Annotated in this window: 55 protein-coding genes and 1 pseudogene (1 of these 56 running past the window's edge); 29 read left to right on the forward strand and 27 right to left on the reverse strand. The window is 51.7% G+C overall.

Annotated features, from left to right (window positions below; all coding sequences use genetic code 11):
* Positions 1-532: pseudogene (locus tag LMED105_RS16910) on the forward strand (hypothetical protein); the annotation flags it as partial.
* Between the two features lie 81 nt (positions 533-613).
* Here LMED105_RS16910 and LMED105_RS07305 read toward each other — a convergent pair.
* Together LMED105_RS07305 and LMED105_RS07310 are read right to left on the reverse strand one after the other, a co-directional pair.
* On the reverse strand, positions 614-838 hold the full coding sequence (locus tag LMED105_RS07305; protein ID WP_008249814.1) for a hypothetical protein: 225 nt from the start codon (positions 836-838) through the stop codon (positions 614-616).
* A gap of 238 nt (positions 839-1,076) precedes the next feature.
* Positions 1,077-2,180: a cupin domain-containing protein gene (locus LMED105_RS07310; RefSeq protein WP_198006817.1), complete on the reverse strand. Its 1,104-nt coding sequence runs from the start codon at positions 2,178-2,180 to the stop codon at positions 1,077-1,079.
* A 148-nt stretch (positions 2,181-2,328) separates the two neighbouring features.
* Between LMED105_RS07310 and LMED105_RS07315 the strand changes: the two genes are divergently transcribed.
* Positions 2,329-2,877, forward strand: coding sequence for a peptidylprolyl isomerase (locus tag LMED105_RS07315; protein WP_008249819.1), 549 nt, complete (start codon positions 2,329-2,331; stop codon positions 2,875-2,877).
* 9 nt (positions 2,878-2,886) lie between these two features.
* Here the strand turns inward: LMED105_RS07315 and LMED105_RS07320 are convergent, their stop codons facing one another.
* The 3 genes from LMED105_RS07320 to LMED105_RS07330 form a co-directional block, all read right to left on the reverse strand.
* On the reverse strand, positions 2,887-3,894 hold the full coding sequence (locus tag LMED105_RS07320; protein ID WP_008249821.1) for a metallophosphoesterase: 1,008 nt from the start codon (positions 3,892-3,894) through the stop codon (positions 2,887-2,889).
* On the reverse strand, positions 3,891-6,467 hold the full coding sequence (mutS, locus tag LMED105_RS07325; RefSeq protein WP_008249823.1) for a DNA mismatch repair protein MutS: 2,577 nt from the start codon (positions 6,465-6,467) through the stop codon (positions 3,891-3,893). The genes LMED105_RS07320 and mutS overlap by 4 nt, the downstream gene beginning before the upstream one ends.
* A gap of 79 nt (positions 6,468-6,546) precedes the next feature.
* The gene (locus LMED105_RS07330) at positions 6,547-7,314 is read right to left on the reverse strand and encodes an inositol monophosphatase family protein (RefSeq protein ID WP_040512813.1); all 768 of its coding nucleotides are present in this window, start codon (positions 7,312-7,314) and stop codon (positions 6,547-6,549) included.
* A gap of 43 nt (positions 7,315-7,357) precedes the next feature.
* On the opposite strand from LMED105_RS07330, the gene LMED105_RS07335 reads away from it, so the two are divergent.
* Together LMED105_RS07335 and cysE are read left to right on the forward strand one after the other, a co-directional pair.
* Complete coding sequence (locus LMED105_RS07335; RefSeq protein ID WP_008249827.1) at positions 7,358-8,167, forward strand: RNA methyltransferase; 810 nt, start codon at positions 7,358-7,360, stop codon at positions 8,165-8,167.
* Positions 8,168-8,237: 70 nt separating this feature from the next.
* A complete protein-coding gene (gene cysE, locus LMED105_RS07340) occupies positions 8,238-9,005 on the forward strand; it encodes a serine O-acetyltransferase (protein ID WP_040512819.1) in 768 nt (255 codons plus the stop codon).
* Between the two features lie 4 nt (positions 9,006-9,009).
* Here cysE and LMED105_RS07345 read toward each other — a convergent pair whose 3' ends face one another.
* From LMED105_RS07345 to LMED105_RS07360, 4 genes are all read right to left on the reverse strand, one after another.
* Positions 9,010-9,837, reverse strand: a complete 828-nt coding sequence (locus tag LMED105_RS07345) for a UDP-2,3-diacylglucosamine diphosphatase (RefSeq protein WP_008249831.1) — start codon at positions 9,835-9,837, stop codon at positions 9,010-9,012.
* A 67-nt stretch (positions 9,838-9,904) separates the two neighbouring features.
* Positions 9,905-10,396 (reverse strand): peptidylprolyl isomerase, encoded by a 492-nt coding sequence (locus tag LMED105_RS07350; protein WP_008249832.1) that lies wholly within the window; start codon positions 10,394-10,396, stop codon positions 9,905-9,907.
* A gap of 122 nt (positions 10,397-10,518) precedes the next feature.
* Complete coding sequence (locus LMED105_RS07355) at positions 10,519-11,814, reverse strand: murein L,D-transpeptidase family protein (protein ID WP_083797130.1); 1,296 nt, start codon at positions 11,812-11,814, stop codon at positions 10,519-10,521.
* The gene (locus LMED105_RS07360) at positions 11,815-12,912 is read right to left on the reverse strand and encodes a tetratricopeptide repeat protein (RefSeq protein WP_008249834.1); all 1,098 of its coding nucleotides are present in this window, start codon (positions 12,910-12,912) and stop codon (positions 11,815-11,817) included. It abuts the gene before it with no gap.
* Between the two features lie 191 nt (positions 12,913-13,103).
* Here LMED105_RS07360 and cysS point away from each other — a divergent pair, with 191 nt between their 5' ends.
* The 6 genes from cysS to LMED105_RS07390 are packed head-to-tail and all read left to right on the forward strand — an operon-like array spanning position 13,104 to position 19,709.
* Positions 13,104-14,510, forward strand: coding sequence for a cysteine--tRNA ligase (gene cysS / locus LMED105_RS07365; protein WP_040512781.1), 1,407 nt, complete (start codon positions 13,104-13,106; stop codon positions 14,508-14,510).
* Positions 14,495-15,148 carry a DNA-3-methyladenine glycosylase gene (locus tag LMED105_RS07370; RefSeq protein WP_008249836.1) on the forward strand — a complete coding sequence of 218 codons (654 nt, stop codon included), beginning with the start codon at positions 14,495-14,497 and terminating at the stop codon, positions 15,146-15,148. The genes cysS and LMED105_RS07370 overlap by 16 nt, the downstream gene beginning before the upstream one ends.
* Before the next feature lie 9 nt (positions 15,149-15,157).
* A complete protein-coding gene (locus LMED105_RS07375) occupies positions 15,158-16,120 on the forward strand; it encodes an acetyl-CoA carboxylase carboxyltransferase subunit alpha (RefSeq protein WP_008249837.1) in 963 nt (320 codons plus the stop codon).
* A complete protein-coding gene (tilS, locus tag LMED105_RS07380) occupies positions 16,121-17,113 on the forward strand; it encodes a tRNA lysidine(34) synthetase TilS (RefSeq protein WP_008249838.1) in 993 nt (330 codons plus the stop codon).
* Positions 17,100-18,026 (forward strand): 3'-5' exonuclease, encoded by a 927-nt coding sequence (locus tag LMED105_RS07385; protein WP_008249839.1) that lies wholly within the window; start codon positions 17,100-17,102, stop codon positions 18,024-18,026. Before tilS ends, LMED105_RS07385 begins: the two co-directional genes overlap by 14 nt.
* A 3-nt stretch (positions 18,027-18,029) precedes the next feature.
* Positions 18,030-19,709 (forward strand): ATP-binding domain-containing protein, encoded by a 1,680-nt coding sequence (locus LMED105_RS07390; RefSeq protein WP_008249840.1) that lies wholly within the window; start codon positions 18,030-18,032, stop codon positions 19,707-19,709.
* A 2-nt stretch (positions 19,710-19,711) separates the two neighbouring features.
* Here the strand turns inward: LMED105_RS07390 and LMED105_RS07395 are convergent, their stop codons facing one another.
* A complete protein-coding gene (locus LMED105_RS07395) occupies positions 19,712-20,206 on the reverse strand; it encodes an acyl-CoA synthase (protein ID WP_008249841.1) in 495 nt (164 codons plus the stop codon).
* 128 nt (positions 20,207-20,334) lie between these two features.
* Here LMED105_RS07395 and LMED105_RS07400 point away from each other — a divergent pair, with 128 nt between their 5' ends.
* The gene (locus LMED105_RS07400; protein ID WP_008249842.1) at positions 20,335-22,104 is read left to right on the forward strand and encodes a long-chain-acyl-CoA synthetase; all 1,770 of its coding nucleotides are present in this window, start codon (positions 20,335-20,337) and stop codon (positions 22,102-22,104) included.
* On the opposite strand, the gene LMED105_RS07405 is transcribed toward LMED105_RS07400, so the two are convergent.
* Both LMED105_RS07405 and LMED105_RS07410 read right to left on the reverse strand, forming a co-directional pair.
* Positions 22,096-22,968, reverse strand: a complete 873-nt coding sequence (locus LMED105_RS07405) for a triacylglycerol lipase (protein WP_083797133.1) — start codon at positions 22,966-22,968, stop codon at positions 22,096-22,098. The two genes, LMED105_RS07400 and LMED105_RS07405, sit on opposite strands and share 9 nt — an antisense overlap.
* Positions 22,969-23,002: 34 nt before the next feature.
* Positions 23,003-23,467: a hypothetical protein gene (locus LMED105_RS07410; RefSeq protein ID WP_008249844.1), complete on the reverse strand. Its 465-nt coding sequence runs from the start codon at positions 23,465-23,467 to the stop codon at positions 23,003-23,005.
* 122 nt (positions 23,468-23,589) lie between these two features.
* Between LMED105_RS07410 and LMED105_RS17080 the strand changes: the two genes are divergently transcribed.
* Positions 23,590-23,715, forward strand: coding sequence for a hypothetical protein (locus LMED105_RS17080; protein ID WP_255348727.1), 126 nt, complete (start codon positions 23,590-23,592; stop codon positions 23,713-23,715).
* Positions 23,716-23,810: 95 nt separating this feature from the next.
* On the opposite strand, the gene LMED105_RS07415 is transcribed toward LMED105_RS17080, so the two are convergent.
* From LMED105_RS07415 to LMED105_RS07425, 3 genes are all read right to left on the reverse strand, one after another.
* On the reverse strand, positions 23,811-24,386 hold the full coding sequence (locus LMED105_RS07415) for a hypothetical protein (protein WP_008249845.1): 576 nt from the start codon (positions 24,384-24,386) through the stop codon (positions 23,811-23,813).
* 138 nt (positions 24,387-24,524) lie between these two features.
* The gene (locus LMED105_RS07420; RefSeq protein ID WP_008249846.1) at positions 24,525-26,714 is read right to left on the reverse strand and encodes a TRAP transporter permease; all 2,190 of its coding nucleotides are present in this window, start codon (positions 26,712-26,714) and stop codon (positions 24,525-24,527) included.
* 100 nt (positions 26,715-26,814) lie between these two features.
* Complete coding sequence (locus LMED105_RS07425) at positions 26,815-27,795, reverse strand: TAXI family TRAP transporter solute-binding subunit (protein ID WP_008249848.1); 981 nt, start codon at positions 27,793-27,795, stop codon at positions 26,815-26,817.
* A gap of 256 nt (positions 27,796-28,051) precedes the next feature.
* On the opposite strand from LMED105_RS07425, the gene LMED105_RS07430 reads away from it, so the two are divergent.
* Together LMED105_RS07430 and LMED105_RS07435 are read left to right on the forward strand one after the other, a co-directional pair.
* On the forward strand, positions 28,052-29,653 hold the full coding sequence (locus LMED105_RS07430) for a peptide chain release factor 3 (protein WP_040512842.1): 1,602 nt from the start codon (positions 28,052-28,054) through the stop codon (positions 29,651-29,653).
* 64 nt (positions 29,654-29,717) lie between these two features.
* On the forward strand, positions 29,718-30,062 hold the full coding sequence (locus LMED105_RS07435; protein WP_008249851.1) for a helix-turn-helix transcriptional regulator: 345 nt from the start codon (positions 29,718-29,720) through the stop codon (positions 30,060-30,062).
* A 48-nt stretch (positions 30,063-30,110) separates the two neighbouring features.
* On the opposite strand, the gene LMED105_RS07440 is transcribed toward LMED105_RS07435, so the two are convergent.
* The 4 genes from LMED105_RS07440 to LMED105_RS07455 form a co-directional block, all read right to left on the reverse strand.
* Positions 30,111-30,365, reverse strand: a complete 255-nt coding sequence (locus LMED105_RS07440) for an acyl-CoA-binding protein (protein ID WP_008249852.1) — start codon at positions 30,363-30,365, stop codon at positions 30,111-30,113.
* Between the two features lie 18 nt (positions 30,366-30,383).
* Positions 30,384-31,052, reverse strand: coding sequence for a TetR/AcrR family transcriptional regulator (locus LMED105_RS07445; protein ID WP_040512784.1), 669 nt, complete (start codon positions 31,050-31,052; stop codon positions 30,384-30,386).
* 153 nt (positions 31,053-31,205) lie between these two features.
* On the reverse strand, positions 31,206-32,459 hold the full coding sequence (locus tag LMED105_RS07450; RefSeq protein WP_008249860.1) for a patatin family protein: 1,254 nt from the start codon (positions 32,457-32,459) through the stop codon (positions 31,206-31,208).
* 71 nt (positions 32,460-32,530) lie between these two features.
* A complete protein-coding gene (locus tag LMED105_RS07455) occupies positions 32,531-32,977 on the reverse strand; it encodes a phasin family protein (protein ID WP_008249861.1) in 447 nt (148 codons plus the stop codon).
* 246 nt (positions 32,978-33,223) lie between these two features.
* Between LMED105_RS07455 and LMED105_RS07460 the strand changes: the two genes are divergently transcribed.
* Entirely contained in the window at positions 33,224-35,209 is a 1,986-nt protein-coding gene (locus LMED105_RS07460) for an SDR family oxidoreductase (RefSeq protein WP_008249862.1), read from the forward strand.
* 9 nt (positions 35,210-35,218) lie between these two features.
* Here the strand turns inward: LMED105_RS07460 and LMED105_RS16250 are convergent, their stop codons facing one another.
* From LMED105_RS16250 to LMED105_RS07480, 4 genes are read right to left on the reverse strand one after another with little or no spacing between them, the layout of a single operon-like run.
* The gene (locus LMED105_RS16250; RefSeq protein WP_008249863.1) at positions 35,219-36,229 is read right to left on the reverse strand and encodes an alpha/beta fold hydrolase; all 1,011 of its coding nucleotides are present in this window, start codon (positions 36,227-36,229) and stop codon (positions 35,219-35,221) included.
* 5 nt (positions 36,230-36,234) lie between these two features.
* On the reverse strand, positions 36,235-37,854 hold the full coding sequence (locus LMED105_RS07470) for a GMC family oxidoreductase (RefSeq protein WP_156799587.1): 1,620 nt from the start codon (positions 37,852-37,854) through the stop codon (positions 36,235-36,237).
* 39 nt (positions 37,855-37,893) lie between these two features.
* A complete protein-coding gene (locus LMED105_RS16255; protein ID WP_008249870.1) occupies positions 37,894-38,409 on the reverse strand; it encodes a hypothetical protein in 516 nt (171 codons plus the stop codon).
* A gap of 11 nt (positions 38,410-38,420) precedes the next feature.
* Positions 38,421-39,875, reverse strand: a complete 1,455-nt coding sequence (locus LMED105_RS07480) for a coniferyl aldehyde dehydrogenase (protein WP_008249871.1) — start codon at positions 39,873-39,875, stop codon at positions 38,421-38,423.
* A 128-nt stretch (positions 39,876-40,003) separates the two neighbouring features.
* Between LMED105_RS07480 and LMED105_RS07485 the strand changes: the two genes are divergently transcribed.
* From LMED105_RS07485 to LMED105_RS07515, 7 genes are all read left to right on the forward strand, one after another.
* Positions 40,004-40,711 carry a hypothetical protein gene (locus LMED105_RS07485; RefSeq protein ID WP_008249873.1) on the forward strand — a complete coding sequence of 236 codons (708 nt, stop codon included), beginning with the start codon at positions 40,004-40,006 and terminating at the stop codon, positions 40,709-40,711.
* Between the two features lie 132 nt (positions 40,712-40,843).
* A complete protein-coding gene (locus LMED105_RS07490) occupies positions 40,844-42,535 on the forward strand; it encodes an AMP-binding protein (protein WP_040512786.1) in 1,692 nt (563 codons plus the stop codon).
* Positions 42,536-42,673: 138 nt separating this feature from the next.
* On the forward strand, positions 42,674-43,078 hold the full coding sequence (gene rpsF, locus LMED105_RS07495) for a 30S ribosomal protein S6 (protein WP_008249875.1): 405 nt from the start codon (positions 42,674-42,676) through the stop codon (positions 43,076-43,078).
* 25 nt (positions 43,079-43,103) lie between these two features.
* Positions 43,104-43,454, forward strand: coding sequence for a primosomal replication protein N (priB, locus tag LMED105_RS07500; RefSeq protein ID WP_008249876.1), 351 nt, complete (start codon positions 43,104-43,106; stop codon positions 43,452-43,454).
* A 25-nt stretch (positions 43,455-43,479) separates the two neighbouring features.
* On the forward strand, positions 43,480-43,749 hold the full coding sequence (gene rpsR, locus LMED105_RS07505) for a 30S ribosomal protein S18 (protein WP_008249877.1): 270 nt from the start codon (positions 43,480-43,482) through the stop codon (positions 43,747-43,749).
* Positions 43,750-43,767: 18 nt separating this feature from the next.
* Entirely contained in the window at positions 43,768-44,220 is a 453-nt protein-coding gene (rplI, locus tag LMED105_RS07510; protein ID WP_008249879.1) for a 50S ribosomal protein L9, read from the forward strand.
* 135 nt (positions 44,221-44,355) lie between these two features.
* On the forward strand, positions 44,356-45,741 hold the full coding sequence (locus LMED105_RS07515; RefSeq protein ID WP_008249881.1) for a replicative DNA helicase: 1,386 nt from the start codon (positions 44,356-44,358) through the stop codon (positions 45,739-45,741).
* A gap of 123 nt (positions 45,742-45,864) precedes the next feature.
* Here the strand turns inward: LMED105_RS07515 and LMED105_RS07520 are convergent, their stop codons facing one another.
* The 4 genes from LMED105_RS07520 to LMED105_RS16260 form a co-directional block, all read right to left on the reverse strand.
* Positions 45,865-47,520, reverse strand: a complete 1,656-nt coding sequence (locus tag LMED105_RS07520) for a PhoH family protein (RefSeq protein ID WP_083797135.1) — start codon at positions 47,518-47,520, stop codon at positions 45,865-45,867.
* A 67-nt stretch (positions 47,521-47,587) separates the two neighbouring features.
* Positions 47,588-48,058 carry a peroxiredoxin gene (locus LMED105_RS07530; protein WP_008249887.1) on the reverse strand — a complete coding sequence of 157 codons (471 nt, stop codon included), beginning with the start codon at positions 48,056-48,058 and terminating at the stop codon, positions 47,588-47,590.
* 81 nt (positions 48,059-48,139) lie between these two features.
* Positions 48,140-48,511 carry an SMR family transporter gene (locus LMED105_RS07535; protein WP_008249889.1) on the reverse strand — a complete coding sequence of 124 codons (372 nt, stop codon included), beginning with the start codon at positions 48,509-48,511 and terminating at the stop codon, positions 48,140-48,142.
* Positions 48,508-48,885 carry an Mth938-like domain-containing protein gene (locus tag LMED105_RS16260; protein WP_008249891.1) on the reverse strand — a complete coding sequence of 126 codons (378 nt, stop codon included), beginning with the start codon at positions 48,883-48,885 and terminating at the stop codon, positions 48,508-48,510. Before LMED105_RS16260 ends, LMED105_RS07535 begins: the two co-directional genes overlap by 4 nt.
* Before the next feature lie 129 nt (positions 48,886-49,014).
* On the opposite strand from LMED105_RS16260, the gene LMED105_RS07545 reads away from it, so the two are divergent.
* The 7 genes from LMED105_RS07545 to glp form a co-directional block, all read left to right on the forward strand.
* Positions 49,015-50,241, forward strand: a complete 1,227-nt coding sequence (locus LMED105_RS07545; RefSeq protein ID WP_008249892.1) for a pyridoxal phosphate-dependent aminotransferase — start codon at positions 49,015-49,017, stop codon at positions 50,239-50,241.
* A 7-nt stretch (positions 50,242-50,248) separates the two neighbouring features.
* Entirely contained in the window at positions 50,249-51,562 is a 1,314-nt protein-coding gene (locus LMED105_RS07550; protein WP_040512788.1) for a homoserine dehydrogenase, read from the forward strand.
* Position 51,563: 1 nt separating this feature from the next.
* Positions 51,564-52,979 (forward strand): threonine synthase, encoded by a 1,416-nt coding sequence (thrC, locus tag LMED105_RS07555; protein ID WP_008249894.1) that lies wholly within the window; start codon positions 51,564-51,566, stop codon positions 52,977-52,979.
* Between the two features lie 123 nt (positions 52,980-53,102).
* On the forward strand, positions 53,103-54,515 hold the full coding sequence (locus LMED105_RS07560; RefSeq protein WP_008249895.1) for a sigma-54 dependent transcriptional regulator: 1,413 nt from the start codon (positions 53,103-53,105) through the stop codon (positions 54,513-54,515).
* The gene (locus LMED105_RS07565) at positions 54,500-56,662 is read left to right on the forward strand and encodes a cache domain-containing protein (RefSeq protein ID WP_156799590.1); all 2,163 of its coding nucleotides are present in this window, start codon (positions 54,500-54,502) and stop codon (positions 56,660-56,662) included. The genes LMED105_RS07560 and LMED105_RS07565 overlap by 16 nt, the downstream gene beginning before the upstream one ends.
* Position 56,663: 1 nt before the next feature.
* Entirely contained in the window at positions 56,664-57,164 is a 501-nt protein-coding gene (gene mobB / locus LMED105_RS07570; RefSeq protein ID WP_040512864.1) for a molybdopterin-guanine dinucleotide biosynthesis protein B, read from the forward strand.
* Positions 57,157-57,671, forward strand: partial view of a gephyrin-like molybdotransferase Glp gene (gene glp / locus LMED105_RS07575; RefSeq protein ID WP_008249898.1) — the 5' end (the start) only. 706 nt of this gene lie beyond the right edge of the window; 515 of the gene's 1,221 nt are visible here — the first part of the coding sequence; it begins with the start codon at positions 57,157-57,159; the stop codon falls past the right edge of the window. Before mobB ends, glp begins: the two co-directional genes overlap by 8 nt.

The following is a 57,671-nucleotide window of genomic DNA, read 5'->3' on the forward strand; positions in this document are numbered from 1 at the left end:
CGATGAAGATTACTTGCAGTCGGGAAGGGTGGTGCTGATTGACAGCCACTCGCCATTCAACGTGAAGAATCTGACACTCCACCCTTTTCCTGTGCCACACGACGCGGCTGAGCCCATTCAAATGTTGATTGAGTCACGGTCTGGTTTTGTGACGGGCATTCTGACTGATTGTGGAAGTTCTACACCGCATTTGGTGACTATGCTGAACCGTGCGCATGCTTTAATTCTCGAATCCAATCACTGCCCAGACATGTTGTCGAATTCCCCTTATCCACCAAGTCTTAAGAAGAGGGTGGGAGGCGATTATGGTCACCTTAGTAATCAGGTGGCTTGCGATATTCTTCGAAAACTGGATTCTGGAAATTTGCAGTTTGTGGTGGCCGCTCATCTGAGCCAAACTACAAATTGTCCCAATGTGGTTCAGCAAATGTGGGCAGAGGTGTTGACCCCTCGAGGAATCACGTTTGACATTGCCTGCCAGGCGGAAGGTTTTGCGTGGACAAACCTTGATACGCGACAATTGGCCGCTTGATTTTTATCTAGTTCAATAAAAAAGCCCCGGATTTTCATCTGGGGCTTTTTGTTTTCAATCGCTTTTACAAGCGAGTTGAATTTACTTCTTTTCTTCTTCAGCTGGAGCGGCTGCTGGCTCAGTAGCTGCTGGCTCAGTAGCTGCTGGCTCAGTAGCTGCTGGTTCAGCGGCCATTGGCTCAGCTGCAGCAGGAGCTTGTTCAGTAACTGCAGGAGCTGCTGGTTCAACAGGAGCTGCTTCTTCTTTTTTGCCACAAGCGGCCAAAGCAACTGCAAACAAAGATGCGATCAAAATTGAGTTTTTCATGTTTATTCCTTTTGGGGTCACGAACTAGACGCCGATTCAAGCGTCTTTTTTAGAGCAAATAGGCTCACAAGAGAACCCAGAATCACCCATTTTCCTGCCGGGTGTTCAAGCACTCAAGCGGAAAACTCTGCAAATTCTATCGAATAGCCTGTCAAATTCAAGTCATTGTTTCGACCTTATTTTCGAAGCAAAATTCTATTGACTTTGCCGAGTCGTTTCAAATTCTAAATGAAATTAATCATATTAGGGTTTCTACCCAACCGGCTTTTGCAAAACCAACTAAAAAATACTGAAACTCAGGATTATTTAAAGCTTCTGCAGCGTCGATTGGCTCCATTTCGCGCTGGTTTGCGAGCATTTGCAGCTGTTTAACGGTAAGCGCACTGGTCGGGTTGACAGCGTCGCCATTGATGTAGAAAACCGCATCTTTGAACAACATTTTAGTTTTCATGCTTAATGCGATGCCACGCTCTCCGAGAACACTAATAATTTCATGTATTTCTTGGTCTTCTGTGTTGTTTACAAAATACACATGAGATTTGGGTTCTGTGAGCAAAATCCCCATGCTGCGCTGGATTTGAGGCGATTGTGCTGAAAATTGCTGAATCAAATTAATTCCAAAATTCAGCAAATCGTCAGGAATCTCTGCGGGGTTTTTCTGTAACCCGCGAGCTGGGTCAGAAAACAGTGTTTGAGTCTTGGTGGGATCTTGATCGATTTGGTCAGCCATGTCCCGAAGTATGCCGCTGAGAACCTCTGCTTGCGTGGGTGCCCTAAAGCCGATGCTCAGGGTTGAGCAGCTGCCTTCCGCAATGCCATCGTGCCCATAGTTCGGGGGAAGGTACAGCATGTCGCCTGGCTCGAGAACAAACTCTTCGGTCGGCTCAAAGTTTTTCAGAATCTTCAGTGGGAGGCCTTCTTCAAGTTCTTTGTCGAGCAAGGGACCAATTTTCCAGCGCCGTTTGCCGTGCATTTGCAGCAAAAAGACATCGTAGGAGTCATAGTGTGGGCCTACGCCGCCACCGTCGCTTGCCAGGCTCAACATGACATCGTCAAGGCGTGCATCAGGAATAAACCGGAACAGTTGCAACAGGTCATAGGCCTCTGGCAGGTGATGATCGATGCCCTGAATCAGTACTGTCCAGGCTTTCTTTTTCATGGATGGCAGTTCATCAAAGGGGCCGTGCTCAAGAGTCCAACCTGTTTTGCTGTGTTGGATCAGGCGGCTTTCAATGTCCTCATCGGATGCCATTTCGGCAATGGTGTCAAAATCGCACAGTGGTTCAAAATTTGGAAAGGCCTGACGAAACAAATATGGCTTGATGTGCCAATGTTCGGTCATGAACTTTTCCACGGACAGGTTTGCAATGTGGGTGAGGGGCTTGATCATCTGAAGGGACTTTATTTGGGTGATTTATCGATTACGGGTATCATAGGCCACCTTAAAAGACTGCCCACTGTTCGGGCGCTGATTTCTGGAGTTATGTACGATGATTGTTGAGCACGGCACGGTGGTTACCCTTGATTTTGAGCTGCGTGATGCGCAGGGTGAACTGATTCAGGAACACGGTGGCGAGCCGATCATTTATCTGCAAGGCAGCGAGAATGAGGTGTTCCCGAAGCTGCAAGAGGCAGTCGAAGGCAAGGCCATTGGCGATGAGGTATTTGTTCAACTCGAGCCAGAGGATGCTTTCGGAGATTTTGATCCCGAATTGATGCGGGTAGAAGACGCTGACAGTTTTGCTGAAGATCTTGAAATCGGTATGCAACTGGAAGAAGTGCCTGTTGAAGATGAAAATGAACCCGACTTGCAGGCCGATGAGGAAAACACTGGATTTGGCCGGGTTTGGACAGTAACTGACATTGCCGAAGGCAAGGTGGTGCTGGATGGTAACCACCCATTCGCGGGTATGGCTTTGCGCTACCATTTGAAGGTACTGGATATTCGTGCTGCAAACGACGAAGAGAAAGCGCAGGGGGCTGCGGCGCAATCGCTGTTTAGCGTTGCCCCAAACCCTGGAGCAGGCAAGCTCAATTAATTGACTTGTTTAGTTGGCTGAAGTGGGGGCTGGCAGCGATACGCTGCTGGCCTCAAATGGCACCACGCTTCCCGGCATTACCTTTACCCGTACCCAAGTATTCATGAAAGGGTGCCCCCAGCCTTCCACCCGGTAAAACAGTGCATCTGTATCGTTTGTTCCCCCGAATTCTTTCATACTGGGTCTGTCCCATTTAAACCGGTGTGTGTCACCATGGGCCAGTAACACCGGCCGTTTGGTGGTGTTGATGTATTTCACCAGTCTTGTCATGAAGCCGGCATAGCCATTTTTCTCGGGGTTGGTACTGCGGCCACCCGAGCCATCAATTGGATTGCCCTGAATGGCGATCACGGTCTCCGTGGGACGGGTATTGTTATCCACAAACACGGCCTCAGCTTCGCTCAACCATGCGTCGACTGCTTGATCACGCGCTTGCAGCAGTTGCTTTGCTTTTCTTTGGCTCGTTTTTCTGGACTTTGGATTGAGCAAGTCGTTGTTACTGCCCGGTATGTTCAAGCTCACAAAGAGCGTGCTGCCTTGAATCCACATCAGGTTTTCAGGATAAGGATGACTGGTTTGTTGTCGAATCGGAAAATTTGCTTTGCCCAGTGAGCGGGGCTGCGAAAATACTAGCTGACGCAAGAAATTCAGGCGTTCCTGGCTGTCGAAATTTCCGTTGGATGGTCTGTGGCAATCCGTCCATTCATTGTCGCCGGGCACATAGACCAACGGTATTTCGCTTCGCTGCAATTGAGCGATGCGACGTTGTATCAATTCGTCGGCGCAAGGCTCATTCCCGCCCTTGATGTCGCCAACATGTAATATCCAGTGAACACCGGGCTCCTGTGCAATGTGTTGAATCAGGCTGCTGGTGGCGGGCTCGAAGAAGTCGTTGTAGGGTTGGTCGCCGATGAGCGCAAAGCTGAACGTGTTTTGATTCGGGTTTGCATGCGCGACCGCAATAAAACAGACCAAGGTCGCCGCACAGACTTGGGTGACTGCACGGCGCAGGTTCATGTTTGTAGACCCTTGAGCTGAAAAATCAACTGCAGCGCCTCGCGCGGGCTGAGTTCATCGGGATCTATCTCGTTGAGCTTTTCAAGAATCAGGTTCACATGCTGAGCATTGGGTGCTTGTTCAACCGTGTCCTGGGTTGGAATGTCGAACAAATCGACCTGGGAAGTCATGGCCCGCTTTTCAGCTTCAAGCTGGTCGAGTCTTTTTTGTGCATTTTTCACAACCAGGGCTGGCAAGCCCGCAAGCTTGGCCACTTGCAGGCCATAACTTTGGCTTGCCGGGCCCGCTTCAATGCGGTGCAAGAACACCAGTTTGCCTTGGTGCTCGGTGGCCGACAAATGGACATTGAATACACTGTCCAATTCATGGCCCAGTGCTGTGATCTCAAAATAATGTGTAGCGAACAGTGTTAAACATCTGTTGGTGTTGGCCAAGCGTTTTGCGATTTCCCAGGCGAGGGACAAACCATCGAAAGTCGAGGTTCCCCGTCCAATTTCATCCATGATGACCAAGCTGCTCGGTGTGGCTTGTCGAACAATCGTGGCGGCCTCGGTCATTTCCACCATGAAAGTAGAGCGCCCACCGGCGATATCATCGGAGGCGCCGATGCGGGTGAAAATTCGATCGAGTACGCCAATTTGAGCACTGGCCGCCGGCACGAAGCTACCCATGTGCGCCAGCAGCGCAATGAGCGCGGTTTGGCGCATGTAGGTGCTTTTGCCGCCCATGTTGGGGCCGGTGATCAATGCCATGTGCTTGCCTGGGTGCAAGGCGCAATCGTTCGGTGTGAATTGCTCCACTTGCACTTCCAGCACCGGGTGTCGGCCTTGCTGAATGTTCAGCAGAGCATGGGGTACCATGTGCGGGCGCACCCAATTGGCCTCAAAAGCTACAATGGCGAGCGCTGCCATGGCATCGAGCTCCGACAACTCGCGCGCGCAACGTTGAAGAAACGGGGTGAACTGCCCCAGCCACGCCATCAGGTTTTCGTAAATGACTTTTTCAAGGTTCAGGGCTTTGTCTTTCGCGGAAAGTGCTTTTTCCTCGAAAGCTTTCAGTTCTTCGGTGATGTAGCGCTCGGCGTTCTTCATGGTTTGCCGACGAATATAGTGCGCGGGTACCTTGTCAGCCTGCGCACTACTGACTTCGATGTAAAAACCATGCACGCGGTTGAACTCGACTTTCAGGTTGGCAATGCCGGTGGCCTCACGCTCCTGTTTTTCCAGTTCAATCAAGAACTGCCCGCTGCCGGTTTGGATATTTCGCAGTTCGTCCAGTTCAGCGTGGTAGCCATCGGCAATCACGCCGCCGTCCCGAATCAGCACTGGTGGGTTTTCAGCCAGGGCTTGCATCAATTCAGCAAGCAATTCGGGCGGTGCCTGAAATGCGTGCTGTGCAGTTTCAAATGCACTGTCGCCAAAGTGGCTGATGAGTTCTGCGACTTGCGGCAGCGCCTGTAGGCTTTCTCGCAGCGCCAGCAAATCCCGAGGCTTTGCGGTTTGCATGGCCACGCGGCTGCTAATGCGTTCAATGTCGGCCATTGCACGCAGTGTTTTAACCAGGTTGAAACAGACGGGTTCGGGTGCCTGGCCCAGGGTAGAAAGCAGGTGTTGTATTTTTTTTTGCCGGGCTTCAATGGTGGCGATGTCGCGCAGGGGCTCCAAAAGCCATTGGCGCAAGCGCCGCGCACCCATACCGCTGCCCGTGCGGTTTAGGCGTGAGAAGAGGGTGGGTGCTGATTCGCCCCGCAGGGTTTCAGTCAACTCCAGATTGCGACGCGCGGCCTCGTCAAGTACCAGAAAGTCTTGCTCGTGCTCAACCTGAATATCGGATACGTGCTTAAAGGTTTCAATACTAAGGTGCGTTTCCTTGGCATACTGCAGGGCCGCACCCATGGCTGGTATGGCCAATTTGGCGTTGTGCAGCTCGAGGCTTTCCAGGTTGGCGGCCTGCAGAACGGATTGCAAATGTGATTGGGCAAAGCCTGCATCGAAGTGCCAAGCAGGACGCTCGATGCATTGATTGCTACCGCCCGTGATTTGGCTTTGTTGCGCAAACGTACGATTATTCACCAGCACTTCAGCTGCATTGAAACGACTTAAATGCGCCGCCAGTGAACCTGAGTCACATTCCAGCAACCGAATTGAGCCTGCAGACAGCGCTAAACAGGCCACTCCCCAGTATTTGCCATCCTCGGAGTACAGGCTGAGCAGGGTCTTGTTTTCCTGATCAGGCAATAAGGTGGATTCCGTGAGTGTGCCTGGTGTAACCACTCGCGCAACTTTGCGTTCCATCGGGCCTTTGGTAAGGCCCGGGGTTCCTACTTGTTCACAAATGGCCACTGAATGGCCCAGTGCCACCAATTTGGCGAGGTATTGATCGGCCGCGTGGAATGGCACACCCGCCATGGGAATGGGTTGGCCTGCCGATTGTCCACGGTGGGTGAGGGTAATTCGTAACAGTTGAGCAGCCAGTTGTGCGTCGTCGAAAAACAGCTCGTAGAAATCGCCCATGCGATAAAAGAGCAGCTTGTCGGGGTACTCGGATTTCAGCGTGAGGTACTGCTGCATCATTGGCGTATGGCTTTCAAACGCCTGTGATGCAGCTTGGTGATTTGTACTCGCTTGTTTGCTCAACTGGGTCTCTGTTTGATTATTTGAAGCTCAGGAGGTATTGAAGGGCTTTGGGGTTACCCGCCACTGCATCACCAGTGGTCATGAATGTGTCGTTGCCTTGGGGATCGGTGATCAAGCCGCCAGCCTCGGAAACGAGCAAAACGCCCGTTGCCAAATCCCAGGGCTTTAGGCCAAAGCACATGTAGCCATCCAGGCGGCCACAAGCGACATAAGCCAAATCGAGGACGGCTGAACCAGATTTCCGGATGCCGGCTGTGCTTTCAGTCAGCGCCAGCATTTTGCGTTTGACGCCCAGGGAGCCTTCATTCTGGCCGCTTGGGAATGCAAAACCTACCAAAAATTCATTCGGTTTACTGCGTTTGGAAACTCGAATGCGACGGTTGTTTAAAAACGCACCTTCGCCCTTGGAGGCAGTGAACAGATCGTTGGTGGCGGGGTTGTATACCACTGCTTGTTGCACATGGCCGTTGACACGCAACGCAATTGAAATGGCGTAATGCGGGTAGCCGTGTATGAAGTTCGCGGTGCCATCGATCGGATCGATGACCCACTCGTAGTCGGATTTGCCGGATGCGCCGCTTTCCTCGGCTAGAATGGCGTGGTCAGGAAAGGCTTGCTTGAGTACTTCGATAATGGCGCTTTCAGCGGCTTGGTCGGTTTCGGTAACGAAATCGTTGGGCCCTTTGACACCGATTTTTACCTGATCGAGGTCTAGCTCCGCTCGGTTGATGATTTTTCCCGCAGCGCGAGCGGCTTTCACCGCCACGTTCAACATCGGATGCATGGCCTTTCCTTTCAATTTGAATACGTTTAACCCAACATTATAAATGACCGCAGCCATTTCCCTCGAATCCATTTCAATAGTTCTCGTAAAAACAAGCCATCCGGGCAATGTTGGTTCGGTGGCACGCGCCATGAAAACCATGGGTTTGAATGATTTGCGCCTGGTTGAACCAAAAACGAAAGATATTTGCAGCACCGAGGAAGCCATTTCCCTGGCCAGTGGTGCGAGCGATGTGCTTGAGCAGGCCCGTATTTACAACACCTTGCCAGAGGCGCTTGCGGATCGAAGCGTTGCGTTTGCTTTGTCTGCGCGTATGCGCGATTTGGGCCCAAGTTTGCAAAGCCCGCAGGAGGCCGCAAGAGAGGCTTTGAATTTGACACAAAGCGGTATAGGTGCGGCTTTTGTGTTTGGTGCAGAGCGCACGGGCTTGAGCAACGATGAGTTACTGGTGTGCAATCGGCAGGTGACGATTGCCGCCAACCCGGTTTATAGCTCGCTGAACTTGTCACAAGCCGTACAAATTGTTGCTTACGCCTTGCGTACCGAATGGGCTGCTGGTGAATTCGCCGTGACTGACCAAGGCTCCCTTGCTGACAGTGTAAGGCAAGGCGGCAAGTTGGCGACTGTGAAGGCAGTGGCCGATTTACAGGCCCATTGGCTTGAAGCGATGGAAGCCGTTGATTTTCTCAATCCTGATAAGCCAAAAAAAGTGGTGCAGCGTTTGGCGAGAATGTTGGCCAAAACTCCTTTGGAGCAAGAAGAGGTGGACATGCTGCGAGGCTTTTTTTCCGACGTGATACGGGTGGTCGACAATCGCCTTTATCCGCACGAATTTGAGCGCAAGAAGCCATGATTCAGCCGTGATACACTGCGGCGACTGGCGTTTCACGCATCAATAACAATTGATTCAGGGTTTTCCGCGCATGTGGATTCGATTACAAGAAGACATTGACACAATTTTGAGAAAGGACCCGGCCGCCCGAGGGCGTCTGGAGGTTTTTCTGTGCTATCCCGGTTTGCATGCCCTGATTTGGCACCGCTTGGCGCACCGGGCGTGGGTGGCGGGTTTAACCACCCTGGCGCGTTTTTTGTCGCATTTGGGTCGTTTTTTCACTGGTATTGAAATTCATCCTGGTGCAAGTATTGGCCGACGTGTTTTCATCGACCACGGTATGGGCGTGGTCATTGGCGAAACGGCAGAGATTCACGACGATGTCACCATCTATCAGGGCGTTACTTTGGGCGGCACCTCGCTGGCCAAGGGTAAGAGACACCCCACGCTGGAGAAGGGCGTGGTGGTGGGAGCAGGTGCACAGGTTTTGGGGCCTTTTACCGTGGGAGAGGGCGCCAAGATTGGTTCGAATGCCGTGGTGACCAAACCTGTGCCCGCGGGTGCAACGGCGGTGGGCAACCCCGCACGCATGATTTTGAAAGCTGAAGAACGCGTGGCCGCCGAAGAATTGACAGGAGCGGCCAAGACTAAAGAAGAGTTTTCCGCCTACGGAGTGTCAAAAAATGGCGATGATCCACTGATCAAAGCGATGCATGGTTTGATCGACCAGGCCATCGCCCAGCAGCAGCGGATTGAACAGCTTGAAAAACAACTGAGTCAAGGGAAATCGGAGCCCGATTGTGGTGACTCCGTGGATTGTGAAGAGTTGAAAGCCTTGAACAAGCTGGTGGACAACTAGCCACTTAGTTAAACAGGGTCAGGCTGAATTCCCCGCTGCTTTGTAGTTTCAAGAAACCGCCTTTTGGGCGGTTTTTTTCTGGTTCGTCAAAGTTCCAGTCGGGTAATACAATGCGCTGACCTAGCTGCAGTTGCCCCTGGGCCGATTCTGGTGCCACTGGTGCCGAGCTATTCAATGTGTGGTGTATGGCACAGCGGTGGGTATGTCCGTGCAAAATCACATCGCTTTTGCCAATGAAATAGCCATCGGGCCAGTTGCCCTTGAATGTTTCAGTCACAGCTTGCAGGTTGGCGTCCATGATGCTCATTGCACTGTTGGCTTTGTGCATTTTGCTTTCACTGCGAATGGCTTTGGCCATATCGATTCGTTGCGGCAAGGGCAGTGCAAGAAAGTTTTTTTGCCATTTTTCGTCTCTGCTTTGAAGTCGGAATTTTTGATAGGCTTTGTCGTCTGTGCAAAGTTGATCGCCATGTGTAATCAGCACCACATGGTGGTTGACGAGTAAAAATTCCGGATCTGGAAGAATCTCGAAGCCCGCTTCTTCGGCAAATTCATCGCCCAGCAGAAAGTCACGGTTACCATGCATGAAATACAATGTGGCACCGGCAGATTTTGCGCTTTGAACGGCTTGGGTCACTCGCTCGCTGGTGCTGTCCCTGTAGTCGTCTCCATACCAAACCTCGAACAGGTCGCCGAGCAGAAAGATGAGCGTATTGTCCTGAGCCACACTGGCCAGCCAATTTTCGAATGCATCCAGTGTTTTGGGAGTGTCTTCTGACAGGTGCAGGTCGGAGGCAAAGAATGCAGCACCTTGTTGCGGAATTTCAATCAACTTGTTACCTGATTAAAAAGTCATAAAAAAAAGCCCTTGAAAAAGGGCTTTTTTGATCGGGGCAAACTTAAAGTACTTCAACACCCTGAATCACCACATCTTCAAGTGGTACGTCTTGGTGAAAGCCTTTCGAGCCTGTCTTGACGCCTACAATTTTGTCCACGACTTCTTTGCCTTCGGTAACTTTGCCGAATACGCAGTAGCCCCAGCCTTGCGGTGTTGGGCTTTTGAAGTTCAGGAATTCATTGTTTTCCACATTGATGAAAAACTGCGCAGTGGCCGAGTGTGGGTCGTTGGTACGGGCCATGGCAACGGTGTACTTCTCGTTTTTCAAGCCATTGTCAGCCTCGTTCTTTACTGGATCTTTGGTGGGCTTTTGTTTCATGCCCGGCTCGAAACCGCCGCCTTGAACCATGAAGCCGCTGATGACGCGGTGAAAAATAGTGTTGGTATAGAAGCCGCTTTTCGCGTATTCCAGAAAGTTCGCCACAGTGGCCGGTGCTTTTTCAGCGTCCAGGGCGATTGTAATGTCGCCAAAATTTGTTTTAAGTTTAACCATGGTTCGTTTTTTCGCTTTTGCAAACGCAGAGGAGATTGAAGAATTACCGATGCTAACAGCAATCGCCGAGAACATCGACCACTTGAGAAAAACACGTTTGCCTTGAGTCACAGACTTGTTCCTTACAGTTTAGAAGTGTCTTCCTGGACAATTTGCCATCGGGTGCCAACCTTCATCCAGTATTGTTGCTTGCGTATTTCGCCCGACAATTTGTCCTCTTGCCTGAATGACACGAGCATCATGTCTTTGTCGCTGGGGTATCGCATCACAGTGAGGTCGTCGATGGAAATTTTTCCAAATGACTTGTTACCGATTTGTTGATTTTGTTGCCACTCAATCAGGCCTTGTCCGTCAATTTTTACATCGCTTGCGTAGTGGTAAATACCTTTAGAGAAACCTTTCTCGAGATCTTTCTTCCAGGTGTCCACCATTCGCAGGGCCGCTTTGCGGTGGCTTTGCCACACGTCGATTGGTACGAAGTCAAGCCTTTCACTGATCACGACCTGTGTGGTGCCAATATCGACAAACTTTTTCAAGGCGAGCAAGTCTTGATTGGCCAGCACTACACAGCCATCACTGGCTTTGGGTGGGCGGCTTACATAGTGCTTGGGCATGCCATGCAGCCAAATACCGTAGCCGGTTTTCCCAAGGCGCTTGTCCCAAGCGTTTGGATAATCGATCGGCAGGGCAATTGGACCATAAAAGTCGGTCAACTTTTCCTTGGGCAGCAGCTCGGTAATGGTGTACACACCGATTGGCGTGCGTTTGTCACCCTCGCGTACTTTCACTGCCCCCATTTTTCCCTGTGACACGTAAAAGTCGGTGACAAGGCGGGGTTGCGGAAATGAATTTTCGTACAGGAAAAGCCTGGAACGGGTGGTGTCCACCAAAATAACGTAGCGTTGATCGTCGTTCAACTCAACCAGTTCTGCGGGTAGCAAATCACGCTGAGGGCGATCTTTCACTGCCTTGAATCGAGCGATTGCTTCTTCGCGCAGTTCCGTCAGTTCTTCTTGTTTACCTTTGGGAACATCGGGCATGTCACCAATTTTGGTCAGGGGGCGCCCCGCTTTCAGCGACAGAATATCGCCCCTGAGCATGTGACCCAGGTAAAAATTGGGAAATTCACTCAACAAGCGATCCGTCAATTCAAGCGCTTTGTTCAACTCATGATTACTGAGCGCCAAGTAAATTTCTTCAACCGCAGTGTCAATCACCGGTTCGTAGTTTGCAGATTCAAACAACTTGCTGGCCAGTGAGCCCTTTTTCGGCTCCGGGCTGCTGTAGGCCGCCAGGTCAAAGGATTCTTCAGAGCCAGGATTCACAAAAGTGGGGGCCGCCGTGAATGCCCAAAACATCAGGGGTGCGGCCAGGCGCAACCCTTTGAACATGCCACGAGGCCCGGTTCTAAACCACATTTAGCCGCCCACCCTCTCGCTGGTGATTTTCCAGGTGCCGCCTTCTTGTTTCATGGTCAGCGTTTTGCTGGATACGTTGTTCAGGCGGTTGGAGAAGTAGCTCTGCTTGAATTTCACCACAGCCTCGTTGCCAGTAATGGTGATCAAGGGGTTTTCAACCACCACGCGAATGGTTTCCTTGCCAACAATGCGTTGCTCACGCATTTTTTCCCAATTGGAGCGGTTCATTTTGCCAGGTGTTTCAAAGTCTTGGCTGTAGGCGCCCAGGTAGCCAGCCATGTCTTGGTCGGTCCATGCCTTGGCCCAGGCTTCAACGGCCGCCAACACTTGGCTGTCCATGCCGATGGTATTGGGTTTTGATTCAGCAGGCTTGCTGGCTGTAATTGCAGGTTCTGCTGGAGCAGGTTTGCTGGGTGCCACGTCAACTGCGGGTGGCGTGGCAGCAACCACTGGCGGGGTAGGCACTACCGCTTGCGCAGTTTTGGCAGGAGCTGGCTTGCTGGCTTGCGCTGCTGCAGGTGCTGCGGCCACAGCCACTGGCTCGGGTTTGCCTGCAATCAGGTTGCGCACCAATGACAGTTTGGTTTGTGCTGTGGAGTTGCAGCCGTCTAGCTGGAGGGCTTTGTCGTAGGACTGGCTGGCAAGCTTGGCATACACGTCGCCCAGATTTTCATGCGCAGTGGCATAGCTTGGATGCGTGCGAATGGCCATTTCCAGAGATTCTCGGGCCTTTTCATATTCACCACGGCCCGCGTACAACACAGCCAGGTTGTTGTAGGGTTCGGGCAACTCGGGAAAATCCTCAGTCAGCTTGGTGAAAACTGTAATGGCCTCGGCAGTTTTATTGCGCTCAGTCAGGATCAAGCCCTTCAGGAAACGCATTTGAGCGTCGTTGGGCCGGTTGGCCAGGTAAGCGTCTGCGCGTGCCTGTGCCTGTTCAAACTGACCGCTCTGGATAAGTTTTGAAACTTCATCTGACTCGTCGGCATAGCCGGGAGCTCCGGCAAATGCCAAGCCCATGAGAGCGATGAGCAATGCGTATTTGCTTTTCTTGTATTTGCCACTGATTGACGACGTGATTGTTTTTTTAGCCTGCATTCGGTTGCGCCTTTGCGGGGTTACCCGTTTCATCTGATTGGTAGGGAAAAACTCGATCATGCGTAATGATATACTCGACCGCTATTGTAGCAAGCCCTAGAGCGGGTTGGCTTCTGAGCTGGGTTTCCTGAGGGTTCCAGTATCAGATTGTACCGTTTTGGCAAGCTGGGTCCGCTTTTTTTCTGAGTCCAATGAAATCGTCTCTCCAAATTTACAATTCAATTCTAAGGAAAAAGCAGGCATTTTCACCGCTTGATCCACAGAACGTTCGAATGTACGTGTGTGGCATGACAGTCTATGACTTCTGCCACTTGGGCCATGCCCGTGTCATGGTGGTGTTCGATTTGCTCAAACGCTGGTTGCGTGCATCCGGCTACCCGGTCACTTATGTACGCAATATCACTGACATTGACGACAAAATTATTCGTCGCGCAGTTGAAAACGGAGAAAGTATCCGTTCGTTGACTGACCGTTTCATTGCCGCTATGCATGAAGACGCTGATGCTCTGGGTATCGAAAGACCCGACCACGAGCCCCGCGCCACTGAATATGTCGCAGAAATGCAGGACATGATTCAAACTTTGATGAACAAAAGGCTCGCTTACCGTGATGATTCAGGTGATGTGAACTTTGCCGTGCGCGCGTTTCCCGAATACGGTCGCTTGTCGGGTAAAAGCCTGGATGAATTGCGGGCTGGTGAACGTGTGGGGGTTTCAGGCAGCAAGAACGACCCACTGGACTTTGTTCTGTGGAAAAGTGCAAAGGCCGATGAGCCCGCGGATGCAAAATGGGACTCTGATTTCGGTGTGGGCCGCCCGGGTTGGCATATTGAGTGTTCAGCCATGAGCTGCAAGTTATTGGGTAATACATTCGACATTCATGGTGGCGGCGCTGACCTGCAGTTTCCGCACCATGAAAACGAAATTGCTCAAAGCGTGGGTGCCACTGGCGAGGGTTTTGCCCAGTATTGGATGCACAACGGTTTTGTGCGCGTTGAAACCAACGGACAATCCGAGAAAATGTCGAAATCGCTGAATAACTTCTTCACGATTCGGGACATATTGAAAGTGTATGACGCGGAAGTGGTCCGCTTTTTCATATTGCGTGCTCAGTACCGCAGTCAACTGACTTACTCAGAGGCGCATGTACAGGATGCAAAAGCGGCCTTGGGTCGACTGTATACGGCTGTGGGCGATGTTCAGGTTGCGCAATCAATTGATTGGACCCAAGAATTTGAGGCTCGTTTTGCTGAGGCCATGAACGACGACATGAACACGCCAATTGCCGTGTCTGTGCTGTTTGAAATGGCCAACGAGGTGAACCGCACCGCTGACCAGACTTTGGCTGCTCGCCTGAAAGCTTTGGCGCAAGTACTCGGTTTGTTAGGACGGACAGCCGAGGCCTTCCAGAAGGCGGAGGTGGGTGACCAGGCTGGTGCTCTTGACGAAGCAGAGATTCAAGCTTTGATTGATGCCCGAGCTCAGGCCAAGGCGGATCGGGATTTCTCAAAAGCCGATGCTATACGCCAGCAGTTGCTCGATATGGGTGTAGTACTGGAAGACAAACGGGGCGGTGCCACCGAATGGCGGCGAGCCTGAGACTGAACCACGATCCTGATGCGCCTGCCTATTGGCAAGAGGCATGCGAAGCCTTGGCTTTGCAAAGCCCGGTGTGGGTTGAATTGCTGGCTCGACATTCGGACCGGGCCTTGCGTTCGCGTGGTGCGCCTTATGAAACCATGCTGCGCTCGCTGGTGGGCCAACAAATTTCGGTTAAAGCAGCTGATGCCGTGTGGGCCCGAGTGGTCGATGCCCTGAATGGAAAAATTACGAGTCGAGCCTTGCTCGCTCTAAGTGATGACACTTTGAAAGCCACAGGTCTGTCTCGCCAGAAAATTGCGTACTCACGAGCCTTGAGTGAATTTGAGCAGCAAGGTGGGCTTGAATTGGCAGTGCTGGAAGGTATGGACGACGAAGCCTGTACCCGCCACCTGTGTGCAATCAAGGGAGTGGGGCGTTGGACTGCCCAAATGTTTTTGATGTTTTGTTTGCGCAGGCCCGATGTTTGGCCTGTGGATGACATTGGTGTGCAGCGCGGTATCTCGCGCCAATTTTTCGAGGGTGAACCCATCGGACCGAAAGAAGCACTACAATTCGGGGAAAAATTAAAACCTTGGCGGACTGTGGCGGCGTGGTATTTGTGGCGCAGCCTGGACCCAGCTGTGGTGGACTATTAAGAGAACCTCATGAAGCAAACATTTCTAGATTTTGAAGCGCCCATTGCCGAATTGAAAGGCAAAATCGAGGAGCTACGCCTGGTACAAGATGGCTCGGCTGTTGATTTGTCTGAAGAAATTCGCCGCCTGGAAGGCAAAAGTGATGTGCTGACCAAAGAGCTGTACAGCAAGCTGACGCCCTGGCAGGTCTCGCAGGTGGCGCGTCACCCCCAGCGCCCTTACACCTTGGACTACATTGCCCACGCATTCACCGACTTTCAAGAGTTGCATGGCGACAGGCACTTTGCCGATGATCCCTCGATTGTGGGGGGTCTTGCTCGCCTGGAGGGTGAAAGTGTCATGGTGATTGGTCATCAAAAAGGCCGTGACGTGAAAGAACGCACCTTGCGTAACTTCGGTATGCCACGCCCGGAGGGCTATCGCAAAGCGCTTCGCTTGATGAAAACTGCTGAAAAGTTTGGTATTCCGATTGTTACCCTTGTCGACACCCCAGGGGCATATCCCGGTATTGATGCTGAGGAACGTGGGCAATCCGAGGCAATCGGCAGAAACTTGATTGAAATGGCACAAATCCAGGTGCCGATTGTGAGTGCAATTATTGGTGAGGGCGGTTCTGGCGGTGCTTTGGCTTTGGCTGTGGCCGACCACGTCATCATGTTGGAAAATGCCACTTATTCCGTGATCTCGCCGGAAGGATGTGCCTCCATTTTGTGGCGCAGCGCCGAAAGGGCATCGGATGCCGCAGAGGCTTTGGGCATTACCGCCAAACGCCTGCGCGATTTGGGTCTGATTCAGGAAATCGTGAAAGAAAGTTTTGGTGGAGCGCACCGTGATCACGCGCAAACAGCCAACAATTTGAAAACAGCCATCAAGGCAGCCTTAAACATGCTTGTCACCTACAAGCCAAAAACCCTATTGGATGCTCGCCATGACCGGCTGATGAGTTATGGCCACTTCAAGGTGAGCAAGTAATTGAAGCGGTCGCTTGAAACCTTTTTAAGCGACTTCAACCGCCACGCTCCAACCCCGGCCTGTTTTGTGGTGGCCTACTCTGGCGGCGTCGACTCAACAGTGTTGCTTCACGCATTGCATGTGATGGGCTTGCCCCTGCATGCGGTGCATGTAAACCATCAAATTCAGACGCAAGCCGACGCGTGGGAAGCGCACTGTAAAAGCCAGTGCGAACAATGGGGTGTGCCTTTCACTGCATTGAGGGTGAAAGTTGAACCCAGCGATTCAGGCCTTGAAGGCCAGGCCCGTGTAGAGCGTTACCGTGCCATTTTCAACTGGATGAAGGCCAATCAACACCACGTTTTACTGTGTGCCCACCACCGGGACGATCAATTGGAAACAGTGCTATTGCAACTTCTGCGTGGTTCAGGCTTGAGGGGGGTTGGCGGAATGCGTGCGGTGGGCCCAGTGGGCGTAGACCGTCACCTGCACCCTGAGTTGCTGTTGTGCCGCCCCTTGTTGAATTGCAGCAAACCGAGTCTGCTGGATTATGCGCGTGAGAATCGCCTGCAACACATTGAAGACCCCAGCAACCATGACACTGCGTTGCGCCGCAACTGGGTGCGCCATGAATTATTGCCTAGCCTCGAAGAACACTTTCCACAAAGCCCGAAGGCCTTGTTGCAACTGGCTGAATTTTTTCAGGCACACTATTCTGCAGAAGATTCTGACACGCAAGCCATGGCACCACAGGTGATCTCTGACACTGGCGGTTTACAACTGATTCAATGGCGGGTAATGGATGACTCAGCCCAGCTTAATTCACTGAGACATTGGTTGCTAAGCCAGGGCGTGCGTTGTGGCAAACTGAAATTGATTGAGTTGGCTCGTCAATTGCGAATTAATAAAGGTGGAATTCGCGAAGTCAAAAAAGGCTGGCAGGTGAAAGTAAGCCGACAGCAGGCCCACTTGGTGCACTCTGACCCAAAGGACAAATCGATTGAAACACGATGAACTAAGCAACATTGACCCGGAAACAGTGGCCCGGTGGCTGGAAAGCAGTGGCAACTACAAGGTGCTACGTCGCATTCAGATGCGCAGCAGTTTTGGTGGGCAAATTAACAGCCCGGTGAAGGTGTTGGTGGTAGACACTGAGACCACAGGTCTTGATTATGCGACCTGTGAAGTCATCGAAGTGGGCGCTGTGTTGATTGAAGTGGACCAGGACACCGGAGCCATCGGCGCAGTGTTGGGTACTTTCGGCGGACTTGAAGAACCCAAAGTGGCAATTACACCCGAGAACTCAGCCATTCACGGGATCACCAATGAGATGGTCAAAGGCCAGCGGTTTGATGAAGCAGCCCTGAAGGCCCTGTGCAGTGAGGCCGCTTTGTTTGTGGCTCACAACGCCGCCTTCGACAAGCCTTTCATGCTGCGCCGTTTCCCGTGGCTTGAAAAGTCAATTTGGGCCTGTACGTTTCGGGAGTTGCCCTGGACCCAGGAAAACTATTCAGGACGCAAACTGGAATATCTTTTGTCAGATTGCGGTTACTTTCACGGCGCTCACCGGGCGGTTGAAGATTGCAATGCACTGGTACATGTGTTGGCTCAACCCATGAAAACATCTCAGCGAATGCCGTTTCAGGTGCTGTTTGACAGTGCTAACGAATCGATTTATCAAATCGCTGCACTGAAAGCACCCTTCGAGAAAAAAGATTTTCTGAAATCCAAAGGCTTTCGCTGGAATGCGGAGGACCGAGTTTGGGAATTCGAGGCAGTGGGTTTTTCGGAAGGAAAAGAAGTCATCGAATGGCTGCGGGAGCAGGTGTATTGCACCACCGGGAAAATCATGTTGGGCTTTCGCATTCAGACCGGGGTTGATCGTTACTCTGGCACTGCGCTGAAGCAACAATTCAAAGAGGTGTAAGGCGTGCCCGCCAAGGTTTATCCTTCAGACACCAGTGCACTCGCACTAGACGGTGCACAAGCCCGTGAAAGGGATGTGTTGCTTCAATTGCAGGCGCAGTTGCCCGACAACTACACCATTTATCACGGTATACATTGGTCACGAATCGAGCATGGGTTGACAGTCACTGGACGGATCCAGTTCCTGGTGCTGGGCCCCAGCGGTATTGTTTACAGCATCTTGATGAAAACCGGTTTGATGAAAGTGGACCAAGGCCGGGTGATCAAACAGTTGGGTGAACAGCGTCAAGACGTATTCAATGCGCTGGCCGAACAGGGCGTCTTGCTGAACCAGAAGTTCAGGTTGCAACACCAGGGTACCCTTCGGGTTGAACCTATTTTTTACTGTCCTGACTTCACTGTGCCCGATCCAGGCGGACTGACTGTGAATGCTGAGCGTGTACTGGATGCCCGCCATAAAGATGAATTGGCTGCCCTGATACAAACGATCGACATCACAGCAGACCTGTTCAGCAGCCACTCGAATCCCAAAGCCATCCACGCATTTTTGTGCAATGAATTAAATCTGGTTCCTGAAGTCGGGGCTTTGTCACAAGCTGCCGAAACTTTGGTAACGCGCTTGTCGCACGGTCTCGAACAATGGGTTTCAAGACTGAGCTTCGAGCCTTTTCGCTTACGCGTTACGGGCACTGCAGGTAGCGGAAAATCACAATTGGCTTTTAGTGAACTGCAGCGCAACCATGGTTTAAAAGCCCGAACTTTATACGTGTGTTACAACCGACCGCTGTCCTCGCACATGGCGCAGCAGGTTCGGGAAGCAGGCTTGATTGGCGCAGTTGTTTTTAACTTTCATGCATTGTGTGACCGAATGTTGCGTGATGCAGGTCTTGATGTCGATTATGCGTCGCCCGGGGTCTTCGGTCGCTTGGCCGAGCAAGTACTTGCTACACCTGTGGACAAGCGCTGGATATTTGATTCAATTGTGGTGGATGAAGGCCAGGACTTTGATCAAAGCTGGTTGCCAGTGCTTCAGCGTTGTGCGCATTCTGGCACTCGGTGGCTGTGGCTGGAGGATCCGATACAGAATCTGTATGCCAAACCAACAGTCAGCTTGCCCGGTTGGGTCAGCCTGCATACGCCCATGAATTATCGAAATCCAAAACGCGTAGTGCAGGCAGTGCAGCTGGTTCAACATGAATTCAAGTTTGAATCGCCTTTGCCGCTGGACGTTGAAGCCGCTTGCCCGCTGGAAGGTTTGCCACTTGAGTTTTTTGAGTATGACAATGATGAGTCGTTATTTAGTCAAACTGCCAAGGCGATTACGGCGTGTTTGCGGCACGGTTTTACCCGAGACAAAATTGCGGTGCTCAGCATGCGTGGGCACGAAAAATCAAAAGTATTGGCGCAAGCCAGTCTGGGGCCGCATACCTTGAGACACTTTACCGGTCGATATGATGACAATGGCAGCCAGGTTTTCACCGAGGGCAATGTACATGCGGAGTCGGTTTACCGTTTTAAAGGGCAGGCAGCACAAGCTGTGGTGGTGACCGAGTTGGCTTTTGTGGAGTTTAATGAAGCTGATTTTCGCAAGTTGTTCGTGGCTATGACCCGGGCCAAATTGCTGTTGGTTCTGGTTGGTCATTCGGATACCCTTCAGCGTTTGCGAAGGGCAGTGTTTTGCTGAGATTACTGCTGAATTTGCCAGGCACCTTTGCTGGGCGAGCATACTTCGCCCCTGAACTTTGTTTTTTCACCGTTGACAATCGTGACGCCCAAGTAGGTTCGGCAAGTGTCTGATTTGGCACCTGGCGACAGGTAAACTCCAACCCCGTTCACTGGGTTTAGCCAGCGTACCGCTTGCCCCGAGGGCACTAGCTCCATGGTGTGTCCGAAGCAATGGGAGTCGACTGCGAATGCATCAACCAGCTGGGTTTCCGTGAAAATTGCTTTGAAAGCGTCGGTCGATTCCACATAGGCCATTTGATCTGTCAGGGTGCCTTTAAGTGCCTCGCTTTGAACCAATTTGGCATCGCATTGCCCGCGAAGTACGCCAAAGTCGTTGTTCCAGCCTTTGCCCGTGTAACCAATGAAGTTTTTGGCGTTGGCCACATGAAACGGAAGCGCCGTCACAAGCACAAGCAGGCAAAGAACAGTTTTAGAGCGTACTTTGGCTATGGGCATGGAAGAATACTTAACTGGGCAGCCTGATGACATTGATAAAAACGGTGTGTACGCGAATTTCGTTGACCCAAAGAGTGTATCTTTTTCTGTATAAAAAAACACGAGACAGCAGCCGGAGACCGCACAAAATGACAGTTCAGGGCAAAACAGTATCCGCAATTGACATTGCCAAAGGAGCCTTGGGTTTTCTGCCTGACGTACCGCATATTCTTCCTTCGCTGGCCAGTCTGGCACTTCTCCGGCCACATTCCCGCCGTTCGCTGGGTTTGTTGTTTCAAGAAACTGCGCGCAAGTATGCAAAATCGGCATTCCTGAAAAGCGAGCAGCAGTCTTGGACCTATGGGCAGGCCAATTCCATTTGCAACCAAATGGCGCGAGGTTTGCTGTCCATGGGAGTGAAGCCTGGTGACACCGTGGGTTTGTTGTCGGCCAACCGCCCGGAAACCCTGCTTGCTGTTATTGCTTGCGCCAAGTTGGGCGCGGTTGCTGCGTTGCTGAACATCAATCAGCAAGGTGCCGTGCAGGCGCACAGCTTGAAGCTGGTGAAGCCGCGAATTATTTTGGCTTGTGATCGTGGTCTGGATATTCTCAAGCAAATGGAAGCGGAAGACAGCGCCTTACTCAAAGGTATTGAATTGCTCTCTTTGCAAACCAGCAGTGCTCATTTAAGGGTGAGCGATTTTCGCAGCGCCTGGTGCACGCAGCCCGTGCACAACTTGGCGCAAACAGCACAAATTACTGCCAGCTCTCCCTGTTTCTATATTTTTACCTCTGGTACTACCGGCTTGCCCAAAGCCTCCGTGATGAGCCATTACCGCTGGTTGCAAGCGGCCTCGGGTATGAGTACAGCAGTGCGTTTGACGGCTACCGATGTGTTTTACTGCTGCCTGCCGCTGTATCACAACAATGCACTTACCGTGTCATTGGGGGTAGTGTTGGCTTCTGGCGCTTGTTTTGCCCTGGATGAGAAATTCAGTGCCAGTCAGTTCTGGCGCCGTATTTCACATTACCGGGCAACGGCCTTTTGTTACATTGGGGAATTGTTGAGATACCTCTTGAATCAAGCGCCCCACATGGACGACCAAAACCATGAAATCCGTTTGATTTTGGGCAATGGCCTGCGCCCTGAAATATGGGATGACTTTGAAAACCGGTTCGGCATTCATCAAATCTTTGAGTTTTATGGTGCGAGCGAATCCAACCTTGGATTCATGAATGCTTTTGGCCTCAAAGAGACTGTGGGCTTTTGCCCCATGCCGTTTGAAGTGATTGCCTGCGATACAGACACGGAACAGGTGGTGCGAAACTCGCATGGTTTTTGTGAAACAGTGGGGCGCGGTGAAGTGGGTTTGTTGATCAGCGAAGTGACTGAGCTACGCCCCTTCGATGGTTACACCGATCCGAAAGCCAATGAAGGCAAGTTGCTGCGCAATGTATTCAAGCGCGGCGATTGTTGGTTCAACTCAGGCGACTTGGTGCGCCGGCAAGGGTGGCAACACATTCAGTTTGTCGACCGTCTGGGCGACACATTTCGATGGAAAGGTGAGAACGTTGCAACTTCAGAAGTTGAAGGCGTTTTGGCCAAGCTGCCATTTCTTGAGCATGCCGTGGTTTACGGTGTGAAACTGGAGGGGTTCGACGGCCGCGCTGGCATGGCGGCAGTGGCTGTAAAACCCGGAGCCAAGCTGGACTTGAAAGCGCTGGCCGCGCATGTAACAAGTCATTTACCCAGCTACGCAGTGCCGATGTATGTGCGGGTACTGCAAGCTGTAGAAACCACGGGTACTTTCAAATACCAAAAGACGCAGCTGAAAAAAGAGGGCATTGACCGAAATGTTGTCGACGATCCTCTCTACTGTTTCAATGCCACAACCCGAAGTTATGTTGCCTTAGTTTGAGGCTGTTCGTATTGATTGACCCTGAACCAGCTTGACAATCAAATCAAGCGTTTCGGTGTCGTAAAGCATGCCACTGTGCGACACCCGTTTGCCTGGAAGCAGATCTTGAATGTAGATGTTTTGCACGCCAGGCTCTTTGACAAATTGGTTTTCAACAGGCACTACCACTTTGTCATTTTTGGTCACTAAAACACTGTATTGCACACCTGGCATTGTGATGGCCCCAGTTTTCAATTCGCGCAGCAAGGCGGAACGGGGGTGCTGGTCGGCACAAGCCAGGCAATATTCCACCAGGTCCCGATTGGGGGTTTTTGCAATTGAAGTGCCGTTCACACTGGGGGCCAAAGCCACGAAGCGGTCCACATGGGCAGCCCCTTGCAACATTTTCAGGTAATAAAAGCCAATAAGACCACCTTGGGAATGACCCACGAGGGTCACTTTGTCCCGACCTGTTGTTGTCTTCACAAACTTCACAAATTCAGCAATACGTTGCGCCGATTCATCCACCGGGCCCACACCCTTGAACCAGTCGCTCGGTTCGGCTGCACCGTAGTCGATGGAGTAAACGCACAGGTTCTGGTTGGCAAGTGCCGGGCCCAAGGCCCCGAATGAATACATGCTGGAAGAAAAGGTGCCGTGAATCAGTACGACCGGGTTTTGGTTCTCTGCTGGGCGGCATGCCCAGTTGTTCACACCGTCGGGCATGGTTTGACCACCCAACACCTGACTTAAAAATGAACTGGTCCAGTTCGCCTTGGCTTGGTACTGACCGGACAAACTGGCTGGGTTTGTGGTGCTACATGCTGCAAGGGTTAATAGAGCGGATGCGGCAAGTATCCAACGACGGGTGAACTGTATAGCCATTGTGCGGTTTTCCTGGGGTAGGTCTGTTTGGAATTTAAGACCAGAATTGCAGCAAAGGGTTCTGTAAAGCGCCAAGAAACAAATAGAGCGTGCCTCCAATTTCTGCAAACACCAAGGCCACCATAAATGTTGCCAGACCAGCGCGGGGCATCGGATGTTGTCCCAGTTTGTGGGGTTGTCGCAACTGATTGTCGGGTCCGTTCAGCGCGGCCTGCATTAAATAGCCGGCCACAGCCAAACCAAAAAATGCAATTACCACGGCTACTGCAAACAAATTGTAGTTGGGGTTGTAGGTGCTGAAATAAGCCAATACTGCCAAGGTAATACAAGCGAAACCGTAGAGCAGACTGGCTCTGTGTGCGATGTCCACGTAAGGGTGGGCCAAACCTTGTTCACTGCGCCACATTTGTAAAAACTTCCACAATCCGCTGAGAAGACCAACGAGCAAAAATACGCCTGCGGAAACAATCGCAAATGCACTGGCAGAACTGAATGTCATGGTGGTTACCTCTTGGGGGTAGTCGAATAAGGTGGCCCCCTTTGTGGGAAAGACTCACCTGTGTTTTTGCACTTAAATAGAGGCATCAACACACATGTGCATTATGCACCGGGAGTATTGCCATGGACGACTTTGCAAACAAGAGCTTTGATGTAACCATGCTGGGCGAATTGGAAACAAAAAGAGAATGGTACATAGGTGTTCTAGGTGCCACGGTGTGCTACGGCCTGATTTTATGGCTATTGTGACATCCACCTGAAAGGTGATAACACCCATAAAAAAGCCCTCGAAAATTCGAGGGCTTTTTTTATTCAAAGCTCAGCTCAAGCTGGGCCATGTCTTTTCAGACTGAGGCCTTTGGTGCAGCTGCAGCGCGCTTAGCGCGTGGGGCAGCAGCTTTCTTGGCAGCAGGCTTCTTGGCAGCTTTCTTCGCGCCAGCTTCACCTTTTACGCCAATTTTTTCAAACAACTGGGCCGCGATTTGCTCAGCTTGTTCAATGGCGGGCTTCAGGGTTTCATTTTTTTTGGCTTGTTCCAGAGCGCTTACACCCATGGTGATTGCGTTTTCGGTCAAAGACTCGGCTTGTGATAAAGCCAAAGCAGCATAAGAGAAACCTTTGTCGATTACCACGGGCAGTTGCTGTTCAAACAGCTCAACGCCTTTCTGTGTATAAACCTGGCTTACGCCAACTACTTTTTCCAAGCCTTGCTTGATCTCGGTGCGAGCGTTAACAACCACTGGCTTGTCGGCCAAAGGCAGCTTTTCAGCAGCGGTGAATGCGTTGCCCAAACCTTGTGACAACAAGCCGAATTGCGCTTGTACCAGGCTGTTCAGAGCCTTGGCAGCAACTTGGTGTTGGTTCTTCAGTTCGGTGTTGGTTTTGGTCAGCAGTTCAGCTGTTTTTTCGAAAGCGTACATCGTGAGATCTCCTTGGGGTAGCGGGTAGTCAAATTTCGTGACACTTCGCACTATAGGGAAATCGATTAAGCAATGAAAGGGTTTGAACCTGAGGCTCTACACTAAAAAAGGGTGTAGAAGCCTCAAGGCATTGCGTTTTTAATCCATTCCCTTGGTCTGAACCATGGGTTCCGGCGCCGGTTTTCCTTTAAAGAATTTATTAAGAACAATCGCTACAACAGCCAGTACTGCACCGCCGATATCGGTGTACAACCCGCCTTCAATCATGCACAGCGCCGCGATCAGCAAGATACCGCGTACTACCCAATTTGAATGTGCTCCCCAGAACCAACCCTGAATTGCAGCCGCCAGGAAAAACACGCCAATACACGCTGTAACAAATGCACGCAAGATCACAAACCATTCACCTTCCATGAGCAGGGCTGCGTTGTAAAAAAACATGAACGGCACGATGAATGCAGTGAGGCCTATTTTGAAGGATGTGAACGAAGTTGCCATTGGGTTGGCCCCGGAAATACCGGCTGCTGCGTAAGACGCCAGTGCAACCGGCGGTGTGATGGCCGATATCACTGCAAAGTAGAACACAAAGAAGTGAGCCACCAGTGGCTGAATACCCAACTCGATCAGGCCTGGTGCGACAACCGATGCTGCCACTGCATAGGCAGCTGTAGTCGGCATGCCCATGCCCAACAGAATTGCAATGCACATCGCAAAGAACAAGGCGATTAGCTGTGAGTTTTCTGCAATGTCCAACAAAATGGAGGAGAACCTAGCACCTACACCAGTCAGTGCAATGACGCCGACGATGATGCCCGCACAGGCGCACACCGTGATGATTTGAATGGACATTACACCGGCCAAATCAAAGGCTTTGAAAATACTTTTAGGCCCCATTTTGAATGGCGACAGCCAGCTCACCACGGCAGCCGCTGCGGTAGCCAAAGTGCCTGCACGAATGACGGAATAGCCCATGAACAGCGCCACAATCAGAATGATGATGGGAATGAACAAGTAAACCTGTTTCACCATCTTAGAGAACTGAGGCAACTCATCAGAACGCATGCCTCGCATGCCTAGTTTGGCGGCCTCGAAGTCGACCATCAAGTAGGTGGACAGGAAGTACAACACTGCCGGAATAATGGCCGCAATTGCGATTTCTGAATACGGAATACCCGTGATTTCAGCCATGATGAACGCTCCTGCACCCATGATGGGCGGCATGATTTGCCCACCTGTGGATGCTGCAGCTTCAATTGCTCCAGCGGTTTTTCCGTTGTATCCAACCTTTTTCATCAGCGGGATGGTCAGTGAGCCTGTTGCGACCACATTGCCCGCACTTGTCCCGTTGATCATGCCCATCAGGCCCGATGCAAACACGGCCACTTTGGCGGGGCCACCGCGTGAGCGGCCCGCAGCTGCAAATGCAAAATTTACGAAATAGTCGCCAACTTTCGATGCCTGCAAGAACGCTGCAAAAACAATGAACAGAATGATGTATGTGGACGACACCGCGGTGGTTGCGCCAAGTACGCCTGCGTCGGTGTACATGTAAGAAAAGAAGCGGCTGAAGGTGAAACCATCGTGAGTCAAAAAGCCTGGAAGGTAAGGGCCCACGAAAGAGTAAATAACAAAAATAACTGAAATAATGACCAGCGCGGTGCCAGCAACGCGGCGAGTCAGTTCAAGAATCAGTGCAATGCCAACCAAAGCAGCCCAAGCGTTGCCAGGAGAAGCAAACGGAGTGCCCGCGCGCATGCGCATGGCTGTGCCATCCAGATGCACCATCAGGTAGGCGGTACTGGCAATAACTGCAAGTACCAAAGTCGCATCCAACCAATTGAATTTGTTCCCGGCTGGTCGCAAAAACATAGAGGCAACAATGGCTATGAATGTGCCCACTGCCAGTGGAATGCCAAAGTGATTAACTTCCAATTCTGGCGAAATCATTTCACCGTTGGCGATGATCTGGCTCATCTCGAAGACCATGTAAAGGGAATACAAGATGGGTAAGGCCAAAATTCCAGCCAGTATTTTGATCAGATTCTGATTGCCTCGGGCAGGGTGCTCAGTGGTGCTGGAACTGTAGGCGATGAAGCCAATCACCAAAGCGCCCGCGACGTGGAGGATTCGAAAGGCCCATGTTTCAACTGGCGCAACGTTCAGCGAGAATACGTGCCAAAAGGCGTAGGCTGCCGAAATTATCGATACAAATAATGCGGCTTTTTGCGTGAATGTGCGCTGATTGTTCGCAAGTGGTTCGTCATCAACGCCTTGGGCGATAAGACGGTCCTCTTCTGCGGTTCGAGCTGCGCTAGATGGTGTGGTCATGATGAAACCGATTAAAAGTGATAATTGAATTGATTCTTAGAAAACGCCGAGCCCTTCAGCAGGACCCGGCGTTAATTCGATCATGTTGATCGAAGCTTGATTACTTCAGCTTCAGATTCGCTGGAATCTTGATGCCTTTTTCTTCGTAGTACTTCACTGCACCAGGGTGGAATGGAATGAAAGTGTTCTTGTCCCAATTCTCGGCCAATGTGGTGCGGGCGCCTTTGTGGATATTCAACATTTTCGCATTGTTGTCCAAAACAGCCTTGGTCGCCTCATACACAAAGCTTTCGGGCAAGTCGCAGTTGGCAATGGCATAGTTCCACATGGACACGGCGCGTGCGTCTTTCTTCAAGGTTTTGTAGGTGCTGGCTTTGATCGGAAACGCAGACACGGGGTAGGTGTCCATGATCTTTTTCTGTTCGGCTTCCGTAAACTCGAGAATGTTGATTTCGGTTTGAACCTCAAGCTGGGTTACGGCCGGAATGGGTACGCCAGCGGCAAAGGCAACCACATCGATCAGGCCGTCTTGTAACTGGCCACCTAAATCGCTCCAACCGCCGTTACGGCGCTCAAATTTAACGCCCAATGTTTCCAGCATTTTCGGGAAATAGGTGTCGGAAGTAGAGCCGGCTGGGCCAAAGCCGATTTTTGAGCCGGGTGGAATGTCTTTGATCGACTTGATGCCACTAGAGGAGAGCACTGTCACTGAGAACGGGGTTTGATACATGGGGAACATGGCACAGACCTTGTTCATTTTAAGACCGGGAGCCAGGGGGCTTTTGCCATCCAGTGCTTCACGGGCCGGACCCATGGTAGTCATGCCAAAGGCCAGTTTGCCGGTGTGAACCAGTGCGAGGTTCTGTGTGGGACCGCCTGTTACTTCCGCGCCACCTGTGATGCCCACAGTTTCTGCTACCAGGTTTGCCCAGCCGGCACCGTATGCATAATAAGTTCCGCCTTGTGAGGCTGTGCCTACTGTAAAGCTTTTGGGCCACTTGGATTTGTCTGCGTGAGCTGCACCCATGGCCAATGCGGCCAGGCTGATTGCAACGGCGGATTTTGCCAGAATTGCTTTCATTGGTATCCCCTATGATTTGATGAAACTGCGCCCATTGGGTATTGGGCTTTGTGATTATTATCGTTCTTTAGTTGAACGAATCGATTGTGCAAAAACACCATCATAATGTCTTATTTATAATCAAAATGGGCAATACGGGATGTCCGCAACAGGGTTTCCATTAGGTTATTGATTCATATATCGATATGAAAATGAAAGGGGGTGAATTTAACCCCTTGGGCGTGTAAAATCACGGCTTTTGCGCCAAAGGGCTGCTGTGTCGATTGAATCTGAAGTCAAGCGTCGCCGAACGTTTGCAATTATTTCCCACCCCGATGCGGGCAAAACAACGCTGACCGAGAAGCTATTGCTGTTTGCGGGTGCCATTCAAATTGCGGGTAGCGTGAAGGCACGTAAGGCAAGTCGCCACGCCACCTCTGACTGGATGGAAATTGAAAAGCAGCGCGGCATTTCTGTGGCCAGTTCAGTGATGCAGATGGAGTATCGCGATCAGGTAATCAACCTGCTCGACACACCAGGTCACCAAGATTTTTCTGAAGACACTTATCGAGTGCTGACGGCGGTGGACGCCGCATTGATGGTGATCGATGCTGCCAACGGTGTTGAACCTCAAACGCTGCGCTTGATCGAGGTGTGCCGCGCCCGCAATACGCCTATTATCACCTTTGTAAATAAAATGGACCGCGAGGTTCGCGATCCGCTTGAGTTGATGGACGAGATTGAAAGCACGTTGGGTATTCCCTGTGTGCCATTTGCCTGGCCAGTGGGGCAGGGCAAGTTATTCCACGGTATTTTCGACATTCGCAAGAACCACATGCGTGTGTTTACTCCGGGCGCTGACCGTCGCCGCGAGGACGACGAGGTGGTGGACGGTGACAACCGCGATTTGCTGAGAAGCCGGTTTGGTGCCGAATTCAAACAGGCCGAGCAAGAAATTGAGTTGGTCACTGGTGCTGCGCCCAGTTTTGATGAGAAAGAGTTTCTGGCCGGCAAGCAAACCCCGATGTTCTTTGGGTCAGCGGTGAACAACTTCGGCGTTCAGGAGGTGCTGGACGCCTTGGTCGATGTGGCACCACACCCGGGCCCGCGCAAAGCGATTGAGCGTGAGGTGGCCCCCACCGAAAGCAAGTTCAGTGGGGTGGTGTTCAAGATTCAGGCCAATATGGATCCTTCCCACCGCGATCGAATTGCCTTTGTGCGGGTGCTGTCCGGGCGGTTCGAACATGGCATGAAGTTCAAGGTGCTTCGCACCGGTAAAGACTTCCGCCCCACCAGCGTGGTGACATTTCTTTCCCAGCGCCGTGACCGGGTGGACGAAGCGTACGCCGGTGACATCATAGGCTTGACCACCCATGGCGGCTTGCAGTTGGGTGACTCCCTGAGCGAAGGGGAAGGTTTGCAGTTCACTGGCCTGCCATTCTTTGCGCCAGAGCTGTTTGCATCCGTTGAATTGAAAGACCCCATGCGCAGCAAACAATTGCAGAAGGGCTTGATGGAATTGGGTCAAGAAGGGGCGATTCAGGTATTTAAACCACTGTTGGGCTCGGAAATGTTGCTGGGTGCCATTGGTCAGCTTCAATTTGAAGTGGTGCAGGCTCGATTGAAAGGCGAGTATGGAGTCGAGGTTCGTTTGGCGCCTAGCCGTTACAGTTGCGCTCGTTGGGTTACCAGTAAAAATGCCAATGATTTGCGCCGCTTTATGGATGCCAATGTGGGTCGAATGGTGACTGACGCAGCAGACACGCATGCATTTCTGGCCACCTCAAGGTTCGATCTGGATGTCATGCAGAAGCGCTGGGAAACCATCGAGTTCCACCCCATGCGAGAGCACGCCGGGCTGTTGTTGGCCAATCATTGAGCAATCACCCCCGTGTGAAAACGGGGGTACAATCATTTCAATATAATAATTACGCGGTCATGCTATGAGTGAACTGGATACCCTGCTGGAACAAGTGTCTGGCTACTTCGCAGTGCTGTCTGAACCCACGCGATTGAAAATTATCCATGCCTTGTGCAATGGAGAAAAATCTGTCAACGACATCGTGGAAGAAGTGGATTCCACCCAATCGAATATTTCTCGCCACCTGAATTTGATGTACCGTGCGGGTGTTTTACAGCGCCGCAAAGAAGGAACTTTGGTGTTGTATCAGGTGAAAGAGCCCACTGTGGTAGAGCTTTGCCGCACTGTGTGCGTTCATGTTGCAGCGAAACTCGACACTGTGCCCGTTGATTCCAGGCAACTGCCTGATTTTTTCAAGCAGCCATAAAAAAACCGGCCTTCAAAGCCGGTTTTCTATTTCCAGACAGTTTCTGGTTTACTTCAACGACTCGATCAAGTCGATGTAATTCTGCATGGCTTGGTCGTTGCTTGTGCCTTCGAGTCCCTTCCATGCGTCGTATTTTGCGCGCCCGACAATATCAGTGAATCCTGGGCGTTTGCCGGTATTGTCACCTTCCGTAGATTGTTTGAACAGGGCGTAAATTTTCAACAGAGTTTGGTTGTCAGGGCGGGCGGGCAGTGATTTTGATTCCGCAACAGCCTTTTCAAAACGGGCTTTCAAGTCGCTCATAAGTTCTCCTAAGTCTTGTTATGTGTTTTCTTCAGTAATAAAAGATTGGGCCAGGCTTTCGAACAGCTCTTTGGCATTGCCCTGCAAATAGGGGGCAAGCAGGCACATCACTTGGTACACGCCATTGGCCAAGGCTGCGCTCATGGTGGCTTCGTCATTAAAATGCCGGGGGTCACGCACATACTCAAACGACAGCCAGTAGGTGGCAACTACTACCATGTTGGTGGCCAGTGCATTGATTTGTGCTTGCGAGGCCATCATGTCGCCAGACTCAACCAGACCCTGGCACAGGCGTCGTGCAACATCTACTTTGTGTTTCAGAATGCGTTTGAAGTGAATTTCAAGGGTACGGTTGCGAGACAGCAAATCATTCAGGTCGCGGTACAAAAAACGATAGCGCCAAATCAGTTCGAATGACACTTGAAGATACAGCCATGCATCTTCAATGTTGGCCTGGCGGTTACCAGGCACGTCGAGCAGGCCATCAATTTCTTTCTCGAAACTGGCAAAAATACTGTTGACGATGTCGTCTTTGTTGCGGAAGTGATAATACAGATTACCGGGGCTGATGTTCATCTCATCGGCGATCACGGTGGTCGTAATATTCGGCTCCCCGAATTCATTGAATAGCCTTAGCGACAAATCAAGAATTCGTTCTCTTGTTCTTCTTGGAGGCTTGCGTTCCATGTTCTGGTCGTCTCCTGTCTGGCCAAAGTCCTGATCAAGCTAAAGACTTCATGCAGCAAGTCTGTTATTGGTATTTTTAATACCATTAGTCTACGTTGTTTTGACAAGTATTTGGGGCTTCACTGCCCTTGTTACCAGTGAGTAATGGCGTCATTAAGCGGCATTTCTGGTTTTTGCAATCCGTATGTAACGATCAAGTTCATTCAGCGAGTCCTCAAGCTGATCAAATTTGGACACCATTGATCCCGCACGGGCCGGTTTTTTACTGACCTTGTTACTCAAATGCAGGGTAGGATCTTTTAAAACATCGAGATTCAATTCCAGTCCGTGCCTTGAAAGCCGCTCGGCCAGATCGTACCGACGTGCCCACAATTCCTCACGGGTGCGTTGGTAAGCATGCTCGCACAAACGGCGTCGGCTGGCGTAACTGAACGGGTTGGTGAAAAAAAACTCACCATCACCATGTTGGGGTTCAAACAATACAATATCGGCGTTGGGGTAGAGGTGCCCGTAGCGTTCCATGCCGATGTCCATGCGTGAATGGATAATAGATCTGAATGTTTGTGACAGCACCAAGGGCAAACCACCTTCATACAGGCGCGAACCGGGCTGGAAAGCCTTGCCCTTGGCGCGGCGGCGATGGTTTTTGGGGTTCAGCCTGTCATCGTAAGGTACTAGCGGATTCAGACAAATCAGCAGTTCTACGCCTTCCTTCAAAGCGGTGGACGCATGCAGGGTTTTTTTCAGCGCACCGTCCACATAATGCCGGTTGGCAATACGTGTCGGTGGGAACAGGCCTGGCAGCGATGCGGAGGCCTGAACCGCTTTGGAGATTGGAACATCATCAAACCCGGGCATGCCAAAAGGAATCGAATCGCCCGAATCCAGATCAGTGGCCACCAGAATAAGACGGTTGCGCAGGCTTCTGAAATCGTTCGTGCCGCCACCTTTGGCAATCAGGTCGGCCATCCATTCATGTAATTCGTCACCATTGAACAAACCTGTGGGAATTGCAGCCCCCAAGCGTTCAATGCAACTGACCCATGTGGCGTCATCGCGCAAAAAATAATCAGAAACAGCGGTGCCCAGTAAACTAGGTACCTTGCGAAGGCGCATCCAGTACTCTTTCCAGGCTGGGCGCAACAAAATGGAAGGGTCGAAGGCGAGTTCTTCGGGCTCACCTTCAATAAACAACTTGTAGATTTGATGCGGGGTTAGATCGTGGGCCAGACCGGTTGCAACAATGCCTCCAGCAGACACGCCCACGTAGACACTCATGTCATTCAGGTCAAGTCCGTCGATGGCCTCGGAGAGTGCTACCAGTGCGCCAATTTCATAAATTGCGCCCAAGGGGCCGCCACCAGCCAAGGCCAACCCGATCTTCGGGCCAGAGTTGTGATTGTTCATGCGGGTTGTGAGCTCCAGCCCCAAAGAGTGTTCGACAAGACCGCCGTTGGCCTTGTCGATTCAGGATTCAATTACTCAGCAGATTTTTTGGTTCGCGCGGTAGTGCGCTTTGCGGTGGTCGCTTTGGTGTCCACTTTTTTGCCAGTCAGTTCGGCAATCGCTGCCGACAATTGGTCAATACGTTCAGAAAGCTGCTGAACGTCCTTGTTGGTAGGAACGCCCAGGCGACCCAAGGCACGAGCAACGCGTTCTTCGAAAACCTGTTCCAGTTTGTCCCAGTGCTGTGTTGCCTTGCTGGATACAGAGCCAGCAAGCTTGCTGACCTTGCCTGTCACTTCAACTACTTTTTGATCTGCAAATTTCACGGTTCGCTCCTGAATTTCATGGCCTTCCTTGACCAGGTTTTCCAAAACACGGTTGCTTTCTTCTTGCGCTTTGGTGATAGCACCCACGCCTGCTGTCCACAATTGTTGTGCGCTGTCTACGGCGCCTTTGATGGGCTTTTTCTTACCGGCCATGTTGTCTCTCCTTGTGATGGCGAAATGGCCCGTTGGGGACCGATGCCTTTTTTGTTTATTGTAGTAGTTTATCGAGGCCACACTAGAGAAGGCACACTAAACCCTACCTCGTGTTTTCCCGTAAGCACGGTGCTGACAAAACATCGTTACAGCCCGCATGGAGTTTGAGAATTTCGGGCGGGCAGTTATAGTAAGCCTTCCAAAGACGTATCTTCCATAAAAAAACCCCGCGCGGAGAAGACATACATGAATTATTTTGTGACCGGAGCCACTGGCTTCATCGGTAAACGCTTGGTGAAGCGCTTGGTTGAGCAAAAGCGCAAAGGCACCATTTACTTTCTGATTCGTGAATCAAGCCTGGACAAAGTACCCGAGCTGCAAAAGTATTGGGGTGCCAAAAAAGGACAGTGTGTACCCGTGGTTGGTGACCTGACCAAACCCAAGCTTGGTTTGAAGGCCGCCGAGATCAAAGAACTGAGCAAAAACATCGCCCATTTCTTTCACCTGGCTGCGATCTATGATCTGGCTGCTGATGCGGAAAGCCAGCAGGAAACCAATATCAAGGGCACGGAGAATGCTGTGGATCTCGCCAATGCGATTGGCGCAGGCTGCTTTCAGCTAACGTCCTCGATCGCGGCTGCCGGTCTGTATGAAGGCATCTTCCGTGAAGACATGTTTGAAGAAGCCGAAAACCTGGATCATCCTTACTTTCGTACCAAGCACGATTCTGAAGCGATCGTGCGCAAGAAGATCAAAGGTGCATGGCGTGTGTATCGCCCCGGCTTTGTGGTGGGTGACTCCAAGACTGGTGAGATGGACAAAATTGACGGGCCTTACTACCTGTTCAAGTTGATCCAGAAAATGCGCAAGTTGTTACCATCTTGGGTGCCCACAATTGGCATCGAAGGTGGCCGAATCAACATTGTGCCTGTCGATTTTGTGGTCAATGCCATGGATTACATTGCGCATCAGCCCGATCTGGACGGCAAGGCTTTTCACCTTGTTGACCCGAGCCCGGGCCGAATTGGCGATGTGCTGAACACCTTTGCACGTGCGGCCCATGCGCCAAAAATGGAAATGCGGATTAATGCAGCCATGTTTGGTTTTGTACCTGGTGCGGTGAAAAAAGGCTTGATGAGCCTGACTCCTGTTCGTCGCATTCGCAACGCCCTGCTGAAAGACCTGGCCTTGCCGGAAGAGGTATTTGGTTACATCAATTGGCCGACCCGTTACGATTGCCGCCAAACTTTGGCTGTGCTCGATGGCAGTGGCATTGAGTGTCCGCGACTTGAAGATTACGCTTGGGCAATTTGGGATTACTGGGAGCGTCACCTGGATCCCGATTTGTTCATTGACCGCAGCTTGAACGGCCAGGTGAAAGACAAGGTGGTGCTGATCACGGGTGGTTCATCCGGTATTGGTTTGGCTGCAGCACAGAAATTTGCAGCCGCTGGCGCAATCACTGTAATTTGTGGTCGTGATGAAGAGAAGCTGGCAGAGGCCAAGGCTTTGGTGAAGGCCGACGGTTTTGATCTGCACACCTACTCGGTCGATATTGCTGATATGCAGGATTGCGACCGCTTTGTTGCTCAACTGCTGGCTGACTTCGGTCATGTGGATATTTTGGTGAACAACGCAGGTCGTTCAATTCGGCGTGGTATTGAAAACAGCTTTGATCGTTTCCATGATCTGGAGCGCACCATGCAGTTGAACTACTTCGGTGCCTTGCGTGTTACTTACGGTTTACTGCCAAAAATGATGGAGCGCCGAAAAGGCCACGTGGTGAACATTTCATCGATCGGTGTGTTGACCAATGCGCCCCGTTTCTCAGCCTATGTGGCCTCGAAAGGCGCGCTGGACGCCTGGACGCGTTGTGCTGCTTCCGAGTTCGCCGACTTGAACATCACCTTCACGACCATCAACATGCCGCTGGTGCGTACACCCATGATTGCGCCCACCAAGTTGTACAACAACGTACCAACGCTAAGCCCCGAGCAGGCCGCTGACTTGATTGCGCAGGCGGTCATTCACAAGCCGGTTCGCATTGCTACGCGCCTGGGTGTATTGGGTCAAGTTATGCATGCGCTGATACCGAAACCAGCTCAAATTTTGATGAACACGTCTTTCCGCATGTTCCCTGATTCAGAATCTGCTGCGAAAGGCAAGAAGGGTGGTGGTCCATCCGCAGAACAGGTTGCTTTCTCAACCCTCATGCAAGGTATCCACTTCTAAGCAATCCGCTTAGGCTCGGTTTTCTGCCAAGGGGTAGGCCTGTGCATCTTCTGCAAGCCAGTTGAGAATCAGGTCTTCCGTGGTGGAGTCGTTCAGCAAAGCCACGTGCCCGCAACCGGGCACGGCGGTGTTTTTTCCAAACTCCAGTTTGCTGGATACTGGTGGGCACACAATGTTGTCTTGTGGGCTCCACAGTGACCAAATCTTTTGCTGAAACTCTCTGTCGGTGGGGTGCTCTCGCAGCGTTTTCAAGAAGAAACTTCCCCACGCCATTTGTTTCACATTCTTGCCAATACCCAGGGTAGACAAAGCCGTACCGTAATGCGGGCTGCCAATCGTGATCATGCCCGCAATTCGATGATGACCGTATTCAGTGGCGTGGTAACGCACAGCCACACCGCCCATGCTGTGCGCAATAATTTTCACTTGGGGTGCGCCAGTGGCCACCAACAATTCGTCGATTGCCTCATGAATCGCTTCAGAGTAACTGCGAATAGAGCCAATGGCCGGCTCCAGTGTGATGGCGTGGGTACTAACTTCAGCACGGTCAAGCAGGGCGCGGGTACCTGCCCACACAGCCGAATTGCACAAATAGCCATGCACCAGCAACACAGGCAAAGGCTTTTTCTTGCGCCAGGTTTTACCAGCCAATTGAATACCGTCAGGGTTGGGGGCCCAGGGTTGCAGCAACGTGATCAGTTTGAGCGATGCAATACTTTCAACCAACACTGCTTTAACCCAACGTGCCAGGCTCAGTCGGTGAAACCCTTCACCCTCGGTGCTGTGAAAGTGCAAGCCCTTGTCCCGCACCTGTGGAATTTGGCGAACGCTGTAGGAAAGGGCAAATCCCGAGATATTGAATCCGACATGCGCCGAGAAAAGAACGCCCACCACCAGGCAAATGGCAGCCACGGCGGCATTGTCACTTCTAGCACCAAACCAGTGATGAAGAAGCCAGTACAGGCCGAACATGACTGAAATGTAGCCAATCCAGTACAGTCTGTTCAGGTGGCGAATCATGCTCTTTAAGCCAGTGCGGTGGCGGCCTGGCCAGTCAGTTCTGCGACCAGTTGCTGGCTTAGTTTGTTGGTCAGGCCATAAATAGACAGTTGAGGATTGGCACCAATGCTGGTCGGAAATAGCGAGCCGTCGTGAATGGACAGGTTTTCGATTTGCCAGTGGCGACCATCCGGGCGCGCAACGCCCAGCTTTTCCTCACCAGCCATGGCGCACCCACCCATCACGTGGGCGGAAACCACTTTCATGCTCAGCGGTTTCATGTCAAGCGCGTTGATCTGCTTTAGGGCTTCGTCAATATTGTTGGCAGGCTTGGAAAACTCATGCACAGGCAGCGTGCTGAGCGCACCTGCAGCGTGTTGCAACTCAGCCATGGCGACCAAGGCACGGCGTGCCGCATCCCAAATTGCCGGGGTTAGCTTGTAGTCCAGCACCGGGCTGCCGTCGCTGTTCAAGCGCACTTGCCCGCCCACACTGCCGGAATTGAAACCATCGCGCAGCAAAGCCAGTTGCATGTGCGTTTTCGAGAAATTCTTCATGATGTCGGCATGCTTTTTTGCAAAGCCTGGCAGGGTCGAGGCAAAAATTACGGGGTGCAGGGGTGGTGCCTCAAGTTTGAAGCCGACAGGTCCGTCAATCGGATCCGTGTGCAAATAATGGTCGCTGTAAATGGTTTGGGGCGCGCCTGCATCTGCGCGAACTTCCTGCTCCATCATGGCAGCTGAAATGACCACAGGGTGCAAAAAGGTACGTTCGCCCAAGCGGTCATAGGGGTCGGTCGCATTTGAACGTAGCAGCACGGCCGGGCTATTGATTGATCCGCCAGCCAATACAAAATGCCTGGCTGTGATTTCCACTTCTTTGCCTGAAGGCAGTACACCGTCGGCATTCATGACCTGGCAGCGCAGGGTGCGGATTCGACCTTGAGAAATCTTGAAAGAATGGGCACGCAAGGAAGCGATCAGCTCTGCACCGTGATCAAGCGCAGCGGGAATGGTTGAAACTAGCATGGATTGCTTGGCATTGGTCGGGCAACCCATGCCGCAGTAGCCAAGGTTCCAGCAGTCTTTTACATTGCGTCGAATTGCACCCCAGGAAATTCCTTTGGCTTCTGCGCCACGGCGCAGAATGTCGTTGTTTTCATTCGGTGGCACTTGCCAGTCGGCAATGTTCAAGCGTCTTTCTGCTTGTTCAAACCACGGGGCCATGGCTTCCACGGTCATGTCTTTCAGAGCAAACTGGTTTTGCCAGAATGCCAGCGTGTCGGCCGGGGTCCTGAAGCTCGATGTCCAGTTTACGGTGGTGGAACCGCCCACTGTGCGACCCTGCAGAATGTTGATGGCTTTGTCAGCTGTTTTGCGGCCAGCGCTTTCCTGGTACAGCGTGGGATAGGCCACGGATTCCAGCATTTTGAAATCTTTTGAAGTCTTTAGCGGACCTTCCTCGATCAACAACACCTTCAAGCCTGCCTTGGCGCATATTTCAGCGGTAATGCCGCCACCCGCGCCGGTGCCAACGATGACTACATCGGCACTCATTTGCTTGGGCATTTCGCGCTTGTGTGCCTCATAGGCTTTCCAGCCGTTTGCGATGCCGACTGCAAAAAGGTCGGGCACTAAGGAACCCATGGGTTTGATTTCTTGTTCAATCATTGGTGAAGGCGAAGGTCAGAGAACTTGGAAAGGCGGGCCGGGGTAGCCCATGTCGGCCCACTGCTCGGGCAGTCCGTACCAGCCAGCCATCATCAGGTCGTGAAGTGCATGGTAGCCGGGTTGAAGGGCTGGAATGGGGTGATCCCGGAAAGACACCAAAAAGGCTTGCACCTGGGCTGGTGTCGCTTGTTCCCAGCTGGTACCCAAATCGGCAATCAGTCTTCGACCAACCGGGTTCTCGAGAATATTCAGCAGTTGACCCAACTCTGCTTGTGCGCTGGCTGCGAGAGTTTTGGTGGCATCTACGAATGCATTCACGGCCGATTCAATGGATTGCGTTCTTCCTGTGGTGGGTAATGCCGGATCCAGCAGACCTTCGGCGATGGCCTTCAGCATCGGTATGTGCTGTTGTTGCACCACAGACTGACCTGCGACCACCTCCACCTTGGCAAAGTGTTTGCCCAACCAACTCAGGCCGCCGGCCAACAGCAGGCCGGCAGCACCGAATTTAAAAAATTGACGTCTGTTCATGAAGCTTCTGTTTATACCTTGCGGGTCAGCAGTTTGGTCATGAAGGCAAACATTTTGTTGTCATAGGGTGGCGACAACATTTCCATGACATGGAAACGGCTTTGTTTAAAAATCGGCTTCAATTTGGTCATGGTGTCAAAACCAAACTTGCCATGGTAATGGCCCATACCCGAGTCGCCAACGCCGCCAAATGGCAGATTTTCCTGAGCAATATGAAACAGGGTTTCATTCAGGCATACACCACCGGCGATTGTTTGCTTCATCACCATGTCTTGGGTTTTTGATTCATCGTCGAACAAATACAAAGCCAGTGGGCGAGGGCGGTCGTTGATGTAATCAAGCGCCTCATCCAGTCGTTTGTAGGTGATCACCGGCAACACGGGGCCAAAAATCTCTTCCTGCATCAGCATGGAATCGGGCTTGGCGTTGAACACCAAAGTCATTGGAATTTTACGGCCCGGGCTGTCAGCAGTTTTCATGAGTGTTACCACACGCGCACCTTGTTCCGCCGCTTCGTCAATTAAACGCTGTAAGCGGGTGGCATGGCGGTCAGAAACAATACCGGTGAAGTCCTTGGACAGTATTCCCTCCGGGAAACGGCGATCAATAATGGCCTTGGCGTGTGAAATCAATTGCTCTTCGCAACCTTCCGGAACCATCAGGTAGTCGGGTGCAATACAGGTTTGCCCGGCATTGATCGACTTGCCAGACAATGTGCGTGCAATCGCATTTTCGAAGCGGCCCGGGTTGGCCACCGTGGGCGCGGTGATGATTACAGGGCTTTTGCCGCCCAGTTCAAGTGTTACCGGCACCAGGTTTTCACTGGCTGCCTTCATGACCATTTTGCCCACTGGAGTTGAGCCGGTGAACAGCAAATGGTCGAATGGCAGACGGGAAAACTCGGCAGCAACCTCTGGGCCACCATTGATGACCTGTACCACCTCGCGGCCCAGGGCTTTGGCCAGCAGCTCGTCAAGCAGCGCGCTGAAGCGGGGGGTGTACTCGCTCATTTTGATAAAAACACGATTGCCTGCGGTCAACGCGGCAATCATAGGGCCGATAGACAAAAACAAAGGGTAATTCCAGGGCACGATAACGCCCACCACGCCCAAAGGCTGTGGCATCAGGCAGGTGCTGGCCGGCTTGAACCAAATGCTGGCGCCTTCATTGCGAGGCTTCATCCAGCCTTTACCGTGTTTGATGGCGTGGCGAATGCCTTCCAGTGAGGGGAATACTTCTGCCAACAAGGTGTCATTTTTTGAGCGGTAGCCGAAGTCCTCTGAAATGGCTTCAGCAATTCTCAGCTTGTTGTCGTAAATCATGTCGCTCAACGCCATTAGCCAGGCTTTGCGCTGGCTCCATTCCGGGAAGGGGTTGATGCGGTAAGCTTGCTTCAAGGACTCCAAAGTTGCTTTTAGTTCTGCTGCTGTCAATTCTTGGCCGTGTGCTTTGGATGGGGCGTTCATTGTTGTCTCACTCTCCGGTTTAACATTAACGGATGTAAACATAAATTTTGACTATTTTCCATGTCTGATTTGTGCTGCTGTGCAGCAAACGACGTGGAGCTTTACCATTCAACTGCAATTGAATCGCCATGATTGATATTCAAAGTTCACCCCTGGAGTTACAAAAAGCCATCACGGCCCTTCGACAAGGACAGGGGCGTACTGCTGAATTTTTGAGATTAAAAAACGAGATAAAAGTATTTCAAAACAGTAGATTGGAAAGTACATATAAGGATTTGCTTGAAGACAAGGGCATGCGTGCAGCCTGTCGTTTTTTCCTAGATCAGCTCTATTGCACCCACGATGTCAGCACGAGGGACCATCAAGTAGAAAGAGTGCTGCCCAAGCTGGAGAAATTGCTGCCCGGTGGCGCGGTAGATACGGTCAAAAAAGTGATTTATATGGATTATCTCGCCGAGCTTCTAGATGATGAAATAACACTTTTTATCAATGAGAAAGACTTTAATTCTGATAATTCACTTAAAGAAATTGCCTACATGGAGGCCTTCAGAAAACAGGGGCAATTCGACTTGCGGGAGCAGCAAATTCTGTTGGTTCGAGAGGTGGGTGAATCCTTGCGCAAGTTGATGCGCCTGCCGTTTTTACGGCCACTGATGAAGATGACACGTGGTGCAGCGCAAAAGGCGAATTTAGAGGATTTCCACGATTTTCTAAGCCAAGGGCTGGATGCCTTTGCCTCGCTCGAGAGGCCAACCCTGTTTTTCCAGTTGATTCAAGAACGTGAAATGTCCATTCTGGAAGGGATTCGACAAGGAACCTTGTCGAAATTTCCTTGACTGTGCCTTCCGTGCAGGTACACATCGCAATCGTAGTGCATTAGAATCCATGCTCTTTGATATTCCGGTATTGTTTTCCATCAATACAAAACAGTTGCGAAGCACGGCAGTGCCCACAAGAAGGAGACATTTGTGACAGATAAAGCCTGGATTCAGAGCTACCCACCGGGCGTACCTACGTCGGTTGATTTGGATCAGTACCCCTCTATTCGGGATATTTTTGAGGACGCAAGTCGCAAGTTCGCCGATAAAACCGCATTCAGCAACATGGGTACAGCGCTGACCTACGAGCGCTTGGATTCTTTGACCCGTGATTTCGGTGCCTACCTTCAAAGCTTGCCCGGCATGAAAAAAGGCGACCGTGTCGCCTTCATGATGCCCAATCTGCTGCAATACCCTGTGGCCATGCTTGGCGCAATTCGCGCTGGCTTTGTGGCCGTGAATGTGAATCCGCTTTACACACCCACGGAGCTGGAACACCAGCTGCGGGATTCTGGTGCCAAGGTGATCGTGGTGTTCGAGAATGTGGCCCACACGCTCGAAAAAGTGATCAAAAACACCCCGGTTGAGCACATCGTGCTGGCCTCAATGGGTGAAATGCACGGTTTCTTCAAGCGCGTGTTGCTGAATTTTGTAGTGCGATATGTCAAGAAGTTGGTGCCCGCGTTCAACATTGCCGGGGCCATTACCTTCAAGAAAGCCTTGGCACAAGGGCGCAACAATGAGCTACGCAAGGTCAATATTACCCACGATGATCTTGCGTTTCTGCAGTACACAGGTGGTACCACTGGTGTCGCCAAAGGTGCCATGTTGACTCATGGCAATATTGTGGCCAACTTGCAGCAGGCTTCAAGCTGGTTGAACCAGGACATCGAAGAAGGCAAGGAAATTGCGATTACTGCGCTGCCGATGTACCACATCTTTTGTCTGACAGCGAACATTCTGGTGTTCATCAAGGTGGGCGGGCATTGCCTGCTGATTACCGATCCACGCAACATGAAAACCTTTGTGAAAACTCTGGGCGCAGTGCCTTTCACGGCTTTGACCGGCGTGAATACCCTGTTCAACGGCCTGTTGAATACACCTGGGTTCGAGCAGGTTGATTTTTCGCATGTGAAGCTGGTGCTGGGTGGTGGTGCTGCCATTGAACCCGCCGTGGCCGACCGGTGGAAGAAAGTGACAGGCACCAGGCTGTCCGAGGCCTATGGTTTAACCGAGGCTTCGCCGGCCGTGTGTATCAATCCTTTACACGAGGAGTACAACGGATCGATTGGTTTGCCTGTGCCATCGACGGAAGTCACTATTCGCGACGACGATTTCAATGAGTTGCCGGTGGGGCAGGAAGGCGAGTTGTGTGTGAAAGGCCCGCAGGTCATGCGCGGTTACTGGAACAAGCCACGCGAAACTGCTGAAATTCTGACGCAGGATGGCTGGTTAAAGACCGGCGATATCGCCTACATGGATGAAAACGGCTACTTTTACATCACCGATCGCAAGAAGGACATGATTCTGGTCTCGGGCTTCAATGTGTACCCCAAAGAGATTGAGGCCGTGGCAACGCTGCTTGGCGGTATTTTTGAAGCAGCTGCTGTTGGTGTACCCGACAGCAAAACCGGTGAGGCCGTGAAGCTGTTTGTGGTTAAAAAAGACCCGGATCTAACGGCGGAGCAGGTCATTGAACACTGTCGTAAACACATGACGGCTTACAAAATTCCACGTCACGTGGAATTCATGAAAGAGCTGCCCAAAAGCCCGGTTGGCAAAGTATTGCGCCGAGAGCTTCGCGACATGGAAAAAAAGCGCTTGCAAGACCAAGCCAGCTGATTTTCTGCGTTTTAGCAGGCAACTACCACTCAACGTTGCCTGTTTCTGAAAAACCCACTATAATTTTGGGTTACCTGCTGCTGCACCACGGGGGTGCGGCGGCTTTTCCAATTGTGGAAAATCCATAGGAGTTAATCAATGCGTCACTATGAAATTGCTTTCATCGTGCATCCCGACCAAAGCGAGCAAGTGCCTGCCATGGTTGAGAAGTATCGTGGAACCATCGAAGCCAACGGCGGCAAAGTACACCGCCACGAAGATTGGGGTCGCCGTCAATTGGCCTACCCAATCCAGAAACTGGCCAAAGCACACTATGTGTTGTTGAACATTGAATGCAGTCAGGAAGTTCTTGAAGAACTGGAAACCGCATTCAAATTCAACGATGCCGTACTGCGTCACTTGACAGTGAAGATGAAAAAAGCTGAAACAGCTCCTTCTCCAATGATGAAGGAAGTTCAGCGTGAGCAAGAGCGCAAAGCTGCTTCTGCCACCGCGTCTGCAAGCGATGACAGTTCCGATTCAGACGAGGGTGACGACGAGTAAATCGTCTTCGCACAACACTGAATCAATGAATCAGGAGGAAGCAGCGGAAAATCCAAACAAGTTTGGGGAAGCGGGAAAAGCTGGTGAGAATCAGTTCAACCTGACCGCCATATTGGTTGCAAAATCAATATTGCGATACACCCCGGCAGGTTTACCCATTTGCGAATTTGAGCTTGAACACGAAAGTGAGCAACTTGAAGCCAGCAAGCCAAGAATGGTGAAGTGCACAGTTTCAGCGGTCGCGCTGGGTGTGGCAGCCAACCAAGTCAACGGCCTGGAAGTGGGGAGCCTGAAAAACTGGTCCGGTTTTATAGCGCTTCGTTCGCACAAATCAAAAAGTCTTCGATTCCATGTTTGCGCAGTGCGCGAATGTTGAAGACTTGAAATAGTTGGAGAATATTATGGCTTTTGGTCGTAAAAATGATCGCAAGGGACGTCGTCCACAACAGAACCCCTTGTTCAAGCGCAAGAAGTTTTGCCGCTTCACAGTGGGCAAGGTAGAGCAAATCGATTACAAAGACATCGACACGCTCAAGGATTTCATCAGCGAAAACGGCAAGATCATGCCCGCTCGTATCACTGGTACCAAGGCGAACTATCAGCGCCAGTTGGACACAGCGATCAAGCGCGCACGTTTCCTGGCTTTGCTGCCTTACACCGACAACCACTAAGCAGTACGGGAGAACACCATGCAAGTAATTCTTCTTGAGAAAATGCCCAATTTGGGTCAACTGGGTGACGTGGTTCGCGTAAAAGACGGCTACGCACGTAACTTCCTGATTCCTTATGGCAAAGCCAAGCGCGCCACAGAATCAGCAATCGCTGAATTCCAGGCACGCCGTGCCGAACTGGAAAAAGCAGCTGCTGAGAAGCTGACTGCTGCCCAGGCCCTGGGTGCAAAGTTGAGCGCGACAACTGTTCAACTGAGCGAAAAAGCTGCTGTGGATGGTCGTTTGTTTGGTTCTGTAACCAACCACGACATCGCCGCTGCCTTGAACGCTTCTGGTTTGAAAGTTGAAAAAGCACAAGTACGCATGCCCAACGGCGCGCTGAAAATTGCTGGCGAGCACACTGTGACTGTTGCCCTGCACCCCGACGTGGTTGTAGACGTGAAAGTAGTTGTGGCTGGCGAAGCTGCTTAAGTAATAAGTTAAGGCAAGTCTTAGGTTTTAGGGCGAATAAGATCCAAGGGTTTGACCGCATTCGGTTATACTTTTTGGTCTGCCTGAACCCACAAAAAAGGTCACCTCAGGGTGGCCTTTTTCTATTGCGAAACTATGTCCGAGAATCGACTTACAGAACAAGAAATGACTGGCTTGCGTGTTCCGCCCCACTCGCTTGAATCAGAGCAATCGGTGGTGGGGGGTCTGCTGCTGGACAACCAGGCCTGGGACAAAATCGGGGATGTGATTCGTGCCGACGATTTTTACCGCTATGATCATCGCGTTATTTTTGAGCACATTGCCAAGCTGATTGACGGCTCCAAACCGGCTGACGTCATCACTGTCTATGAATCGCTGCAGTCTTCTGGGAAGGCCGAAGACGTAGGCGGACTGGCCTATCTGAACACCTTGGCCACCAACACGCCCTCGGCTGCCAACATTCGCCGCTACGCGGAAATTGTGCGCGATCGCGCCGTGCTGCGCAGGCTGATTACGATCAGCGACGACATTGCAACCACTGCGCTCAACCCGCAGGGCAAAGACACCAAAACCATTCTTGACGAAGCTGAAAGCAAGATTTTCAAGATTGCTGAAGATGGCGCCCGTGGCGCAGGCGGCTTTCAAGACCTTCAGCCAGTACTAAGCAAAGTGGTGGAGCGAATTGACGAGCTTTACCATCGCGACAGCACCAGTGACATCACCGGTATTTCGACTGGTTTCGTGGATCTTGATGGCAAAACATCAGGCTTGCAGCCCGGTGACTTGATTATTGTGGCTGGAAGACCCTCAATGGGGAAGACAGCATTCAGCTTGAACATCGGCGAACACGTGGCTGTAGAAGAGGGTCATGCAGTGGCTGTGTTCTCCATGGAAATGGGCGCCACCCAATTGGCGATGCGTTTGTTGGGCTCCGTGGGGCGTTTGGATCAACACCGCCTAAGAACCGGGCGATTGACGGATGAGGACTGGCCACGACTGACCTACGCAGTCGAGAAGATGCAGAATGCGCAATTGTTTATTGATGAAACGCCTGCCTTGTCGTCCATGGAAGTGCGCGCGCGTTGCCGGCGCTTGGCACGCCAATGTGGTCAGCTTGGTTTGGTGATCATCGACTATTTGCAATTGATGGGCTCTTCCTCTCCTGGGGAAAACCGTGCCACCGAGATTTCAGAAATTTCACGTTCATTGAAAGGTTTGGCGAAAGAGTTGAATTGCCCGGTGATCGCACTTTCGCAGTTGAACCGTTCACTGGAACAGCGACCGAACAAGCGTCCGGTGATGAGTGACTTGCGGGAATCAGGCGCGATTGAACAGGATGCTGACGTTATTTTGTTTATTTACCGCGATGAGGTTTACAACCCCGATTCACCCGACAAAGGCACGGCTGAAATTATTATCGGCAAGCAGCGTAACGGACCTATTGGTACGGTGCGCGTAACCTTCCTGGGTATGTACACCAAGTTTGAGAACTACGCAGGGATGCAGCCCGAGGGCGATTAAGGCTTCTTGTGACATCCTAGCTTTGGTCGGTTTGAATGCCATATCACCCCGCCTGAAGCAAGGCGTTGCGACTTCGCGAATGAATTAATAGGGCATGCAATTTCTTACATGCCCATCAATACGTCAAAGGTTATCTGACGCAAAATCAGCCAACCTTGAACGCTCACCACGCTGCAGTGTGATGTGTCCCGCATGTGGCCAGCCCTTGAAACGATCCACCACATAGGTAAGGCCTGAAGAACCCTCGGTCAGGTATGGCGTATCGATCTGCGCCAGGTTACCCAGACAAATTACCTTTGTGCCGGGGCCTGCCCGGGTAATCAGGGTTTTCATTTGTTTGGGGGACAGGTTTTGCGCTTCATCAATAATCAAAAACTTGTTGATGAACGTACGGCCGCGCATGAAGTTCATCGACTTAATCCGGATCTTTGTGCGGATCAAATCGGTGGTCGCCGAACGGCCCCAATCGCCACTGCTGGGGTCGGGTTTGTTGAGCACTTCCAGGTTGTCTTCAAATGCGCCCATCCAGGGGGCCATTTTTTCCTCTTCTGTACCCGGCAAGAAGCCAATGTCTTCACCCACCGGTACAGTGGCACGGGTCACAATAATTTCGGAGTACTGTTTACTTTCAAGTACTTGCGACAAACCTGCGGCCAAGGCCAGCAGGGTTTTGCCGGTGCCGGCCTGGCCCAACAGGGTTACGAAATCGCATTCCGGGTTCATCAACAGGTTCAGCGCGAAGTTTTGTTCGCGGTTGCGCGCAGTAATACCCCACACGCTGTTTTTGTTGTGACTGAAGTCGCGCAGTGTTTTCAGCACGGCTGTTCTGCCGCTTACTTCAAGCACCTGCGCGATCAGCGGAATACCAGTTTCGCAATAGACAAACTGGTTCACCATCATGTCTTTCACAGCGGGACCGCTGATGCGGTAGAAGGTACTGCCACCTTGCTGCCAGCTTTCAATGCCTTTGCTGTTCTTTTCCCAGAAGTCCGAGGGCAATTCCATGATGCCCGAGTACAGCAGGTCACGGTCTTCCAACACCTGGTCATTGAAGTAATCTTCGGCCAGCAAACCCAAGGCGCGGGCCTTGATGCGCATGTTGATGTCTTTGGAAACCAACGCCACTTCGCGTTCAGGGTGTAGTTTGCTCAGCGCAAACACCACACCCAAAATTTGGTTGTCGGCTTTGCCCACTGGCAGTGTCTTGGGTAGTTCGGCAGAAAGCTCTGTGGTTTGAACCAGCAGGCGACCCAAAGCGTCCACATTGCCCAAACGGTCCAGCGCCACGCCTTTTTCGATGTCCTCGATGTTTTCCATCAATGCGTCCAGCGAACGGCTTACTTGCCGTGCGTGACGGGCTACTTCGGACATGCCTTTCTTGTGGTTATCCAGTTCTTCCAGCGTAATCAACGGCAAAAACACGTCGTGCTCTTCGAAGCGGAAAAGCGATGTGGGATCGTGCATCAACACGTTGGTGTCAAGCACGAAAATCTTTTTGCCGGTCAAAGAAACCTGGCGCTTGCTCTTGGCGATTGGCGTGGCATTGGGCTTGCGCGCCTTGCCCGAAGCCGCAGCCGGTATGTTTCGTGTGCGGTTTGTTTCGGGGGCTTTCGCAGTCACTGTGTTATCCGCGGCCAAAGTCAAAGGTGCTTTGCCTGCCGAAGATGCGTTGTCTGAAACTTCTGTTTTCTTGGTCGGCTTTCTGGGTTTGGGCGCCGTGATTGGAGGAATTTCGTTCAGTGTGGTTGCGGGTTTGCTGGGTTCTTTGGGAAGTGGCATTGTCAACGATCTGAAGTAAGAAGCTCATAAATCGCGCGGGGTCGTCACTCCTGCGCCCGTGGAGATATTAGTCCCCGATTGTGCGTACAAAGTCAAGCACAGCTTGCGCATGGCCCGGCACCTTCAAGCCGCGCCACTCCTGCACAAGAATGCCTTTCTTGTTGATTACAAAGGTACTTCTTTCAACGCCACGCACTTGTTTTCCGTACATGTTTTTCAATTTCATCACGTCGAAAATTGTGCATACCTTCTCGTCCGGATCTGAAATCAATTCAAACGGCATTTCCAGTTTGGCTTTGAAGTTTTCATGCGATTTCATGGAATCGCGTGAAACACCAAAAACAAGGCAGTCAGCTTTTAAAAACTCGGGGTGTAGGTCGCGAAAGTTTTCGCCCTCGGTGGTGCAGCCTGGCGTGCTGTCTTTGGGATAAAAATAGATGACCAGGTTTTTGCCAGCGTGGGCTGACAGGGTAAAATCGGCGCCGCCTGTGCAAGCTGCTGAAAAATCAGGCACTTTGCTGTTAACTTCAAGTGACACGGTACTGCTCCCTGAGGTGTGTTGTTTGTGCGTGTGGGATTCAGTATAACCACAGCTTTTGACAGCAAAATGCAGGAAGTGTCAGGAACGCGCCAAAAGCGCCACACCCAGTACGATCACCCCGATTGCCACCCAGCGTTGCAGGCTGACGGGTTCATTCAAAAAATATTGTGCCGCAAAGGCGTTGATCACATACCCAATTGCCAGCATGGGGTACGCCAGCGTGACGTCGACTCGCGACAGCGCCATCAGCCAAATGAGCAGTGAAAATCCGTAGCAAAACAGCCCCAGAATCATTGGCCACTGAAGAAACAGGGCCGACATGGCACCCAGGCTAAGCGCACTGGATGCCTCGATCACCCCCACTTTGTTGGTGGCCATTTTCAACAACAGTTGGGCCAGTGCATTCAAAATGACGCCCGAGAGCACCAGCATTGCAGCGTAGGTGGTCATAGCAGAATCGCGGCAATCACGTGCCGGCCCTCACCGATCAAAATATTGTAGGTGCGGCAGGCAGCCTGGCTGTCCATGTATTCGACCGGGCAGCGCTTGTTGGCAAAAAACTTGCGAATGTCCATGCCAGGAAACACCTGTTTGGCGCCCGTGCCTATTAGCAGCACTTCCATGCTTTCAGGGCACTGCGTGTATAGCCACTCGCAGTGGGCCAATTCCAGTGGGCCCGAGCCCGCGTTTTCCCAAATTCTGGGGGTGAAATCGGTGCCGAACACCACGCTTTCAGTTTGAAGCCTGCCGCTGATCACGACACCTTCTTCGTCATACCGCTGAACGACGAATTGATTGTCGAGCGATTCAGGTTGAAATTTCATTCGAAAGATGCTCCAGGATGGGGCCAAAGCCTAGCAGGCACTGGCCTAAACGGTTAAATTATAAGACTTTGCGCGAGCAAAAGAATAAGCACATTAATAACCACCACAACAATCCACACACAGGTCGACATGAAACCCATTCTCAAATCTGCCAAGCTGGCCAATGTTTGCTACGACATCCGCGGACCGGTGATGCAGCGAGCGCGCCAGTTGGAAGAGGAAGGGCACCGAATCCTGAAGCTGAACATCGGTAATCTGGCTCCCTTCGGTTTCGAGGCGCCCGATGAAGTTCGGCAAGACGTAATCATGAACCTGGGCGATGCTTCGGGCTACAGCGACAGCAAAGGCCTGTTTGCTGCGCGCAAGGCCATCATGCATTACACCCAGCAAAAGAAAATCAAGGGTGTAACGCTCGACGACATCATTGTGGGCAACGGTGTGTCCGAGCTGATCGTGATGAGCATGCAGGGCTTGCTGAACAACGGCGACGAAGTGCTGGTGCCCGCGCCTGATTACCCTTTGTGGACCGCCGCTGTGAGTATTTCCGGTGGCACGCCACGCCATTATCTATGCGATGAGCAAAGCGACTGGTATCCCGATACCAAACACCTGCGTAGCCTGATCAATGAAAAAACCAAGGCCATGGTGATCATCAACCCCAACAACCCCACGGGTGCTTTGTACCCCGAGGAGGTGTTGCAAGAGCTGGTGCAAATCGCCCGTGAACACCAACTGATCATTTTTGCAGACGAAATCTACGACAAAATGTTGTACGACGGTGCCGAGCACACGTCCATCGCGTCGTTGGCCGACGATGTGCTGTTTATCACCATGAACGGCTTGTCCAAGAACTACCGTGCCTGTGGTTACCGGGCCGGGTGGATGGTTATTTCTGGCGACAAACGCCACGCCACAGATTACATCGACGGCCTGGGCATCATGGCCTCCATGCGTCTGTGTGCCAACGTGCCAGGGCAGTACGCCATCCAAACTTCGCTGGGTGGCTACCAAAGCATCAACGATTTGGTGGGTCCCGGTGGGCGCCTTACCCGTCAGCGTGATCTGGCTTACGACCTGATGACTTCCATTCCCGGCGTTACCTGCGTGAAGCCAAAGGCTGCTCTGTACCTATTCCCGCGGCTAGATCCAAAAATTTACCCCATCAAGAATGACCAGCGCTTTGTGCTGGAGTTGTTGGAGGCTGAAAAGGTGCTGGTGGTGCAGGGCACGGGCTTTAATTGGATTAATCCGGATCATTTCCGGGTGGTTTTCCTACCCAACACCGATGATTTGACGGACGCAGTTGGTAGAATTGCACGCTTCCTGGAAAGTTATCGAAAACAACACCTTGGCTGATTTAAAAATGAACAAACCTCTACGAGTGGCCCTACTGGGTTTGGGTACTGTCGGTTCCGGCACTTTCAATGTGCTGAAAGACAATGCGAGTGAAATTGAACGCCGTGTGGGGTTTCCCATTCAGATCAAAGTCATCGCTGACCTGAACACTGAAAAAGCCCGTGAACTGGCTGGCCCAGGCGTTGAGGTGCTGGGTGACGCGTTTGAAGCGGTCAAGCGCGACGACATCGATGTGGTGGTCGAACTGATTGGCGGCTACACCATTGCGAAGCAACTGGTACTGGCTGCGATTAATGCTGGCAAGCATGTGGTTACGGCCAACAAGGCTTTGCTGGCAGTGCATGGCGATGAAATTTTTGCAGCGGCTGAAGCCAACAACGTGATGGTGGCTTTTGAAGCGGCCGTCGCCGGTGGCATACCGGTCATCAAGGCTGTCAAGGAAGGTTTGGCCGCCAATAAAATCGAATATGTGGCTGGCATTATCAACGGCACTTGCAACTTCATTTTGTCGGAAATGCGGGACAAAGGCCTGCCTTTTGCTGAAGTGCTGGCGCAAGCCCAGGCGTTTGGCTATGCCGAAGCGGACCCCACTTTTGACATTGAAGGGGTGGATGCCGCCCACAAGATCAGCCTGCTGAGTTCACTGGCTTTTGGCGTGCCCGTGCAGTTTGAGAAAGCTTACATTGAAGGCATTACCAAGCTGACCAAAGAAGACATTCAGTTTGCTGAGCAACTGGGCTACCGCGTGAAATTGTTGGGCATCGCCAAACGTACTGATCAAGGTGTTGAGTTGCGCGTGCACCCAACCCTGATTCCCGGCAAGCGCCTGATCGCCAATGTGGAAGGTGTCATGAATGCGGTGTTGGTGAAAGCCAATGCGGTGGGCCCAACCCTGTACTACGGCGCTGGCGCTGGCAGTTTACCGACGGCCTCGGCGGTGGTTGCCGACTTGATCGAAATTGCACGCTCAAGCCAAGCCCCTTTGGCCAGCCGTGTGCCGGTTCTGGCTTTCCAGAAAGCGGGCATTCAAAACCTTGAAGTGTTGCCCATGGAAAAGGTGGTTACGGCCTTCTACCTGCGCTTGGCTGTGGACGACAAGCCCGGCGTTTTGGCCGAAGTCACTCGTTTGCTGGCTGACAATCAAATCTCGATTGAAGCCATGATTCAACGCCAGGCCACCAGCGAAAAAGAAACCGCTGAAATTGTGTTGTTGACCCACCGCTGTGTGGAAGGTGATGTGAACAAGGCCATCGCCAAGATCGAGGCTTTGGACAGCGTGCATGGCCCCTTGACCCGAATTCGCGTAGAGGACTTGAGCTGAAATGAAATACTTCAGCAGCCGTGGGGGCATGGAACCCCAAGATTTTTCTGAAATTTTGCTGGAAGGCTTGGCTCCCGATGGTGGCCTGGCCGTGCCCGAGTTTTATCCGCAAGTGGCTTTGCATGTGTTGGAAAGCTGGAAGACTCTGAGCTATGGTGAACTGGCATTCGAGGTGTTGAAGCCTTATGCCACTGACATTCCCGAAGCCGACCTGAAAGCGCTGACCACCAAAACCTACACCAAGGCGGTGTATGGCACTGAAGAAATTACGCCAGTGCGCGAGCTGTTCGATGGCATGAAGGTCTTGGAGCTTTCCAATGGCCCTACGCTGGCCTTTAAAGACATGGCCATGCAATTGCTGGGCAATCTGTTTGAATACCAGCTGGCTCGCACCAACCGTGAATTGAATATCTTGGGCGCGACCAGTGGTGACACCGGTTCTGCTGCTGAATACGCCATGCGCGGCAAGAAGGGTGTGCGCGTGTTCATGCTCAGCCCCTTGGGCAAAATGAGTGCATTTCAGCGCGCCCAAATGTACAGCCTGCAAGACCCGAATATCTTCAACATTGCGATTGAAGGCCTCTTTGATGATTGCCAGGACATTGTGAAGGCAGTCAGCGAAGACCTTGAATACAAGGCACGCCAGAAAATTGGTACGGTGAACTCGATCAACTGGGGCCGCATTTCCGCCCAGGTGGTTTATTACTTTAATGCCTACCTTCGCACTGCCGAGAAAATTGGCGATCCGGTTAGCTTTGCAGTGCCATCAGGTAACTTTGGCAATGTCTTGGCTGGTCATATTGCACGTCAAATGGGTTTGCCCATTCGCAAGCTGATTGTGGCCACCAACGAAAACAATGTGCTGGATGAATTCTTTAAAACCGGTGTTTACCGGCCAAGAAAGTCGGCTGAAACGTACATCACTTCCAGCCCATCCATGGACATTTCCAAAGCCTCGAACTTCGAGCGCTTTGTCTATGACCTGTTGGGCCGCGACCCCAAGGCCTTGAAAGCCTTGTGGCAAGATTTGGCAGCCAACGATCAGTTCGATCTTTCCGAAGACCCACGTTTCAAGCGGGTTGAGGAAGACTTTGGTTTTCAGTCAGGTTCTTCGAACCATCAAAATCGCTTGGACACCATCAAGGAAGTTTTTGCCCGCACGGGTACCTTGATTGATACCCACACGGCCGACGCTGTGAAAGTGGCGCGAAATCTGGTGGAGCCCGGCGTCCCCATGGTAATTCTTGAGACCGCCCTGGCGGTGAAGTTTGCCGAAACCATTGAAGAAGCCACGGGACAAACACCTCCGGTGCCCGCGCAGTTTCAGGGCATCGAAAAGTTGCCACAGCGGGTTGTTGAAATGCCTATATCCGTGGAGCAGGTCAAGGCTTTTATTGCCGAGAACACCGGGCTTTAAGCGAGATAAGCTTGGTTTTCAAACAATCGTTTGCCTGCAAGTAATAGGGTTTACCTAACTTGCAGGTCAAAGCGGAATCATGAACAATGGCAGGGTTAAGTAACACCCCATGAAGCCACTGTTTTGACCTCTCAATCCAACACTGTTGACCTCCCTCAAGTTGCCACAGGCCAAGGCATAGATGCCCAGCCCAGAAAGGGTTTGTCCGCACTGGCGGTAGATGATGAGCCCGGCATGCGTCATTTTCTGGAAAAGGCGCTGGAGACACGTTTTGCCCGTGTAGACACTGCTGGTTCTGTTGAAATGGCCCAAGCCTTGTTCGACAGCCATGACTACAGCACGGTGGTGCTGGATGTGAGCCTACCTGGAAAAAGCGGTCTGCAATGGCTGAACGAGTTGCGCCAAGGTGGTTATGAGGGCGACGTGATCCTGATTACCGGCTACGCCGACATGGACACTGCGATTGGCGCGTTGCGAGCAGGCGCGCAAGATTTTCTGCAAAAACCATTTCGGATTGACCAGCTTTGGTACGCACTTGATCGCGCCGCAGATCAAAATCGTTTAAAGCGTGAAAACTTTGTATTGAAGAGGGCCGTATCTAACCTGCAGCAAAACGAGCAGGTGATGGTGGGTGAAAGCCCGATCGTACGTCAGCTTCGAAAGCTCGTGGCCAAGGTGGCCCCCACCGACTCAACCGTCTTGCTCACCGGCGAATCTGGCTCAGGCAAAGAAGTGTTGGCGCGAACGCTACATGGAATGAGCTTGCGCAGCGAACGTCCTTTTGTGCCGATCAACTGTGGTGCGATTTCCCCAGAATTGATTGAAAGCGAGTTGTTTGGTCATGCCAAGGGTGCATTCACGGGTGCCAATGAGTCCCATCAGGGCTTGTTCTACTATGCGCAAGGTGGCACCTTGTTTCTCGACGAAATTGGCGAGTTGCCGCTCAGCATGCAAACCAAGTTGTTGCGCGTTCTTGAAGACCGGCGCATTCGCCCAGTGGGCAGTACCAAGGAAGTGGATGTAGACGTTCGCATCGTGGCTGCCACCAACGTGAATCTGGATGTTGAGGTAAAGCGCGGACGCTTCCGGCAAGACTTGTATTATCGCTTGCAGGTCATGCCGATTGAAATGCCACCATTGCGTAGCCGCCCCGAAGACATTGAGCTTTTGGCCAACTATTTCATTAAGGTGTTTGCCAAAAAGCTACGCATCGATCCCTTAAAAATAAGCCCGGACATGTTGGCTCGTCTTCAAGCGTATGAATGGCCAGGCAACGTGCGAGAGCTACGTAACTTCATTGAGCGCTCATTGATTTTGGGTTATTTCCCCAAAGAAGATTTGCCTTTGAATTTGGATCTCGATGAGCGGGAGCACACCGCCGAGGACCCTCAGAACGAGTCGCTTGAACAAGTTGAAAAGACCCACATTCTTCGCGTACTGAATGCCTGCAGTGGCAATAAATCCGAGGCAGCACGCCGCTTGGGCGTGTCCCGAAAAACGCTTGAACGAAAGTGCATGGCGTGGAGCCAAGAATAGGTCAGCGGCCGTTTCCGCCTCGCGGGCATTTTTGGCCCAGCCACTGGACTGTTAAAACCAAACTGGTTGTTACAGCCTGTATTCCTTTGCTGGTCCTGATTCCAATTGTGGCCATGCTGGTTTGGTCGGCTGGGCAGGCCGCTTATACAAAAATTCTGATTTCAAAAGTGCGCAGTGATTTGGTGCTTGCGCAGCAAGAGTTCACCAATGTGCAGGAGAGTAGATCACAGGCTTTGAAAGCCTGGTCTGAAAGCGCTTACCTTCGAAGTTTGCTGAGTCAGCGGGGCGGTAAACTGAACAACAAAGACTTGCAGGCTCAAGCTGAGCGACTCGGTTTTGCTTACTTGCGTTTGATCAGTCCAACCGGAATGGTGTTGAGTTCGTTTCCCTCACGCTTGCCGTACATGCTTGATCCTGAGGTGCAAAAGTCGGTGAAGTTCCGCGAGTCGGGCAGTTACACCGTATTGTTGTCGAATAAAGAGCTGATGGATATCTCGCCTGATCTAGCCTCTCGCGCTGTTCAGGCGATCATTCCCACATCCAACGCCACGCCATCACCCAAAAGTGCTGAAGATCGTGGCTTGGTCGTTCAGGTTTTGCAACCTGTGTTTAACGATGGAAACATGTTGGGTTACCTGGAGGGCGGGCTGCTGTTAAACGGCAACCTGGGCTTGGTGGATGAAATCAATAACCTGATTTATTCGCCGAATACTTTGCTGGAGGGTTCCATTGGCACTACCACCATTTTTCTGGAGGATGTGCGCGTGGCGACTACAGTTCGTCGCGACGGCGAATCGCGTGCGCTGGGCACTCGAGTGTCCGATGTGGTTCGGCAAAGCGTCTTGGGCCGTGGAGAGGTATGGCTGGAGCGCGCATTTGTCGTGAACGACTGGTACGTAGCCGCTTACGCGCCGCTGCTTAGCCCGGAAGGTGCCCGAATCGGTATGTTCTATGTGGGTTTTTTGGAGGCCCCCTATGCCAACATAAAAACCCAGTTGCTCATTTTGTTTTTGTTGGCTGTGGGCGCCGCCATGGTGTTGGGCGCCATGATGGTGGTGCGTTTGACATCCGGAATTTTTTATCCCCTTCGCCGCATGAATTACATCATGAGCCTGCAGGAACGTGGGGATACTGCAGCCCGAGTGGGTGATCTTCGCCGTGAAGACGAATTTGCTGACCTTGCCAATCATTTTGATGCCTTGCTGGATCAGTTGGATGCACGACGCAGCGAACTACTTGGATTGAATGAGCAACTGGATGAGCGAGTACGGCAGCGAACCGCCGACTTGCAGGCCGCCAATCAAAAACTGCATCAGGCGGTGGAGCAGTTGTTGGCCTCAGAAAAGCTGGCAGCCTTGGGGCAATTGACTGCCGGTATTGCGCATGAATTCAACAATCCGTTGGCAATTATGATGGGGCATCTGGATTTGATCCGAATGACCTTGAACGATCCAGAAAGCCTGAAAACAGTGCGTTTGCTGGATGAGCAAGTACACCGCATGCGTAATATCGTACAAAAGCTGCTGCAGTTTTGCCGGCCAGATGAATACGCTTCCTATACCGAAGAAATCAATGTCAATGAAATCATTCAGGACAGCATTTTGTTTGTTCGGAATGAAATTGACATGGCCCGTGCGCAATTGAAGTTTGATTTCTCGGCACAACAAACCGTTCAAATCAGCAAAACTGAATTGCAGCAAGTCATGGTGAATTTGTTGATCAATGCAACCCATGCTCTGGAAGGACAGTTCGATGCGCAGTTTGCCGCATTGAACGAGGGCCCCACCATTTCAATAAAAACTGCCGACGTTCGTCTAAGTGACGGTCAGCCCGCAGTGCAGATTCTGGTGCAAAACAACGGCGAAGCAATTCCCCCGGATCGTCTGCAGCTTATTTTTAAAATGTTTTACACCAGCAAACAGGCGGGTCGCGGAACAGGTCTGGGTCTGCCTGTGTCGCGTATGCTGGTACAACGTTATGGCGGTGATTTGTGGGCCACTAGCCCGGTAGTGCCGGAAGTTGAGCCACAATTCGGTGCATGTTTTGAAATTGTATTGCGTTGCAAGGCTCGCCCGTCCGCAGATATTTTGAAAGAAACAGGTCAACAACTTTTGTTGATTGAAAAGCAACTGTCAGAAGGAAACTGAAGTGCCCAAGGTGTTTGGCTTTGCCGGATTCTCCGGCGTGGGTAAAACCACATTGATTGAACAGCTTTTGCCTATTTTGATTGGCGAGGGCGTCCGGGTGTCTGTCATTAAACACGCGCATCATGATTTTGACATCGACCGGCCCGGCAAAGACTCCTACAGACATCGAGAAGCGGGTGCCTATGAAGTACTGATTACCGCGAACAAACGTTGGGTGTTAATGCACGAGTTGCGCAACGAAGAGGAGCCTACACTCGAGGAGCAACTTGAAAAACTGTCGCCTTGTGACCTGGTTATTGTTGAAGGATTTAAGCGGGCAGATATTCCTAAAATTGAAATTTGGCGCGAGGCCAATGGCAAGCCGATGTTGTATCCTCAAGACCCGAACATTATTGCGGTCGCCTGCGACAATGAAATTGAATGTCGCGGCTTGCCAGTGCTTCCCTTGAATGACCCGGCATCGATTGCGAAATTTATATTGAAACGGTTTGTGAATGATTGATTTGAATGATCTGCTTGAGCAGGTGTGGCCGATTGCCGCCCAGCAGGCAACACCGACTGAGTACGTCAGTTTGAACGTTGCGCTTAACCGGGTTTTGGCGCAGGACATTCTCTCCAGTTTGAATGTACCGCAACACGACAACAGTGGTATGGATGGGTATGCAGTTCGTCGTGCGGATATTCAGCCTTCCTCATGCTATCAGGTATCACAACGCGTGCCGGCGGGTGCCTCACCCCAGCCCTTGCAGCCCGGTACCGTGGCGCGAATATTTACCGGTGCGCCAATTCCGCCCGGCGCAGATTCCGTGGTGATGCAGGAAGATGTTGTGGTGAATGACGAAGCCAGCGTAACGTTCAACGCCACGCCAAGGCTTGGGCAGTGGATACGGCGAACTGGCGAAGACATTGCCACAGGGCAGGTGGTATTGGCCAAAGGCACCCGCCTGGATGCGATTCACGTGGGTTTGCTCGCTTCGATTGGTGTATCAACCGTGTTGGTTAGCAAGCG

Source organism: Limnobacter sp. MED105 (assembly GCF_000170915.1).
Lineage (GTDB): Bacteria > Pseudomonadota > Gammaproteobacteria > Burkholderiales > Burkholderiaceae_B > Limnobacter.

Coding starts and splice junctions, on each gene's coding strand:
- LMED105_RS07305 (WP_008249814.1), bottom strand. CDS start 838: ATGAAAAACTCAATTTTGATCGCATCTTTGTTTGCAGTTGCTTTGGCC.
- LMED105_RS07310 (WP_198006817.1), bottom strand. CDS start 2,180: ATGACCGAACATTGGCACATCAAGCCATATTTGTTTCGTCAGGCCTTT.
- LMED105_RS07315 (WP_008249819.1), top strand. CDS start 2,329: ATGATTGTTGAGCACGGCACGGTGGTTACCCTTGATTTTGAGCTGCGT.
- LMED105_RS07320 (WP_008249821.1), bottom strand. CDS start 3,894: ATGAACCTGCGCCGTGCAGTCACCCAAGTCTGTGCGGCGACCTTGGTC.
- mutS (WP_008249823.1), bottom strand. CDS start 6,467: ATGATGCAGCAGTACCTCACGCTGAAATCCGAGTACCCCGACAAGCTG.
- LMED105_RS07330 (WP_040512813.1), bottom strand. CDS start 7,314: ATGCATCCGATGTTGAACGTGGCGGTGAAAGCCGCTCGCGCTGCGGGA.
- LMED105_RS07335 (WP_008249827.1), top strand. CDS start 7,358: ATGACCGCAGCCATTTCCCTCGAATCCATTTCAATAGTTCTCGTAAAA.
- cysE (WP_040512819.1), top strand. CDS start 8,238: ATGTGGATTCGATTACAAGAAGACATTGACACAATTTTGAGAAAGGAC.
- LMED105_RS07350 (WP_008249832.1), bottom strand. CDS start 10,396: ATGGTTAAACTTAAAACAAATTTTGGCGACATTACAATCGCCCTGGAC.
- LMED105_RS07355 (WP_083797130.1), bottom strand. CDS start 11,814: ATGTGGTTTAGAACCGGGCCTCGTGGCATGTTCAAAGGGTTGCGCCTG.
- LMED105_RS07360 (WP_008249834.1), bottom strand. CDS start 12,912: ATGCAGGCTAAAAAAACAATCACGTCGTCAATCAGTGGCAAATACAAG.
- cysS (WP_040512781.1), top strand. CDS start 13,104: ATGAAATCGTCTCTCCAAATTTACAATTCAATTCTAAGGAAAAAGCAG.
- LMED105_RS07370 (WP_008249836.1), top strand. CDS start 14,495: ATGGCGGCGAGCCTGAGACTGAACCACGATCCTGATGCGCCTGCCTAT.
- LMED105_RS07375 (WP_008249837.1), top strand. CDS start 15,158: ATGAAGCAAACATTTCTAGATTTTGAAGCGCCCATTGCCGAATTGAAA.
- LMED105_RS07395 (WP_008249841.1), bottom strand. CDS start 20,206: ATGCCCATAGCCAAAGTACGCTCTAAAACTGTTCTTTGCCTGCTTGTG.
- LMED105_RS07400 (WP_008249842.1), top strand. CDS start 20,335: ATGACAGTTCAGGGCAAAACAGTATCCGCAATTGACATTGCCAAAGGA.
- LMED105_RS07405 (WP_083797133.1), bottom strand. CDS start 22,968: ATGGCTATACAGTTCACCCGTCGTTGGATACTTGCCGCATCCGCTCTA.
- LMED105_RS07410 (WP_008249844.1), bottom strand. CDS start 23,467: ATGACATTCAGTTCTGCCAGTGCATTTGCGATTGTTTCCGCAGGCGTA.
- LMED105_RS17080 (WP_255348727.1), top strand. CDS start 23,590: ATGGACGACTTTGCAAACAAGAGCTTTGATGTAACCATGCTGGGCGAA.
- LMED105_RS07415 (WP_008249845.1), bottom strand. CDS start 24,386: ATGTACGCTTTCGAAAAAACAGCTGAACTGCTGACCAAAACCAACACC.
- LMED105_RS07420 (WP_008249846.1), bottom strand. CDS start 26,714: ATGACCACACCATCTAGCGCAGCTCGAACCGCAGAAGAGGACCGTCTT.
- LMED105_RS07425 (WP_008249848.1), bottom strand. CDS start 27,795: ATGAAAGCAATTCTGGCAAAATCCGCCGTTGCAATCAGCCTGGCCGCA.
- LMED105_RS07435 (WP_008249851.1), top strand. CDS start 29,718: ATGAGTGAACTGGATACCCTGCTGGAACAAGTGTCTGGCTACTTCGCA.
- LMED105_RS07440 (WP_008249852.1), bottom strand. CDS start 30,365: ATGAGCGACTTGAAAGCCCGTTTTGAAAAGGCTGTTGCGGAATCAAAA.
- LMED105_RS07445 (WP_040512784.1), bottom strand. CDS start 31,052: ATGGAACGCAAGCCTCCAAGAAGAACAAGAGAACGAATTCTTGATTTG.
- LMED105_RS07450 (WP_008249860.1), bottom strand. CDS start 32,459: ATGAACAATCACAACTCTGGCCCGAAGATCGGGTTGGCCTTGGCTGGT.
- LMED105_RS07455 (WP_008249861.1), bottom strand. CDS start 32,977: ATGGCCGGTAAGAAAAAGCCCATCAAAGGCGCCGTAGACAGCGCACAA.
- LMED105_RS07460 (WP_008249862.1), top strand. CDS start 33,224: ATGAATTATTTTGTGACCGGAGCCACTGGCTTCATCGGTAAACGCTTG.
- LMED105_RS16250 (WP_008249863.1), bottom strand. CDS start 36,229: ATGATTCGCCACCTGAACAGACTGTACTGGATTGGCTACATTTCAGTC.
- LMED105_RS07470 (WP_156799587.1), bottom strand. CDS start 37,854: ATGGGTTCCTTAGTGCCCGACCTTTTTGCAGTCGGCATCGCAAACGGC.
- LMED105_RS16255 (WP_008249870.1), bottom strand. CDS start 38,409: ATGAACAGACGTCAATTTTTTAAATTCGGTGCTGCCGGCCTGCTGTTG.
- LMED105_RS07480 (WP_008249871.1), bottom strand. CDS start 39,875: ATGAACGCCCCATCCAAAGCACACGGCCAAGAATTGACAGCAGCAGAA.
- LMED105_RS07485 (WP_008249873.1), top strand. CDS start 40,004: ATGATTGATATTCAAAGTTCACCCCTGGAGTTACAAAAAGCCATCACG.
- rpsF (WP_008249875.1), top strand. CDS start 42,674: ATGCGTCACTATGAAATTGCTTTCATCGTGCATCCCGACCAAAGCGAG.
- priB (WP_008249876.1), top strand. CDS start 43,104: ATGAATCAGGAGGAAGCAGCGGAAAATCCAAACAAGTTTGGGGAAGCG.
- rpsR (WP_008249877.1), top strand. CDS start 43,480: ATGGCTTTTGGTCGTAAAAATGATCGCAAGGGACGTCGTCCACAACAG.
- rplI (WP_008249879.1), top strand. CDS start 43,768: ATGCAAGTAATTCTTCTTGAGAAAATGCCCAATTTGGGTCAACTGGGT.
- LMED105_RS07515 (WP_008249881.1), top strand. CDS start 44,356: ATGTCCGAGAATCGACTTACAGAACAAGAAATGACTGGCTTGCGTGTT.
- LMED105_RS07520 (WP_083797135.1), bottom strand. CDS start 47,520: ATGCCACTTCCCAAAGAACCCAGCAAACCCGCAACCACACTGAACGAA.
- LMED105_RS07535 (WP_008249889.1), bottom strand. CDS start 48,511: ATGACCACCTACGCTGCAATGCTGGTGCTCTCGGGCGTCATTTTGAAT.
- LMED105_RS16260 (WP_008249891.1), bottom strand. CDS start 48,885: ATGAAATTTCAACCTGAATCGCTCGACAATCAATTCGTCGTTCAGCGG.
- LMED105_RS07545 (WP_008249892.1), top strand. CDS start 49,015: ATGAAACCCATTCTCAAATCTGCCAAGCTGGCCAATGTTTGCTACGAC.
- LMED105_RS07550 (WP_040512788.1), top strand. CDS start 50,249: ATGAACAAACCTCTACGAGTGGCCCTACTGGGTTTGGGTACTGTCGGT.
- thrC (WP_008249894.1), top strand. CDS start 51,564: ATGAAATACTTCAGCAGCCGTGGGGGCATGGAACCCCAAGATTTTTCT.